This is a genomic window from Streptococcus parasanguinis (assembly GCF_901875555.1).
In the GTDB taxonomy this organism is placed as follows: Bacteria; Bacillota; Bacilli; order Lactobacillales; family Streptococcaceae; genus Streptococcus; species Streptococcus parasanguinis_H.
Window position 1 is genome coordinate 55996 of record NZ_CABFMD010000011.1, and the last position, 57671, is coordinate 113666.

The window sequence follows — 57671 nt, forward strand, 5'->3', positions numbered from 1 at the left end:
GTTTGACTTGCCAGAAGCTCAGTTGGTCTTTACCCCTCATCAAAAAGAGTGGGAAAAACTGTCAGGGCTTGATCTCACAAGTCAGACAGAAGAGAGAAGCCAAAGAGCAGTACAGCACTTTCCTAAAGGAACAGTCGTTGTAGAAAAAGGGCCCCACACACGCATTTGGACAAGTGGGCAAGATGTGGGCTATCAGCTAGATGTTGGTGGTCCCTACCAAGCAACAGGTGGCATGGGGGATACCTTGGCAGGAATGATCGCGGGGTTTGCAGGTCAATTTCCACAGGTTGGACTCTATGAGCGCGTGGTGGTCGCAACCTACCTTCATTCAGCCATTGCTGAAGACTTGAGCAAGGAGGCTTATGTGGTTTTACCGACAAGCATCAGCAAAGAAATTCCCAAATGGATGAAGAAGTGGAGTGACATTTAAACGAAAATGTTGAAAATGAAACGTTTTCATGATAATATTTAAGAAAAGGAGGTGAAGAAATGAATGAGCAAAAAAAATCGATTACCATGAAAGATGTTGCAGCAGAAGCTGGAGTTAGTGTTGGGACAGTCTCTCGTGTCATCAATAATGAAAAAGGCATTAAAGAGGTGACCTTAAAAAAAGTTCAACAAGCAATTGAAAAACTTTCTTATGTCCCAGATGAATATGCGAGAGGATTAAAAACGAATCGTAGTAATATTATTGCTTTACTCATTCCAACTATATGGCATCCTTTCTTTTCTGAATTTGCTTATCATGTTGAAAAAGAACTATTAAAAAATCAATATAAATTATTAATTTGTAATGCGGATAAAGATTCTAATAATGAGATAGAATACATAAAATTACTTGAGAAAAATAAAGTAGATGGGATTATAGGGATCACCTATTCAGATATTGATAAGTATGTCTCATCAAATTTACCTTTTGTCAGTATTGACCGTCATTTTTCTGAAAATGTCTATTACGTAACTTCTGAAAATTTTCATGGTGGTCAACTAGCTTGTCGTGAATTAGTCAAACGCGATTGTCAAAATCTAGCTTACATTAGTGGTGTGAACAAACATTTGAATGAAACAACGGAACGGGGGAGAGGTTTCAAAGCGGAGGCTAAACAGAAAAATACGAACCTTTATTGTCTTGAAATGCCGGAACCACTGAATCAAGCAGAAGAGCAAATAAGAACCTTTTTTGAAAAGCATCCTCAGATTGATGGGATTTTCACAGTAAATGATTTTATGGCCCTTCGTGTGATAAAAGTTTTAGGGGAGATAGGAAAAATTCCTATAGAAGATTATCAGATTATTGGTTTTGATGGATTAAGACCAGCTTTTGATCAACCTTACTTACTTTCTACAATTGTTCAACAAATAGCTCAGATGGCTCAAGCAGCAGTTGAACTATTGCTTAAATTAATTCGTGAAGAAAAAATAGATCATAATGTAATTAGTTTACCGGTACATTTTTTTGAAGGAAACACAACAAAAAAATTATAAAAAGTGCTTGACAAATTATGAAAGCGCTGTTATAATTTAGTCATAAAATGAAACGTTTCAAAAACTCAACTATTTTAGTTTGAGTTAAAAAATAAATAAAAAATGAAACGTTTCAAAAAAGGAGGACGCTATGCGTAAAGGTATTAAGTTATCTGTAGTTGCAGCACTATCATTAGGATTGCTTGCAGGATGTGGTGGGGGATCAAAATCCAAAACTGCAAGTTCTTCGGACGAAATAAAAGTCTGGGTTCAATTCTCAGATGAAACAGCTGAGGGAAAAGCTTGGCAACAAGTTGTTGATAATTTCAACAAGTCAAAGAAAACCAAATACAAGGTTGTGACAGAATATATTCCACGTAGTGGTAGCGGTGGAGGATATGAAGATAAGGTCAACGCTGCTGTTACGACAAATAGTTTACCGGATGTTATTACGCTAGATGGACCAAATACTGCTGCCTATGCAAAATCAAAAGTGATTGCTCCCTTGGATGATTATCTAAAGGACAATGACATGGATGATGTACTGGACAGTATTAAACAACAGGGAACTTATGATGGTAAATTCTATGCGTTTGGTTTTTCTGAATCAAATGTAGGTGTATACTATAACAAGAAGATGTTTAAGGAAGCTGGGATTGATGAAGCGAGTTTGCCAACCCTTAAAAAGCCATGGACATGGTCTGAGTTTAATGCTATTGCTAAGAAATTAAAAGATCATTTTAATAAACCAGCAATAGATTTCCGTTTGAATTCAAATGATGAGATGTTACCATATGCTTATATGCCTCTTATTTGGTCAAATGGTGGTTCTGTTGTAAATTCTAAAGGAACAAAAGCTGAAGGTTACTTCAATAGTAAGGAAAGTGTTGAAGCTGTTCAATTTATTCAAAATCTAGTAAGAGAGGGTTACACTACAGTTAGTCCTGTTGAAAAAGGATTTGAAACAGGTGAGTATCCGATGGTTCTAAGCGGGTCTTGGACGATTGGGGATCTACAAACAAATTACAAAGATATTGATTTTGGTATTCTTCCTTATCCAGTTTCAGATAAAACGAAGAAATTGGTCTCACCTTCAGGTAGTTGGCAATTAGCTGTTACAACAAAATCTGATAAAAAAGAAGCTGCTGCTGAATTTGTTAAGTTTGCAACAAATACAGAATCTAGTGAAATTATAAGCTTGGGGAACAGTGTTCTTCCAATCAGAAAATCAACAATTAAAAATATTAAGGATAAAGTATCTGAACCATTACGCTTCTTGATGGAACAAAATGCTGCAACAGCCCATCCTCGTCCAGTTGTAGTAGCTTATCCACAAGTTTCACGCGCTTTCCAACAAGCGATGCAAGATATCAGCTATTATAAAGATAATCCAGATGTACAAAAAGTATTAGATGCTCGTACGAAAGAAATGCAAACAGCAATCGACCAATCTTTAAATAAATAGTTGATATTCAAAAGGTGGAAGGAAAGTTATGAAATGTACCTTCCACCTTATTTTATTTAATGATTTCATCTTAGGAGACGAACAATGAGTGAAACAAAGAAAGTCGAAACAAAAAAGAAAGAACGTCTTAAAGAAAATATTATGGGCTATAGCTTTTTAGCTCCAGCCTTAGTATTACTTTTTATCTTTTTGGTGATACCTGTTGGTATGGTCATTTATTATGCCTTTACAGATTATTACCTATTGACCCCAGAGGACAGAAAATTTGTAGGGCTACAAAATTTCATGCGCTTAGCACAAGATCCGATCTTTATAAAAAGCTTCTTTAATACCTTGAAATTTGTTGTTTGGATTATTCCAGTACAACTTGGGGCAGCCCTTGGTATGGCTTTAATCGTAAATAAGAAACGTAAAGGAAACATGTTCTTTAAGGTAGCATTCTTTGCTCCTGTTGTGATGTCTCTCGTGGTTATCTCTATCCTTTGGCTATACTTGTTAAATCCAAATAATGGTTTGCTCAATGCTCTACTGAATAAAATTGGTATTTCTTCACAACCATTCTTGACAAGTCCAAAACAGGCCATGTATGCAATTGTATTTGTTTCTGCATGGCAAGGTGCAGGCTATCAAATGTTGTTATTCCTTGGAGGAATGCAAAATATTCCACAAGATATTTATGAGGCAGCAGAGTTGGATGGATTTTCAAAATGGGCTCAATTCAGATACATCACAATGCCTTTATTGAAACCGACTGCCTTATTTGTACTCTTGACGACATTGATTTCAGCATTTAAATTGATTGTACAACCAATGGTCATGACTCAAGGTGGTCCATTGAACTCAACAATCACTATGGTATATTATATTTATCAACAAGGTTTCACTGACCGTCTCGTTGGCTACTCAAGTTCAATTGCCCTAGTATTTACAACATTGATTGGTATGATTAGTCTTGTACAACGGCGAATTTTGAAGGAGGATGATTAGGATGAAACGTTTAAAACCGACTACTATTTTAGAATATGTTTTATTAATTCTATTAGCAGGCCTCTTTCTATTTCCTATGATTTGGATGGTAGTTTCAGCAATGAAGCCAGAAGCAGATGTGTATAAAAATTTAACAAGTTGGAAAGCTTTCTTACCTAGTTTTAATCCAGCTGATTGGTTTAAACCTTACCAAGAAGTTCTTTCACGTTTTAGTATTCTAACATACTTAGGGAACAGTATTTTTTATGCAGGAACATTTGCACTGGGGTCTATTATAGTAAATGCCTTAGCGGGATTTGCATTTGCAAAAATTAATTTTACAGGTAAAAAAATTCTATTTGGCTTTTTATTGGCATTGTTAATCATTCCGATTGAAACAGTGTTGATTCCTCAATTTACAATTATTAATTCCCTTGGCTTAGTCAATAATCGTTTAGCGGTTATTATTCCTGGATTAGCTAGTGTCTTTAATATCTATCTTTTCCGGAACTTCTTTATTGCCATTCCAGAAGAAATTATCGAATCTGCAAAAATAGATGGTGCAAGTATCCTGCGGATTTTTTTCAAGATTATGTTGCCGATGTCGAAACCAGCAGTTGCAACAGTCGGTGTTCTTTCCTTTATTTCTAGTTGGAATGATTATATCTGGCCGTTGATGGTTTTAACAGATTCTTCAAAATTTTCAATGCAGGTAGCGATTACAACCATTAATACAACTCAACCAGTTTATATCAATCAAGTAATGGCTGTTTTGACAATTTCTACAATTCCACTTATTCTAGTATATATCGTAGCACAAAAATATATTATTCAAGGTTTAGGTGGATCTGGTACAGGTATTAAGTAGGTGATAAGGATGAAGGAAACTATTCGAAAAGCGAATCAGTATATCGATGAAAACAGGGAGAAGGTTGACCAGCAATATAGAGGATCCTTTCACTTACTACCTCCAATTGGCTGGATGAACGATCCTAATGGCTTTGTTTATTTCCGTGGGGAATACCATTTATTTTACCAATTTTATCCCTATGATAGTGTTTGGGGGCCCATGCATTGGGGGCATGCCAAATCAAAAGATCTTCTCCATTGGGAAGAACTGCCAGTAGCATTAGCGCCAAGTGAAAGCTATGATAAGGATGGCTGCTTCTCGGGTAGTGCTATCGTGAAAGACGACAAGCTCTACTTGCTGTATACGGGTCATGTAGACGATGAGGAAAAGCGCGAAGAAACTCAGTGTCTTGCGGTATCGACGGATGGCATTACCTTTGAAAAAATCCCCACTAATCCAGTGATTCATGTGCAGCATATCGAGGGTATAGCAGATATTGCTGATTTTCGTGATCCCAAAGTCTTTGAATACCAAGGAATCTATTATACTGTAGTTGCTTCCAAAACAGTAGATGATCGAGGGCAAATTCTCTTGTTTGCGTCAAGTAATCTAGAGGACTGGAGCTTTAAATCAGTCTTACTGGAAGGTGAAAAAGGGCAAGGTATCATGTGGGAGTGTCCTGATTTCTTCCCTTTAGATGGCAAATGGGTCTTGATTATGTCTCCCATTGAAATGGAAAGACAGCAAGAAAAATACTGGAATTTAAATTCGACAGTTGCCTTTATCGGTGACATGAATTGGGAATCGGGGCATTTTTGTGTCGATTCATATGATGAAATTGATGGTGGCTTGGACTTCTATGCTCCTCAAACTTGTCAAGGGCCAAATGGCGAACGATACATGGTTGCTTGGATGCAAATGTGGCAACGTTCCATCCCTAGTCATGACTTAGGTCATGGTTGGGCAGGAAGTATGACGGTTCCTAGAAAATTAGGCTTAAAAGACGGAAGATTGGTTCAGGAGCTACCTGAGTCTGTGAAAAATCACTTTCTTGTAGAGAATGCACCAGAAACCATTGTTAAGGGCAATCAAATCATGATCCCGACTAGAGGGAAACAAACCTTTTTTGAGATAGATTCCAAATCAGGTCGCTCCTTTATCCTAAAATATGGGGATGAATCCGATGTTGATAGTGCCCTACAATTGAGGTATGATGCCTCTCAAAATCGCTTTAGCTTGAATCGAGACCAATTTGGGCACCCCATTTCTGGGAAAGAAAATCCAGCATTTCAATCGAGATGGATTCAGTTGGATCCTGAAAAAGAACATCATTTTTCAATTCTCCGAGATACCAACTCAATTGAAGTATTTGTGGATGGTAAAACTCTCTCGATGACCTTTTATGAAACGACTGAGAATCCCGTCTATACCCTCACGGCAGATGAAGGGGTCGAATTGGTCGTGAAAACCTATCAAAAATAGGGACACAAAAATCTCCTAAAGAAGAAAAGACAAGTCTTGTGACTTGTCTTTTTGTTGTATCCTGAATAGTTCTTGTTTTCATTAAAGAAAATTTTTGGGAATGGTCTCATGGCAATTCCGACTCTCTATCTAGAATATCCAAATGAAGGGGAACCCCAAGCACTTCTTAGCTCCTTTATTGAACGATTAGAGAAGTTTGAAAAATAAGGAAGCTGGTTTAAAATAGACCAGTAGAAAGCAGCTTGAATAAAATGTGGCTTGTAGAGAAAGGAAATTCATGATTTCGCTTTGTCTTCCAGCCTTTTTTAGCGTTTTTTGGTATAATTAAAATTGATCATATTCTGCAGAAAGGAGTTCACATGTCCAACTATTTATCCGTATCAAGTTTGACCAAATATTTGAAATTAAAATTTGATAAGGATCCCTATTTGGAGCGGGTCTATCTGACGGGTCAGGTTTCCAACTTCCGAAAGCGTCCCAACCACCAGTATTTTTCCCTAAAGGATGAAAAGGCTGTGATTCAGGCCACTGTCTGGGCTGGGGTGTATCGCAGTTTTGGTTTTGAGCTGGAAGAAGGGATGAAGATCAACGTCATTGGCCGTATTCAGCTTTATGAACCAGGTGGCAGTTATTCCATTGTCATCGAAAAGGCGGAGCCAGATGGGATAGGGGCCTTAGCTATCCAATTTGAGCAACTCAAGAAAAAGTTGACGGAAGAAGGGCTCTTTCAGGAACGGTGGAAACAGGCTTTGCCACAATTTCCAAGAAAGATTGGGGTGGTCACCAGTCAAAGTGGGGCTGTGATTCGCGACATTATCACAACGGTGAGCCGTCGTTTTCCTGGTGTGGACATTGTGCTCTACCCGACCAAGGTCCAGGGAGAAGGTGCCTCCAGTGAGGTAGTTGCCAATATTCAAAGGGCCAACCAACGGGAGGATTTGGATGTCTTGATCATCGGTCGTGGGGGTGGTTCGATTGAAGACCTCTGGGCCTTTAATGAAGAAGCAGTGGTGCGTGCGATCTTTGAATCACGGATCCCGATTATCTCCAGTGTTGGACACGAGACAGACACGACTCTAGCAGATTTTGTAGCGGACCGACGAGCCGCTACTCCGACAGCAGCAGCTGAATTGGCCACTCCAGTGACCAAATTAGACTTGCTGTCCCATTTACAAAAGCAGGAGAACCGCATGGCAACGGCCATGTCCAATCGCTTGGCCTATAACCGTGAACGGTTGGCCAAATTAAGCCAATCCGTTATTTTTAGACAGCCCGAGAGACTCTATGATGGCTACTTGCAAAAGATTGACCAGTTGCAATTGCGATTGAAACAAGGGATGCGCGAAGTTTATGGACAAGGGGCAACGCAGCTGCAAGTTCTGCGTCATCGTTTAGAAGCAACTGCTCCCCTGCATCGTATCGAGCGCTATCAGGATCGTGTCCTCCAAGATAAGCGCATCTTAACCAACCGAATGGAACAAATCTTAAAAGAGCAAAAAGTCAAGGTACAAAGCTTATCTGAGGCTCTCTTGATGCTGGATACCAGCCGGATTATTGCGCGTGGCTATGCCATGGTCAAGGAAGACGATCGAGTATTGGATTCGGTGGTGAAAGTAAAAGAAGGAGACCCGCTGTCCCTCATCATGAGAGATGGTCAGTTAGAAGTAGAGGTAAAACATGTCGAAAGAAAAAAAGTTTGAAGAAAATCTAGCAGATTTGGAAGCCATTGTCCAAAAATTGGAAAGTGGTGATGTGGCTCTAGAAGAGGCCCTTACAGAATTTCAAAAAGGAATGAAGTTGTCAAAAGCATTGCAAGATACCTTAGATCAAGCAGAGAAAACTTTGGTCAAGGTCATGCAAGCAGACGGCACTGAAGCAGATCTAGCATGAGACAAGAAGAAAAACGAAACAGAGTAGAAGAAGCCATTCGCTCTTTTTATGAGGAAAAAACGGTCGCTCCCCATTTAGTGGACTCAGTCCTTTATTCGATCCAGGCCGGTGGCAAACGCCTGCGCCCCTTGCTTCTTCTTGAATTGTTAGAAGCTTTTGGTCAGGATTTGACGGATGCCCATTTTCAAGTGGCAGGAGCTTTGGAGATGGTTCATACTGGCAGCCTCATTCATGATGATCTGCCTGCTATGGACGATGATGATTACCGTCGGGGGCAATTAACCAACCACAAGAAATTTGGAGAAGACTTAGCGATTTTAGCAGGAGATGCACTTTTCCTCGATCCATTTGGAATGATTGCTGCGAGTGACCTTTCAGATGCAGTCAAGGTCTCTTTGATCCTTGAATTGTCAGATTCTTCTGGTAGTCGTGGAATGGTCGCTGGCCAAGTCCTTGATATGGAAGGGGAGCACAAACAGCTCACACTAGCAGAGTTGCAGACCATCCATGCCAATAAGACAGGACGACTCCTCGCCTATCCATTTATTGCAGCGGGGTCTATTTTAGAACTAGGAGCAGACATTGGTCAGCTCTTAGAAAAAATCGGGAAAACATTAGGCCTGGCTTTTCAAGTACGGGATGATATTTTGGATTTGGTCGCTGATTTTGAAGCTCTGGGCAAGACCCCTCAAAAGGACTTAGTGGCAGAAAAATCGACTTATCCAGCCCTCTTGGGATTGGAAGAATCAAAAGCTTTGCTTGAAAGAGAATTGGATGCTTGTGAGGACTTGTTGGATCAGATTACAGCTGCTTGCGACTTTGATCCGCAAGCAATCAAGAAATTAATAGAAGGATTACGAATAGATGGCTAAGGAAAGAGTGGATGTATTAGCCTATAAACAAGGCCTGTTTGACACCCGCGAACAAGCCAAAAGAGGGGTGATGGCCGGCCTTGTCGTTGCCGTTATCAATGGGGAGCGCTTCGATAAACCGGGTGAAAAAATTGATGAAGCAACCGAGTTGAAACTAAAAGGTGAAAAGCTCAAGTATGTCAGTCGGGGCGGACTCAAATTAGAAAAGGCCCTGACGCGATTTGGTCTGTCTGTAGATGGTCGCATCGCAATTGATATTGGGGCCTCTACCGGTGGCTTTACAGATGTTATGCTGCAAAACGGTGCTAGTAAGGTCTTTTCAGTCGATGTCGGGACCAATCAGTTGGCTTGGAAATTGCGCAATGATCCTCGGGTAGTCTCGATGGAACAGTTCAATTTCCGCTATGCCCAGCCAGATGATTTTGAAGCGACACCGAGCTTTGCGAGTATCGATGTCAGCTTTATTTCCTTGGACTTGATTCTGCCAGCCCTTCATCGGATTTTGGCGGATCATGGGCAAGTGGTGGCCCTAGTCAAACCTCAGTTTGAAGCAGGACGTGAGCAGATTGGCAAGCACGGTATCGTAAAGGATCCCAAGGTTCATCTGGCAGTTCTTGAAAAAGTTGCCACTTTTGCTGGGGAACATGGTTTTTCTGTGATGGGAATGGACTATTCTCCTATTCAAGGAGGCCATGGCAATATTGAATTTTTAATGTATTTAGAAAAGAAAGAAGAAAAAAGAATGCCGACTACTGAAGAGCTTCAAGCTGTGGTAGATCAGGCACATGGAGAATTTAAACATGAAGAGTAAGAATATCCGATTGGAAAAAATTCGTCGCTTCATTCGCGATCATGAAGTAGGGACGCAAGAAGAAATCGTAGAACATTTGAAAGAAGAAGGCATTTCAGCAACCCAAGCGACGGTATCACGGGATATCAAAGAATTGGGCATCGTAAAACGCCCTCTGAAAGACATGACCTATGTCTATGAATTGCCACGTAAGCACCACCAAGGGATCGGGATGATTGAAAGCAATATCTTGTCTCATCGCCGTATGGGAGAGTATGTCAATTTCACCATGGTTCCAGGGACAGCTCCCCTAGTCAAACGTCGCTTGCGAGATATCTACAAAAACCATATCTTTAGTATTGTTGCAGATGATGATACGATCTTGTTGATCGCCTATTCCGCTCCAGAAGCAGAGAATATCCTCAAATCAATCTTTGGGTGGTAAGAGCCGATGCTATTAGAAATTTCGATTAAGAACTTTGCCATTATCGAAGAGATTTCCTTAAATTTTGAGAAGGGAATGACGGTACTGACAGGGGAAACAGGTGCCGGAAAATCCATCATTATCGATGCCATGAACATGATGCTGGGAAGCCGTGCAACGACGGATGTCATTCGACATGGAGCCCCAAAAGCGGAGATCGAAGGTCTTTTCACCGTGGAGAGCAATCGTCACCTGACGGCTCTTTTTGAAGAGCAGGGGCTAGAGTGGACCGATGAATTGATCATTCGTCGTGAGATCTTGCAAAATGGCCGGAGTGTCAGTCGAATCAATGGTCAGATGGTGAATTTGTCTGTCTTAAAGGCAGTAGGGCAACATTTGGTGGATATCCATGGCCAGCATGACCAGGAAGAACTCATGCGACCCCAATTGCATATCGCTATGCTGGATGAATTTGGGGATGCCAGCTTTTTCCAAACCAAAGCCGCTTACCGTCAGACTTTTGAAGACTACAAACGCCTGCGCAAACAAGTAGTGGAACTCCAGCGAAACCAGCAGGAAAACAAGGCTCGGATTGAAATGCTTGAGTTTCAAATTGCTGAGATTGAAGCAGTTGCCTTGGAAGTGGATGAGGATACGCGTCTGGAGCAAGAACGCCAACGATTACTCAATCACAAAATGATTGCCGATACTCTCACCAATGCCTATACCATGCTAGATGCAGAAGATTTCTCTAGCCTCACCAATGTTCGATCAGCCATGAATGATCTGGAAAGTATCGAAGAATATGATCCAATCTACAAAGAGCTCTCAGGCCAGTTGGCGGAAACCTTTTATGCCCTTGAGGACATTACCAAGCGCCTCGAAGACGTGGTCGATGGTCTGGAGTTTGATGGCAATCATCTCATCCAGGTCGAATCGCGCTTGGACTTGATCCACTCGATCACGCGCAAGTATGGTGGCCAAGTCAAAGATGTTCTGGAATACCTAGCGCAAATCACCAAAGAATATAGCCTCCTCACGGGGAGCAATCTTTCGTCTGAGGATCTGGAAAAAGAACTCAAGGGCTTAGAAAAAAGCCTGGTAGGCTTGGCTCAGGATTTGAGTGATCAGCGGCATGCATTGGGCCAAGCTTTGGAAAATGAAATCCAACAAGAATTAGCAGACCTCTACATGGACAAAGCTCGTTTCCAAGTGCGCTTTAGCAAGGCTAAGTTCAATCGTGAGGGAAATGAAGCGGTCGAATTTTATATTTCGACCAACCCAGGTGAGGACTTTAAACCCCTTGTCAAGGTAGCGTCCGGTGGGGAATTATCTCGCTTGATGTTGGCTATTAAGTCTGCTTTTTCTCGAAAAGAAGGAAAAACCAGTATTGTCTTTGATGAGGTGGATACAGGTGTCTCTGGGCGCGTGGCCCAAGCGATCGCAGCGAAAATTCATAAGATTGGTCAAAATGGCCAAGTGCTAGCTATTTCGCACCTACCTCAAGTTATCGCAGCAGCGGATTATCAATTCTATATTGAAAAAATCAGTGATGCACACTCAACTGTATCGACTGTGCGCTTGCTCAATAGAGAAGAACGAATCGAAGAAATTGCCAAGATGCTTGCAGGAGAGGATCTAACGGAAGCTGCCCGTCAACAGGCAGAGCAACTTCTCAAGCGTTAAGAGAAAGAGGGTTTGAAACAATGTCAACATACTTTGTAGTCGGAGATATTCACGGAAAAGCACAAATGCTAGAAGAGCTCATGACAGAGTGGGATGGAAAAGCTCAATTGGTATTTTTAGGGGATTTGATCGATCGAGGCGAAAACAGCAAACGATCGATTGAAATCGTAAAGGACTACGTAGACCATCACGGAGCTATTTGCCTTTCCGGGAATCACGAGTACATGTTTTTAGCTTGGTTGGACCATCCAGAAGAGCGTTATGATCATTACCGAAGAAATGGTGGGGATACGACCATCAATTCACTTTTAGGTCGACCACTCGATACTCCTGTGGATGGGATTGCGGATGCCCAAGCAGTTGAGCATGCTGCTCCTGAATTGGTTGCCTTCATACGCAGTTTGCCTTTTGACTACGAGACAGAGACCTATTACTTCGTCCACGCTGGTGTGGATCTAACCCTTGAAAATTGGCGGGAAACCAGTGATTATCAAAAAGTCTGGATCCGAAAACCATTCCATGAGGCTAAAAACCATACAGGAAAATGGATCGTCTTTGGACATACTCCGGTCTATGGTTTACTCAAGGAACCGATCGGTACTGAAAAACTTTGGATTTCAGATCAGAAAATGGGCGTCGATGGAGGCGCTGTCTATGGTGGTGTTCTCCATGGTTTGCTCTTGGATGATCAAGGCATCGTCCAAGACCATGTCCTTCACAATACAGGTTTTTCTGCTGCAGACGATTGAGGGAGCAGGAATGGATATCTTTCACTGCAAAACCCTGTGTTTTTTGATATAATGAAAGCAAAACATTCTTAGGAAGAGTATAGGAATATATGGCAAATATTAAAATAGTGACAGACTCATCTATTACAATTGAGCCTGAAGTGGTTGAAGAATATGGCATCACCATTGTGCCGCTTTCTGTTATGGTGGATGGAGTCCTTTATTCCGACAGTGAGTTGGGCGAAGGGGACTTCCTGCGCTTAATGCAGTCTAGCAAAAATCTTCCAAAGACCAGCCAACCACCCGTTGGAGTCTTTGCGGAGATTTATGAAAACCTAGCAGCAGACGGAGCTCATATCGTTTCGATTCATATGTCTCGTGCCTTGTCAGGAACAGTAGAGGCGGCTCGCCAAGGGGCAACCTTGTCAGGTGCAGAAGTAACAGTGATTGATAGTGGCTTTACAGACCAAGCCATGAAGTTCCAAGTGGTTGAGGCAGCTAAGTTGGCTAAAGAAGGAGCAGATCTAGACACCGTTTTAGCTCGTATTGAAGAAGTCAAGGAAAAGACCGAGTTGTATATCGGCGTATCTACCTTGGAAAATCTGGTTAAAGGTGGTCGGATTGGCCGTGTTTCAGGACTTTTGAGCTCGCTTCTTAACATCCGTGTGGTGATGCAAATGAAGGACCATCAGTTGGAACCAATCGTCAAGGGACGTGGAAACAAGACCTTTAAAAAATGGTTGGATGAATTGGTAGAGAAACTATCCCATAGCAAGGTGGCTGAGATCGGGATTTCTTACGCAGGGACACCAGAGTGGGCCAATGAAATGAAGGCTCAGTTGCAATCGCTTGTTGAAAAAGCAATCCCTGTTCTGGAAACAGGATCGATTATTCAAACCCACACAGGTGAGAATGCATTTGCAGTTTTGGTACGCTACGAATAAGCTGAATAAATGTTTGAAAAAACAGGTTTAGTACTTGACCGAAAGGCTTTTTTTAGATATTATAGTACTGTTAAGGCGTAAAGCCTAAAAAAAATTGGAGGATTTGTTAAATGGCTAACAAACAAGATTTGATCGCAAAAGTGGCAGAAGCTACAGAATTGACTAAAAAAGATTCAGCAGCAGCTGTTGATGCAGTATTCGCAGCAGTTTCAGAATACCTTTCAAAAGGTGAAAAAGTTCAATTGATCGGTTTCGGTAACTTCGAAGTTCGTGAACGTGCAGCTCGTAAAGGTCGCAACCCACAAACTGGTAAAGAAATCAAAATCGCAGCTTCTAAAGTTCCAGCATTCAAAGCTGGTAAAGCTCTTAAAGAAGCAGTTAAATAATTGCATTTTGAAAAGCCATCCTAGATTTCTAGGGTGGTTTTTTTGTTGGACAGCTCTATAGGATAAGGGTATAATAGGAAAAAAGAAAAAGAGGATCCGCTATGCGCTTGATTTTAGGATTACTAGCCTTCTTATTTATCCGACCTATTTTGTATCTTCTAAAAGGACTGTGGTTCGTACTGGAATTCTGTTTTATGATCCTCGTGGTTAAAATGATCCTAGGAACCGTACGGTGGATGACCAGTTGGATCGGCTGAGAGTAAGGTAGAATAGCTGTTTTTAGGTATTTTCTCACAGCTAAACATTTCGAACCACGAAGATTGAACGATAGAGATTAAAAAAATCATTCTAACTAGAGAATTTAGCTTGAAACATGTTATAATAAAGTGATCGGTTGAACCAAACAAACTTTAGGAAGGGGGAAACATAGTGAACGCATTGCATCGTAAGGAAGAAGAATGTGTAGAAGAAGTCTTGCAGAGTCTGCGTACCAAGGGCATTCGGATAACGGATACCCGCAGAGCCGTTCTAGCTTACTTAGTAGCTAGTCATGAACATCCAAGTGCTGAGAAGATTTATCGCGATTTGTTGCCTCAATTCCCAGGTATGAGTTTGGCTACCGTATATAACAACATCAAAGTTTTGATAGACGAGGGTGTTGTTTCTGAGATCAAGGTTCGCAACGATACCACGACCTATTTCGATTTCATGGGCCATGAACATTTGAATGTTGTCTGTGAAAAATGTGGCCGCATTGCCGATGTTGAAATCGATGTGCCTGATCTTCGTGAAGAAGCCGCCAGTCAGAGTGGCTATTTGATCACCAAGACCCAGATGACGGTCTATGGCATTTGCCCCGACTGTCAGAAAGATTAAAGTGAGAGAAACCAGAGCCATCGGGCTCTTTTATTGTGCAATGATAATTCACATTTTTTTATACCGGAAGAAAAATAGTTTTAATCATGATATAATAATTAGAATAACCAATGAGAGGAAGAAAAAGATGAAAAAGCTGGAGAACTTTTCTTGGAAAATGTGGCATATTTTTTCCTTAGTTGCCGTGACTATTCTACTGGTTGGTGGTATCTGGTCTTTCTTTTACCTAAAAGAAGCAGCTTATGTTGTTAATGAGAGAAATTATGATTATGTTGGCAGAGGACAACGGTTGACGGATTACGTCACCATTGATGAAGAGGAGATCGGATTTCCAATTATAGCTCTTTCGTTTAAAAAAGATGATAAAGATTGGAACAGTTTGGACTATGCGGTAGGACATCAATATTTAGCTTTTCAAGATTCTAAACTATTCAGTGGCGAAGAAAAGAAAAAAGATGCAAATCAATATTTTAGAATTCGGTATTATAAATTGGGTCAAGAAAAAGGAGAGGGTCATACCATCGATGTCTTAAAACTCGTTCAGAAAATGGGCTACGACACGATTGAAGGAAATATGCGAAGTACCATGTTTACAGATGGAAAAGATGAGTATGTAGCTTTCAATGTTACAAAATATAATCTCCTATTTGTGAATCTGAACAAGGGAGAAATAGCAAAGACAGATCCAAAAATGATTGTTAATTTTGATTACGGTGGCCTTTATCAAATCCTGCCTATACCAACTTTCGAGACAAAAAAATACAGTCAGGATAATAGTCAAACGACTGTAGGGCTGCCTTGGATAAATTATAAATATGATGAGGATGAAAAAGTAGAAACTTCCTCAAGTTCTACGGAGAGATTAGATCGCAATGGTGTGAAGGTGAAGGATAGTAAACTCTTAACCCTACTAAAAAAATATCGTCATTTCTTGATTCTAAAGCAAAACCTCACTATGGAGGAGGAAAAAACTGTCATCAAGAGTTTGTTTCCTGATGCAGATCATTTCAGTTGGTCTATTAGTGCTCCTTATACAAAGAGTGGGCAGAAAGAAATCATTCAGAATGCTGAAGAATTTAAAAAAGTTATAAAGGAGAAAAGAGTTGAAGAAGAGTTGGAACGTGAATTTGAAAAAACATTTCAAGAAGGGCCAGACGACGATTAGTGATCGGTCAAAAGCTGTTCTAGTAGTTGTCTGCTTCCTACTGTTTCTAGGATTCTATTTTTATAGAAATTTAGATGCTAACCTAAAAGGTTTCTATGATAGTAGAAATTTTCGGGGAGATATACAGATTACAGGTTTCTCTTGGACTCGGCCCAATGCCGGTCCGGATGTGAATTTTGTCTATTCTGAAATGATCGAAGGGAAAAAAGTTTCAATTCCCTTGAAAAAATCAATCAGATTTAAGCACTTGGTGATGCCTTATTTCAATAAGATCGATATGGCTGAAAACCAAGGAATAGAAAATACCTATGATGATTTTGAAAGATCCTATTTGCCCATTATTGAGAAGGGTTTTGAATTCAGTACTGAGCGACTCGAGCTTGAAGCAGAATTAGATAAAAAAATGAACGAGTATAGTGCTTTTAGCGGCTCTTTGATTGAAATAAGCTTACCCCCTTTTAAGAAACGAGATAACAATTATTTCAGTTTGATGGAGCAATATGAGAATGGCATACCTCATACTGAGTCAAAAATTCTTGGTGGATGGTATGATGTTTCGTTTAGTAGTTTTATCGAATCTGGGGATATTTATGTAAAAATTATTTCACCTGAAAATTTGAGTCGATTTAAAGAATCTGGGAATGATTTTAAATCGGTTTTGAAGCATTACTTGGCAATTAGGTCTCTACCAGATGGGTGGTATGGCCTGTTCGATGATGGTAAACAAGTATCTGAGACTGTTGAAATTCGGAATGGAAAGGTTAGGGGGTGAAAGTAGACATGGTAAAAGGAAAAATAAAATTTAATCATCATTTAATGAGTCAGCTTGGCTTATTTACGGCCTATGTTTTGATCCTATTGATGTCACCGTTTTATATACATCCAAAAATAGGGGAAAATGATTCGTCTCAGTTTACGATCTTCCTAGGTGACCATTCTCTCTACAATGCCAAAGAGTTCGAAGGCCTTCTTAATTCTTATTTCACCATTTCACTCGTGATTCTTTTTGTATTTCCGGCCGTTGCAATTGTATTTCGGTCTATTCTCACTAAAATAGGACTTCCTATACTGGCGCACCTTCAATCGCTCTTGCTTTTTGTTTCCTGTAGCATCATCCTGATCTACACTCTATTTTCATTAACGGTTCAAATTGACCTTCTTCAGTTGTATTGGGGATTTTACTTGTGTCAGGCTTTTTACTGGATGTTTATCCTTCGCGAGTGGTGGCATTTAAGTGGGATCGTGTATAGCCGAAATCACCCTTCAGGAGATGAAAGGGCTGAAGAGCATCCAGCAGCTGAATAGCCTGTCTCAAAAAAAATAAACCTTCCTCTTTTTGTGACAAATTGCACTTTTCCAACGTCGGGACTAGCTTTTTCATGTGAAATCTAGTAAAATAGAATAGAAAAACGGGGACAACCTCGAAGAATAAAAGGAGATCCATCAAATGGTAAAATTGGTTTTTGCTCGCCACGGTGAGTCTGAATGGAACAAAGCTAACCTTTTCACTGGTTGGGCTGATGTTGATTTGTCTGAAAAAGGTACACAACAAGCGATCGACGCTGGTAAATTGATCAAAGAAGCTGGTATCGAATTTGACCAAGCATACACTTCAGTATTGAAACGTGCGATCAAAACAACAAACCTTGCGCTTGAAGCATCTGACCAACTTTGGGTTCCAGTTGAAAAATCATGGCGTTTGAACGAACGTCACTACGGTGGTTTGACTGGTAAAAACAAAGCAGAAGCTGCTGAACAATTTGGTGATGAACAAGTTCACATCTGGCGTCGTTCATACGATGTATTGCCTCCTGCTATGGCACATGATGACGAACATTCAGCACACACAGACCGTCGTTACGCTTCACTTGATGACTCAGTCATTCCAGATGCTGAAAACTTGAAAGTTACCTTGGAACGCGCTCTTCCATTCTGGGAAGATAAAATCGCTCCAGCTCTTAAAGACGGTAAAAACGTATTCGTAGGAGCACACGGTAACTCAATCCGTGCCCTTGTAAAACATATCAAAGGCTTGTCAGACGATGAAATCATGGGTGTAGAAATCCCTAACTTCCCACCATTGGTATTCGAATTTGACGAAAAATTGAACGTTGTGAAAGAATACTATCTTGGAAAGTAAGTTCAAAGTGAGTCTATAGACTTAAGATTAAGTGTTTTATTGTCAACTACAGTGGTTGATGATAAGCTGATATTGAGAGAGGACCAGTTTGGTTCTCTCTTTTTAATTTAAGAGTTGTTTTCCTGTAAAATAGGAATATGACTGAACTAGGAGACTGTAATGAAGTTTTTACATACGTCAGATTGGCATGTGGGTCGAACCCTCAATGGCTGGTCTTTATTAGAAGAGCAGGAGTGGGCTTTTCAACAAATTGTGGATTTGGCTATTAGCGAAAAAGTGGATGGAGTCATCATTGCTGGGGACCTCTATGACCGTGCGGTGCCCCCTGTGGATGCGATTAAACTTTTTAATAAAACCTTGGCCCGCTTGGTCTTGGAAGAACAGATTCCAGTCTATGCTATCAGTGGTAATCACGACGGGGCTGAACGTTTGCATTTTGGGCGTGACTTCTTTCAACCTCAGGGCCTTCATTTAAGCACTCGTTTGGAGGAGGCTTTTGAGCCACTTGAGTTGGGGGATTGCCAGATTTTCCTGCTTCCCTTCATCGACCCTATTGATGCCCGTATTTACTATAAGGACGACAAGGATAAGGAAATTCAGAGGATTGGTGATGCCTTGACCTACATTATAAAGGATATGGAAAAAGCTTTTGATCCTAAAAAAGCCCATATTTTGGTGACGCATTTCGCGGTTTCTAAGAAGGATGATAGGGATGGTCAAAATCTACGGGAATTGATGTTGTCTGAAACTAGCAATACGGTAGGTGGTCTTACCAATGTGACCAGTGACCTTTTCAAAGCTTTCGATTATGTGGCCTTAGGGCATATCCATACGCGCTTTGCCAGTCCTACCAAGCGCGTGCAATATTCAGGCAGTCCAATCGCCTTTAATGTCAAGGAAGCCAAGCGTAAGGAAGAAAAGGGTGTCTACATTCTGGATTTGGATGCGTCTGGTGATTTGTCTCAGACCTTCCATCCTCTAGAGGTCAGACGGCCGATTGTGGTCTTACAAAAGCCTTTTGAAACCTTGATGTCACCTGAATTTTATAAGGAGCAACCTTGTCAAAAAGCCTGGTTTGCCTTTGATATTCAACTGTCCAGTCGTAAGGAATTAGAGGGCATCAATGTGCGTGCCCGTCTGGAAGAAATTTATGGGACAGACATTGTAGAAATTACTTTCAGTCGTCTAGGTGATGTTAGGGAAGAAAACTTGACTGTTAATCATCACTTAAAAGATTTGGAAATGCAGTCACCTCAGGAAATCGTATTTGATTTTTACCAGACAGTGACTGGGGGCGATGTCTTGTCTGAGAGACAGACTGCCCTTGTGGAAAGTATTTTTGAGGAGATTGAGAGGAGTCGACAATGAGACCAGTTCAGTTAGAATTGACCAATTTTGGACCTTATCGTAAGGAAGTCATCAATTTCACTCAGTTTGACCATGCTCCCCTCTTTTTGATTGGTGGGGACACGGGGGCTGGTAAGAGTACCCTCTTTGATGCCATGACAGTAGCTTTGTTTGCTACGACCAGTGGTGATCGTAATGTCGAAGAGATGCGGTCAACCTTTGCTGGTTCAGAGGATGATTTGACCAAGGTGACTTTCTATTTCCAACAAGGCAACCATCTTTATCGCATCGAGCGTATTCTCCAGCAAGAGAAGACCAAGCGAGGCGGTGGTACGACCATGCAAAAAGCGACGGCTTCTCTAGTCATTGTGGATAAGATTGGAGGTCAAGAAATTGAAAAACTTGGGGATAAAATCAAGGAAGTTGGTGAACAGATTGAGCAGATTTTAGGACTCAATGCCGAGCAGTTCAAACAGATTATCCTCCTACCTCAAAATGATTTTAGTCGTTTCTTGAAAGAAGATTCCAAGACTAAGACTCAAATTTTAAAGAAAATCTTTGGAACGGGTATTTTTGACCGTTTTCAAAAGAGCTTGGAAGACCGTCTTCGTCAGAGCAATAAGGATATGGATAAGCGCCAGGCTCAGCTAGATGGTCATTTTGCCAGTCAGATTTGGTCTGGGGAAGAATTGGCCGTCTTGGCCCAAACGCCAGTCTCTGAAAAATTGGCACGTCTTGAAGAGTTTCTGTCTCAACGTCAAGAAAATCTTGAAGAGCAGAAAAGCATCTTGAAGGATGCCCATGAGGATTTGGCCAAACTGCATAAGAGCTTGCAAACTGCGCAAGATGTGGCAAAGATATTCCAAGAATTGGAGCAAGCTAAGGAGCGTTACCGTCAGGAAATCGAAGAGGGGGCTCAGGAACAGGCAGAGGCAAAAGCGCATCTGGAAGAATTACAGTTCGCTCAAGGTCTACAGGGAACCATTCAGACCTTGAAGCAATATCAGAAACAGTTGAATCAATTAGAGCAGGATTTTGAAATTGCTCAAGAAGCATTAAGTGAAAAGCAGCAGGCGTTTGAGGACGTTAAGTCTAAAAAAGAGAAACTTGCTGCTCAATTTGAGGACGTTAAGTCTAAAAAAGAGAAACTGGGAGCGTGGAAAGAGGATATTATCTATGCCCATAGTCTTGCCCAAGAACAGGAGAAAATCAAACGTTCAAGTATTAACTACAAGCAGTTGGAAGAAACCTATCAGCAGGCTAGGAAAGAGATTGAGATGCTTAACAAGTCCTTGTCAGACTTGGAGGCTAATCGTCTTAGTTTAGAGAGTTTGCATGAGGCCGAAAAACTCCTCCAGATTGTGGACTACAGTGTGGAGAATCAACTGGCTCAGGACCTGAAAGAAATAGAGGACTTGAATCAGGAGTTGACGGAGACTGAAAAACGTCACCAAGCCCGGTCTTTGGAGATTACCAAAGCCCAAGAAAGCCTCAGAAAACTGGAAGAGGAGTTAAGAACGACTTTGGCTTCCCGCCGTCAACTCATGATTGCCCAACTGCAAGCAGAGTTAGAGGAGGGGCAGCCTTGTGTGGTTTGTGGTGCTCTGGAACACCCTAATGTTGGTGGAGCACAGGCTGATGAAGTGGCCTTGAAAAATCTCATGAATCAGGTGGAGGAGCTTCAAACTCAAAAAGAAAAGCAAGCCGCTACTTTGTCAAATCGTCAGGCTACCTTGAGCGAGGTCGAATCTAAACGTCAGGATTTGCTTGACCAAGTGGCAAAAGCTAAGCTAGCATTGGAACAGCATTACCAAGAACTGAAGGGGAAAGTTGCAGGACAGTTTGATTTTGATTTTTCAGAAGACTATGAAACTGACCGTGGGCAAGCCCTACTCCTGAAGGTTAAGAAGTATTATCAAGAGTTACAAAAACGTTATGATAAGGAAGAGACAGATTATGTCCGATATCAAGAAAAGATAGGTAAAGCTCAAGAAAAAGCGACAGATTTGGCTAAAACCTATCAAAAGGCCAAGGTAGTGCTTGACCAAGCTAAAGAGCGCCTAGAGGACTTGCAGGAAGCTCACCCAGAGCTTGAGTCTGTTGAGGTATATCAAGAACGGATTTCCCTTGCTCATCAGGAGCTAGACATCTATGAGAAACAGGTTAAGGAAAATGGTGAAGCCTACAACCAACTTCATGCTGACATTCAAGGCATCAAGGGGCGGCTTGAGAGTATAACTAAGCCTAAAGATAAGGCAGAACAAGACGTTAAGCAATTATCTGCTGAATTAGAGCGAAGTCTCAAGGCCGAAGGGGCCCTCACCAATGACTTAGAGCAGGTCGAACTCTGGCTTGATGAAGTAGATAATCAAGATATTCCTAAGCTTCAGGCTCAATTAACGACCTATGCAACGCTCAAACAAGAATTACAGACCCAGATTTGTAGGGGGCAAGAACTTCTCCAAAATCAAGAACAACCAGATCTCGATAGTCTAGCGCAAGCAGTAGAGACTTGTCAGGAAAGCTATAATCAGCAGCATGCTCAGGTTTTGGTAATAGAGAAGGGGCTTGAGGATGCGACGACTACTTACCAAGCGGCTAAGACCCTTCAAGACAGCAACCAGGAGGCCTTTAAGGCTCATCAAGAGCTCAGTGATTTGGTCAAGGTGGTTAAGGGAGAAAATACAGCTCTAACTGGGCGACTCAATCTTGAAGTCTATGTTATCCGTCAGTATTTCCAACAAATCTTGGATTATGCCAATGCCAACTACATCGGTCTCTTAACGGATAATCGCTATTCCTTTGTCTTGAGTGAAGAAGGACGTAAAGCGAGTGATCACTTTGGTTTAGACATCAACGTCTATGACCAGTTGACAGGTAACGAGCGTTCCGTCAAATCCTTGTCTGGTGGTGAAACCTTTATCGCCGCACTGGCTATTGCCCTATCCCTTTCAGAGGTGGTGCAAAATACCAGCAAGGGTGCTGTTGTCGAAGCTCTCTTCATCGACGAAGGCTTTGGCTCACTGGATAAGGAAGCCCTGACCAAGGCCATCGCTGTTCTGGAACAAATCGGTGAAAACCGAATGGTCGGTGTCATCAGCCACGTGGATGACATGAAAGAAGGCATCGCCCAACAACTCGCTATCATCAAGTCGCATGATGGCAGTAGCCAAATTAAGGTTATAAAGAAAAATTAGAATCAATTGTATAAAGTTTAATTATGAGTTGGTAATATACAAGTATATTGGCTAATTTTAGTGATGAACTGAGTTAGAAGTTTGATCGATTAAATATTGTTCATGCCCTATTATTATTAATGATATGCAAAATGTTAATGTAAAAAAGCTGACTTCGGTCAGCTTTTTTGTTTATCTTGTCTAGTCCCCTAGCTGGTTTTGGGTTTTCAGGGTCTTCTAAAAATGTTATAATAGAGTGTTACTAAATTGGGTTCCATTAGCCCTGAAAGGAAAAGAAACATGACAAAATCATTCTACATCACAACCCCTATCTATTACCCATCTGGTAAATTGCATATTGGTTCAGCTTATACTACGATCGCCTGTGACGTCTTGGCGCGTTACAAACGCATGATGAACTACGATGTGTTCTACCTGACTGGTCTTGATGAGCACGGGCAAAAGATCCAGCAAAAAGCAGAAGAAGCTGGGATCACGCCGCAAGCTTATGTAGATGGGATGGCAGTTGGAGTAAAAGAACTCTGGCAATTACTCGATATCTCATACGATAAATTCATCCGTACGACAGACGACTACCATGAAAAAGTGGTGGCCCAGATCTTTGAACGCTTGCTGGCTCAAGACGACATCTACCTTGGTGAATACTCTGGTTGGTATTCAGTCTCTGATGAAGAGTTCTTTACGGAAAGCCAATTGGCTGAGGTCTACCGTGATGAGAATGGCAAGGTCGTCGGTGGGGTAGCCCCATCAGGCCACGAAGTAGAATGGGTTTCTGAAGAATCTTATTTCCTTCGTCTCAGCAAATACCAAGACCGTTTGGTTGAATTTTTCAAATCCCAACCTGATTTCATCACGCCAGATGGCCGTCTCAATGAAATGTTGAAAAACTTTATCGAACCCGGTTTGGAAGATTTAGCGGTATCTCGGACTACCTTTACCTGGGGAGTCCCAGTTCCATCCAATCCTAGACACGTTGTCTACGTTTGGTTTGATGCCCTTCTTAACTATGTGACAGCTCTTGGTTATGGCCAAGAAGATCATAAAAACTTTGACAAATTCTGGAACGGAACCGTCTTCCACATGGTCGGAAAAGACATCCTTCGTTTCCACTCCATCTACTGGCCAATCCTTCTCATGATGCTCGATATCAAATTGCCAGAACGTTTGATTGGCCATGGTTGGTTTGTCATGAAAGACGGCAAGATGTCGAAGTCTAAAGGAAATGTCATCTACCCAGAAATGTTGGTGGAACGCTTTGGCTTGGATCCGCTTCGTTACTACCTCATGCGCAGTTTGCCAGTTGGTTCAGATGGTACTTTTACACCAGAAGACTACGTGGCCCGTATCAACTATGAATTAGCCAATGACCTTGGAAACCTCCTCAACCGGACGGTAGCCATGATTAACAAGTACTTTGGTGGTCAAGTTCCAGCTTATGTCGAAAACGTGACTGCATTTGATGCAGATTTGGCTAAGGTGGTTGAAGAAAACATCGCTGAATACCACAAGCAAATGAACGCGGTTGATTACCCACGCGCTTTGGAAGCTGTATGGAATATTATCTCTCGTACCAACAAGTACATCGATGAGACAGCTCCATGGGTCCTTGCTAAAGAAGATGGTGATAAGGAACAATTGGCAGCGGTCATGGCTCACTTGGCAGCAAGCCTTCGTGTCGTAGCTCACCTCATCCAACCATTCATGATGAACACGTCAAACGCCATCATGGAACAACTTGGCTTGGGCTTGAACTTCGATCTTGAAAACTTGACTCTAGCAGGTTTCCCTGAAAATATTACAGTGGTGGCCAAAGGAACTCCTATCTTCCCACGTCTGGATATGGATGAAGAAATTGCCTACATCCAATCGCAAATGACTGCTGGTAAACCACAAGAAAAAGAATGGATTCCAGAAGAAGTGGAACTCAAGTCTGAAAAAGACGAGATCAAATTTGAAGACTTTGATAAGGTTGAAATCCGTGTGGCAGAGGTCAAAGAAGTGGAACGCGTCGAAGGCTCAGACAAATTGCTTCGCTTCCGCCTAGATGCAGGAGATGGCGAAGACCGTCAAATCCTTTCTGGTATCGCGAAATTCTATCCAAATGAACAAGAATTGGTCGGCAAGAAACTCCAAATCGTGGCCAACCTCAAACCACGTAAGATGATGAAGAAATATGTCAGCCAAGGTATGATTCTTTCCGCAGAATACGGAGATCAATTAACAGTCTTAACGGTTGATCCATCTGTACCAAATGGAAGCATCATTGGGTAAACGATAGACAAAGAAAAAGTCATCTAAAAAACTTTCCTTAGGTGAGTACGGACGTCAGCGAACTTCGAAGAAGTTCCAAAACTCCCGAGTGCTAGAAACACAATTGTTTCTAGCACTTTTCTCACGGCGGAAAGTTTCAGTAGATGATTGAATAATTCTAAAGAATGAATTTTTTTATTTTTATAGAATTTATTTGATGTGTAAGGAAGTACAGATTGTCTACACTCTCAAGCACTCCCGCGGGAGTGCTTTTCTTGTATCAATATAGTTCCCATCATTGGGTTTTACAAAGATGATAGATGAGTTCTATTCGTAATAAATGTTAATGGAGACTTCCGCAGTGAGAAAAGAGTCTGAAACATTTTTGTTTCAGACTCTCGGAAGATTTGAGACAGTAGGCTCAAATCTTAGGTATGGAATCTCAGAGGGATTCGCTACCATCCGTCCTCACCCAAGGAAAGTCTCCAATGACATTCTGAATATGGTTCCTATTCATCTGGCCGGTATTCTAGGATATCTCCGGGCTGACAGTCCAGTTCTTTGCAGATGGCTTCAAGAGTGGTGAAGCGGATGGCTTTGGCCTTGCCGGTCTTGAGGATGGAAAGGTTGGCTGTGGTGATGCCGATTTTGTCAGCTAGCTCATTGGACTTCATCTTTCGCTTGGCCAGCATGACATCTAGATTGACGATAATCATAGCCCCCTCCTTAAATAGTTAGCTCATTTTCTTCTGCGATCGCTATCCCTCTCTCTAAAATCTTGCCAAGCGCCCAGACAATTGGGACAGAGAGGAGAAGTCCCGTGTTAAAGGTCAATCGGAAGGTGAAGGGAAGAAGATGAGCATTGCCACTAGTTTCGATTGAGCCAGACAGAAAGGACAAGACCAATAGGATCTTCCAAGCTCGGTTACAAAGATCAATATTGGAGTGAGAAAAGATCTTTTCTTGGTAGAGATTTTGGAGGAAGTTGCGAATGGTGAGGAGAAGAAAAATATAGATAGCGCTTGAAGCTAGTGGAAAGAGCAACTGCCAGAGGGGCTGCGGAGTTTTTGGGAAGAGCTGGATGCCATTGACATCAAAGGACAAGCGACCTGTTTGAATGAGATCTTTGAAAAGGCCCATGCGGGAAAGTAGGTGGACAAGCAGTGCAAGGACTGTTGTAATCCCGCAGAAGTAAATGAAGGCAGTAAGAACGTCGATAACGTTCTTTAAGGTTTTAGAGTTTTTCATGGCAAACCTCCTTGGGTAATTTATTGTTCACTTATAGTATACCTGTTTTTTTAAAATAGTCAAGAGAAAATATCGAAAAACAATAAAAAAATAACGTAAAACAAAATATATTGTTTGAAAAACAATGAATTCTCCAAACATAAGAGAAAGATAGCTTACCAGCTAAAAAAACACTACATGGAGGGGAATTTTACTATACTTTGGATTTAGGGTATACTAGTGTATAGATCGAATTCCATGGAGGTAGAAAAATGAATCTTAAATGGAAGAAAAAATACTTGATACCGATTCTGGGGCTTGCCGGAGCAGCTGTTCTGATTGGAGGAGTTTATCTCTACTCTAGCTCCAACATCCAACCAGATCATCAAAAGGAGTTTAATCAAACCACTAAAAAACCGACCAAGCAAAAAGAAAAAGCGATCGATTTGAGTGGTGACTATGTTTCCAATGAACGGGATACGGCTAAAATCGAAAAGAAGGACAAGTCTTGGAAGATTGACTACCAGACGGATGATGGCAAAGTCTCTGCGACCTTTAGCACGGATTGGAAGGTTGAAGGGGCCAATAAAATCTCGACAGGCAAGATGAAGAAGTCAGATGGCAACACTGATTTCACAGTCACGGTTCGTGTCTTCAAATACAAGACGGACAAGAAGCCCTTGATCACGGTGACCATGACTGATAAAAATCCTGACCACGAGATGGTCTTTGCCAACCGGGAGGATTTTTTCAAATCGACGGATCCCAATGATGTTGTCCTTGATGGCAATCTCACGCCGTTTGAAGGGAGCTATTCTAATGACTCCTATGAAAAAGAAATCGCGGCTTCCGGCTTTAAGCTCTATGGTTTTACGCCGGATGAATATTACCAAAACAAGACCAGTGCCTTCCCTAGTATTGTAAATGGAGAGACAGGTTGGACTTTCTGGAGCGGAGGAACTCGGGCTAATTATCTTCTCAACAAAGACAAGGAACCGAAGAAGCGAAAGGGCTATTATGAAGTTTATTTCGTAGGGGCCAATGCGACGGCTATCCAAGGGCAGGAACAAACCCTGTACTTGATCCCTGCGGGTGTAACTGGTCCTGATGGAGTGGTTTCGCAAGAACGTCGGATCTTCTTTGGTCAGGTGGCCTTTCGGGATTACCATCAAGAGTGGTGGAAAGCCTACCCACAACCGAAAAAAGAGAAAGACTTGGATATTGGAGCCATTAACGGTGGTGACTTCTCTAGCTTGGCCGGAACTTGGCGCAATGGCAAGGGAGCTGAAATCGTCATCCAAGCAGATGGAAAAGTCAGGGGTCAAGGAAGCCTTAAGGCTGTAGCAGACTCAGATAAGAAGAGCAAGATCCCTTATGTTGAGATGAAGATGGGTGAGACCGGTGCAGCGATCGGACTGCTGAAAATTGGTTTCCAAAATCCAGATGGTGACCAGTCTGATACCAGCAAGCCACGTCTTGTCATTACCCAATCAGCAGGCAACTATCCATCCGATCAATATTTCTACCGTCAATAATAGACGATTGCTAGTGAGTGATAGGTCTGGAACATAGTACAAAAAAGAGAGTGGGACAGAAATCGGTCATTCGTTAGAATTCGATTTCGTCGTCCCATCTCCGCACAGTTGAGTAGGGCTGTAAAAGCTGATGAAATCAGCGTAGTAGAGCCCACTCAACCACTGCGCCTTGCTCGACAATCCAAAAACAATTGAGAGGCTAGGACTTTTGTCCCAGCCTCTTTTTTTCTGCAAGGAAAGGTCGTGGAGGCTAGTAAAAGGTTAGTCCCTAGCATTAAAAGGAAAAAAATGTAAAAAAGACTTGACAAAGCAAATGATTAGCAGTATTATTAACTAGTTAATTAACCATTTAATAAACTGGTTAACAAATGAAAAAGAGGTGAAGGATGAAAAGGAGAAAAATGAAGGTGCTGGGAATCTTGTTCCTCAGTTTCTTTCTGCTTGCAGCTTGTGCTAGTCAAGGAAATGCAGGCAAGCCCCCTTCTCGAAAAGGTCTCAAAATTGTCACGAGCTTTTATCCTATCTATGCCCTGGTCAAAGAAATTTCTGGGGATCAAAATGACATTTGGATGGTTCAGTCCGGTGCAGGGATCCATTATTACGAGCCCTCAACCAAGGAAGTGGCTCAGATCTATGATGCGGATGTATTTGTCTATCATTCTCAGACTCTGGAATCATGGGCTGGTCGTTTAGATCCTAATCTACAAGGTTCCAAGTTACAGGTGATCGAAGGCAGTCATGGAATGACCCTCGATAAGGTAGCTGGCTTAGAGGATGTCGAGGCTGGGCAAGGAAAAGAAGCCAAGCACTTGTATGATCCGCATACCTGGTTGGACCCTGCGAAAATTGCAGAAGAAGGAAAGATCATCGCTCAGCGCTTGGGAGAGATCGATCCAAAGAATAGGAAGCTTTATCAGGCCAATGCCCAAAAGCTTGAAAAGCGCTGTGAGGAACTAGTAGCCCGCTACCAGCCTGTCTTTGACAAGGCCAAGCAAAAGACTTTTGTGACCCAGCATACGGCCTTTTCTTATCTGGCCAAACGCTTTGGTCTCAAGCAATTAGGGATTGCAGGGATTTCTCCAGAGCAAGAACCAACCGCCCGGCAATTGGCAGAGATCCAGCAGTTTGTTAAAGATTATCAGGTGAAAACGATCTTTGTGGAGAAGCATACGTCATCAAAGGTGGCAGATAGTATCGCCAAGGCAACAGGGGCACGTGTCAAGGTCTTGGATCCACTGGAAGCTGATCCGCAAAACGATAAGGATCTATTAGAAAATTTAGAAGAAAATATGGCGAGTTTAGCCAAGGAATTAGAGGAGTAAATCAAGGATGAAGAAAAAGGGAACGATTGGAATTCTAGCAACTTTGGGAATAGGGCTATGTGCCTATGCACTCAGTCAGCAACCACAAGCTAAGGAAGAGAAAAAGAATCAGATTCAGTATCTACAGGCAGAAAAGAAAGCGTCATCGACTGCCTCCAGCAAAAAGGAAGACAGCATCGAAGCAGTCAATGCCAAGGAAAAGACTCAGGCGGAGCAGATTGTCATCAAGATTACGGATGACGGCTTTGTCACTTCTCATGGGGATCATTTCCATTACTATAGTGGTAAGGTCCCATTTGATGCCATCTTTAGTGAGGAGTTGATTTTGCGAGATCCAACCTATCAGCTCCAAGAAGCTGATATTGTCAGCAAGGTCAAGGATGGCTATATCATTAAACGCGCTGGGAAATACTATCTCTACTTAAAGGATGCGCAGCATACGGTTAATGTGCGCTCGATCGAAGAGATCGCTCAACAGCAAAAAGGAGGCGCTAAAGAAGAAGGGGAAACGGGAACGGTACAGGCGAGCTCCTCGCACAAAGGGGTTAAAACTCGAGATTTCCGTCAGCCAAGTCAAGCGCTAAAAGAGGGGAAGACCCTTGAAACGCTGACTGCTAAAAACCATTCAGGAGGTGGCTATCGTACGGACGATGGTTATGTCTTTAGCCCTGGAGATGTTATTTCAGATACAGGGGATGGCTTCATTGTGCCCCATGGAGGACATTACCATTATATCCCAAAGAGTGCCTTATCTGCTGGCGAGTTAGCAGCAGCCCTCTCTGTCCTAGGTGGTCAAAGTGGCCATCAGGCTGGAAGCTCGTACTTAGCTAGCCCAAGTGTAGAAGCAGGTAAGAACCAAGGAACTCCAGATCAAGCCTCTCCAAGCCTTGGGAAGCAAGCAAGCAACCAGGTGTCACCAAGTCCAACCAATTCCCATGTGACACCAACGACTTCTACACCGTCAACATCCAAACCGAGTCCAACGCTCAGCAATCTGATGGAAGAATTGCAGAAAACCCCTCTATCTTCTCGTCATGTGGAGTCTGATGGTTCTGTCTTTGATCCAAGTAGGATTACTAAGTGGACCGATCAAGGGATTGTCTACCCTCACGGGGATCATTTCCACTTTATCCCTTACAGCTCCCTATCTCCTTTAGAGCGTGAGTTGGCTCGGCAATTCCAACTGCTTCGGGCTCAAGGCGCTACTACACCTGCAGAAATAAGTCCAAGCCTCCCTTCAAGTCCAAGTACAAAACCAGTTGACCATGATCACAAGCATGAAGATGTAGAGCATCACGAGCATGAACATGGGGACCATCATGATCACGAGCACGAAGAGGAGCACGATTATGGTTTCCATGCAGACATGGTCATCAGTAAGGACGAGGACGGTTACATGGTCGCTCATGGCAACCACGCTCATTATTTCTATAAAAAGGACCTCTCTCCTCAAGAGATTGCAGCAGCAGAGGCAACTCTGGCAGGTAAGAAAGAAGAGGACAAGGGACAGCCACTGACAGATGATGTCGCCAGCTATTCTCGCGATGCCTCAGATGAGGAAAAGATCCAGTACATCAGCAAGACCTACGGCGTCCCTCGTGAGGCCATTAAGATTTCCAATGGTTTCTTTGTCTTTAACAACCCAGATCAAGAATACGATCCGACCCACATCCACCCTTATGCCGTTCGAAAGGAACATGTCCGTATCCCACTTGAGACGGGCAATCCTGAACTAGACTTTATCAATGAACTCTATGCAACAGCGCTTCGCTCAGGGATTTCTCCGTATAGCCTCCAGATTGAAAATGGTCAGTTTGTCATCCCACATGGCGATCACAACCACTACATCAAGGTGCGCTCAGCAGGACTAGCAGACTACTTAGCCCATCGCCTTCCTACTATCCAATCGCCTTACAAAAAAGGAGACTTGAATAAAAAAGCAGTAGAAGACAGGGTCAACCAACTTTTAGCAGAAAGCCGGACTCTTTACGCTTCTGATCCATTGCAGCAACGACGGATTGAGCTCAACTTGGGCCACTTCTTGGAAAATGTCAAGAGTTTCCCAAGCAACTCGACGGAAGGCTACCTAGCCAGTCTTAAGCAGGTTGATGAACAATACATCCATGCGACTCAAGCGATCAAACCAAAAGAAGAGACAGCCCTCGATCGTCGCTACCAGGAATTGCTGGAACAAGTGCGCTTGCTAGACACAGAAGCCTTCCAACTCAAGAAGGAAGGGTTGGTCGCTCAACTGCAGGAAGCCTATGCTGCCAAGGACAGCAAGCGTCTAGAGCAGGAAGGGAAGTTATTAGAAGCTGTTCAGGAGATGCAAGATCGGACGGGTGTGACATCGGTCGACTATCTCAAGTACTTCTATCAAAGCTTGAGCGATGCGCGCTTGACACCAGAACTGCGCACCAAGGCGGCAGATCTAGCTTTGAAACTCTATCGGGCCCAAGCCTTTGAAGAAGCCTGGGATGCTAAGGCTCACTTTATGGAACTCTACCAAACCAAACAGGCAATTGACCAGCTCTTCTCTCAAGAAAAAGGCCAAACCTATCCTATTGAAAAAACAGTTTTAGATCAAAAAGGAAGTCAGTCCCCTTCGTACAACTTAGCGGTCTATGATTTCCTCAAGGGCTTATATGGAGAGTTGGACAAGGCGACAGAATCCCGTCAACGAACCAGCATCCTGACAGGGCTCTCCGAGCAAATCCAGTCGCTCTTGCCACAAGTCGAAGACCAGGCCAAACGAACTGCCTTTGAAAAAGGCTTGGCTCTGCTTGGAAATGAGACGGATCCAGACAAGGCTATTGCAAGTGGACAAGCTCTGTTACGCGAAATCAGTGACACCATTGAAAAGAAAAAACAAAAGCAAACAGAAGAGCCTCAGATTGGGGATGTCGCCCTTTATCAACAGCTATATAACCAATTGATGGCGCTTCACCAACAATTGCAGGACAAGGGGGCTAGTGATGCTGTATTTGATCGCTTAGAAGCTCTCTTTGACCAATTGGCTAATCCAAAGAGTGACAAAGCAGCCTTACTACAGGCTATCCAAGCCTTTCAGTCAGAGTTAGCAGCAATGCCATCTGCAACCGAAGTGACCAAACCAGCTACCACAACTGAAACGCCTGTAGCTACAGAAACTCCGGTAGAAAAAGAAGCAGCCGCTTCAGAAGGAAGCAAGCCTGCCACAACTGAGACAGAAACAGAGCCTGCAAGATCAGCTTCCATAGAAGAAGGCACGCCAGATGCTCCAGCTTCTCAGGACCAATAGAAAATAGAAAATCATCTGAAAGACATTTCAGATGATTTTTGAGTTCTAGTGAATAGAAGAGGAGGTCTCTTTTTTCAGTTGTTGAGTCTCATTCCTTGTGCTCTAGGAGCAGTGGTGAGGAGGACTCGACTGCTTTTTTGCGCTTGAAAAATGCAGTCATTTGAACTAGAATACGGGGAACCGTCTGCCATTTTTTCCAGGCTTTGACACGGGTATCGAGGAGTTGTTTGGCTAGACGTTCCAGCATTTCTCTTTCCGTAGGATCTAGGTCTTGAGCATTTTGAAAGATCTCTTTGATCTTGGAGAAATTTTTCAAGTTCCTCAAATCATTAATCGAAGTGATGCCTGCGTCTAAGAAGAGGCCGAAGAAGGTATCGAAGAACTTCTTACGATCATCCGCCGATGTTTCGCGAACCCACTGCTTCAGGGTCTCGTCGGTCTGCTGGCTATCGGGACTGGTTTCAGAAACGGTCACAAAGCTATGATCCTTGATTTCCCATGTGAAGGCGTCGTGCTGGGCAAAGCCACCAAAAGCGCGACTTTTGACAATGGTCGTCGGTTCTGGAACCTCCAACATCATGCCAACGATAGACCCTTGAGGGACAAAGCGACGAATTTTAGGGGAGGTGCGCTGGTAGCCTTCGGTCTCAATAATAGCCCTGTTGAGGCCAGGAGCATCGAAGCTGTAGATAGTGTCGACCCGTTCAAATAGATGATTTGGAAGATAAGAGCAGGCGTAGGCTGCGAGATTGCCCCCCTTGGAGTGGCCGGCTACTAAGAAGCGCCCTTTCGGGAATTCCTTCATGACGTTTTGCAGGTAGCTGGCTGCGCGCCTCTGAGCTGGGACATGATCCATATAGGTCATGTGGAAGTCTTCCTTCCAGCCGATCAAGGTGTCATCGGTCCCTCTGAAAACGACCAAATAGACATCTAGGGAGAGCCGATAGGTCATGGCCGCAAACTGTTTTTGCACATCCGGATCGTACTCGTCGACATAGTTGAGGAGTTTGATGTTCTTAAAACGCATAGAAGTAGCGAGCTCATCAACTAATTGCAGGTGCTGGTTGCTTACGATGAAATTGGAGGTCCGGTCGATAAGGTCCATCGCATCAGACAGGCGCACTTGGATCCCTGTTGTATCTCCTTGAGGCACAATGTGTCCAAAAGGCAGATAGGTCAGCTCTGTCAATGCGAGGACATCCAGTTCCTTGAAGGGACGGTCATAGATGGAATCGTAGGTCACTTCTTTTAGGTAATCAAAAATCGTCGACATCGGTGCCTCCTGTGTGGTATTTTCTATCAGTATAGCACAAAAATGGGACTAGAAAAAGCGCCTCCTGTTAAGAAGATTACGCTCAATCTTTTTCTCTGCTGCTTAATCTGTTATAATAGGAAGAAGAAAAAAAGAAGGAAAGAAAGCCATGCATAAAATTCTCTTAGTCGAAGATGATAACATTATCCGCCAACAGGTCAAACAATTATTGGAACAATGGGGCTATGAAGTGGTCGCAGTAGAGGATTTTATGGATGTCCTCGGGATCTTTGTCGAAACCGACCCCCACTTGATTCTCATGGATATTGGCCTTCCGCTCTACAATGGGTACCACTGGTGTCAGGAGATTCGCAAGGTTTCAAAGGTTCCGATCATGTTTCTTTCTTCACGAGATCAAGCCATGGATATTGTCATGGCCATCAATATGGGTGGAGACGATTTTGTCACCAAGCCTTTTGATCAAAATGTGCTCCTTGCCAAGGTCCAAGGGCTCTTGCGCCGCTCTTACGAATTTGGGACCGATCAAAATCTGCTGGAGCATCGGGGTGCCATCCTCAATCTCAAGTCTACGGACTTGGTCTATGAAGGAGAAGTCATTAAGCTGACCAAGAATGAATTTCAGATTTTGCGGGTCCTGTTTGAGCATGAGGGCAGTATCGTGGCCCGAGATGATATGATGAAAGAGCTCTGGAATAGCGACTTCTTTATTGATGACAATACCTTGTCTGTCAATGTAGCTCGTCTACGCAAGAAATTAGAAGAGGCTGGCTTGTCAAACTTCATCGAAACCAAGAAAGGAATCGGTTATGGGTTGGTCCATGAATAAATATGGAAAGATCTTCTGGCAGTATGTGGTATCCCGCAGGCGCCTGCTCTATCTATTGCTCATCTTTTTGATCGTTGATTTGGTCTTTGCCTATCTCTTTCCAGAGACGGGGAAGGTTTTCCTCTATGCGACCCTGGTGCTAGGATTTTTTACCCTCTGTATCTTAATCTGGGATTTCGCTATGACCTTTCAAGACTACCGCAAAGCCTTGCTGTATGAGGAAATAGAGGTTGCCTCGCCACTGGAACATCTCCTTTATGAAAAATACACGGAAGAAAAGCAGGCGCGCCTGGAGGAAGGCAAAACAGCCCAGGCTAAGTTCAATGACTTGATGGATTACTACACCCTCTGGGTTCACCAAATTAAGACGCCCATTGCGGCTAGCCAGCTCTTGGTCCAAGATGTCGAGACACCTATTGTCAAGCAGCAGATGGAGCAAGAACTTTTCAAAATTGATTCTTATGCCAATCTGGTTCTGCAGTACCTGCGATTGGAGAGTTTTCATGACGATCTGGTCTTAAAGCGCGTGTCACTAGAGGACTTGGTCAAAGAAGTAGTCCGCAAACATGCCCTCTTTTTTATCCAAAAGAACTTGACAGTGAACCTGCATGATTTGGATGTCGCCGTCATTACCGATCGTAAGTGGCTCTTGGTCATCATCGAGCAGCTCTTGTCCAATAGCCTCAAGTACACCAGCACAGGTGGAATTGAAATCTATTTCAAAGACCAGACCCTCTATATAAAAGACAGCGGGATTGGAATCAAAAATAGCGATGTCCTCCGTGTCTTTGAGCGGGGCTTCTCCGGCTACAATGGCCACATGACCCAGCAATCGTCAGGTCTGGGCCTCTATCTGTCTAAGAAAATTGCAGAGCAATTGGGCCACAAGATTAGCCTCCACTCAGAGGTTGGCCAAGGCACAACCGTCGCTATTCGCTTTGAAGAGAAGAAGTTGGTCATGGATTAGTTTTTCTCCATCTTACAAAAATGTAAGAAATAAACGGCAAAATGAAAGGTTAGGTTATGGTAGCCGCCTTTTATTTTTTGTACAATAGTCTCATCAAATGAAGGAGGTCAAGAAAATGAAACTCTTGAAATGGATGAAAGAACTCAAAAAGACTGAGAAACCTTGTAACCAAACCGATTTGGAAAAGGCGGAATTTGGTCGCCAAGTCCTACACCAAACCCAAGAATTTTTCTTGATCTACTAGTAAAAGGAGAAAAGTATGTCATTACTAGACGTTCAACACATCAAAAAGATCTACAAAACGCGCTTTCAAGGAACGCAAGTTGAAGCCCTAAAGGACATTCATTTTACCGTGGAAAAAGGGGAATACGTCGCCATCATGGGGGAATCAGGGTCCGGGAAATCGACCCTCCTCAATATCCTAGCCATGCTGGATCAGCCGACCGAAGGGCGGATCTACCTCAATGGCACGGACACCTCAACCATCAAGAATAAGGATGCTTCGAGCTTCCGTCGGGAAAAACTAGGATTTGTCTTTCAAGACTTTAATCTGCTCGATACCTTGTCCGTCAAGGACAATATCCTTCTCCCTCTCGTCCTCTCCCGCAGACCCGTCAAGGAAATGATGAGCAAAGTGGATAGCGTGAGTCGGGAATTGGGCATTCACCAACTCTTAGAAAAATATCCTTACGAAATCTCTGGTGGGCAAAAACAACGGGTGGCTGTTGCACGGGCCATCATCACCTCACCTGAAATCCTCCTGGCTGATGAGCCAACAGGGGCGCTGGATTCCAAATCTTCGGCTGCGTTGCTCGACGTCTTTGAAGACATCAATAGCATGGGCCAAACTATCCTCATGGTGACCCACTCAACCGCAGCCGCAGCGAGGGCCAAGCGCGTGCTCTTCATTAAGGACGGGCTCCTTTACAACCAGATCTTCCGCGGGGAAAAAACAGAACGTCAGATGTTCCAAGAAATCTCGGATACCCTGACGGTCATGGCAAGTGAGGTGGAGTAGATGTTACGATTAACCACTAAATTAGCTTGTTCTAATCTCATCAAGAACCGCAAGCTCTATTATCCCTTTGCGATCGCGGTCATTCTCGCAGTGATCATCGCCTATCTCTTTGACTCCCTGACCTTTAATCCCCACATTCACGAGCTTCGAGGGGGCGATTCCATGATCTTTACCCTCGTCTTGGGACTGTTCGTGGTCAATGCTGCTGGAGCCATCATCGTGCTCTATGCCAATAGCTTTGTCATGAAAAACCGCTCCAAGGAGCTGGGCATCTACAGCATGCTCGGTCTTGAGAAACGGCATCTCATCAGCATGATTTTCAAAGAACTCTTGATTTTTGGATTTCTAACCATCTCAGCCGGTGTCTTGATCGGAGCTCTCTTTGACAAGCTGATCTTTGCCTTTCTCTTGAAACTGATGAAGATGAAGGTCCAGCTAGTATCCACCTTCCAACCAGGAATTGTAATTTTGGTCTTTGTTACCTTTGGCCTCATCTTTGCCCTCTTGGTTCTTCTCAACGCTTGGCGCATTCTTCGATTGAATGCTCTGCAATTGACGCGTGAAAAGGCCAGTGGTGAAAAGAAAGCTCGCTTTTTGTGGCCCCAAACCATCCTGGGCTTAGCCTCTCTCGGTTTTGGCTACTACCTAGCTTTGTCCGTCAAAGACCCCATCATTGCGCTTGTGACCTTCTTTCTAGCCGTTATCCTGGTTATGGTCGGGACCTACTTACTCTTTAATGCTGGGATCACCGTCTTCTTGCACCTGCTTAAGAAAAAGAAGGGTTATTATTACCAACCCAACAACATGATCTCGGTCTCTAACCTCATCTATCGTATGAAGAAAAATGCGGTGGGCCTTGCGACCATTGCCATCCTCTCGACCATGGTGCTGGTGACGATCTCTGCTGCCACCAACATCTATGTCGGTGGCGAAATGTTCAAGAAAATCATCGCTCCTCATGATTTTTCTGTTCAAGGGAAAGGGGTAGACCTGGAGCAAATCAATCAGAAATTTGATGAATTTGCTTCTGAGCATCATCTTGAGATCAAAAATCGTGACCTGATGGCCTATGCCAACTTTGGGGTTAAATCACAAAAGGGTACGGATTTCACCGTCTATCCAGCTGATGAACGCGGCGTCACTCCTAAAACTGTCTTTATGGTCTTTGATGCAGCTAGCTATGAGCAAATGACCGGAGAAAAGGTCGATCTGACCGGCAACCAAGTCATCCTCTTTGCTCATAACAAGGCTCTGACAGGGCAAAAGCAGTTCACTATCAATGGGCAAGACTTCCAAGTCAAGGAAGAAGTGAGCAAAGATTTTATCACCGATCATGTTCCAAATCAGTTTAACATGCTAACAGAGGATTTCAATTACCTGATTGTGCCTGACCTTTCAGCCTTTGTCGCCCAGTTTCCAAATCTTGCCATCTATACCAATATCTACGGTGGCATCAATGTCAATGTCGATGAAGAGCAGCAGCTCAAGCTAGCAGCTAGTTATGACAAGCTAATCGATGAATTGAGCAGCCAACAAGGCCAAGGAACATTTATCTATGGAGGTAACCGTGCCAATGATGTTGCAGAGATCAATAGCCTCTTTGGTGGCATCTTCTTTATCGGGATTTTCTTGTCACTGATCTTTATGGTCGGAACCGTCATCGTTATCTACTACAAGCAAATCTCAGAAGGCTATGAAGACCGTGACCGTTTTGTCATCCTCCAACAAGTGGGGCTTGATGAAGATGAGGTCAAACGGACCATCAACCGTCAAGTGCGGACTGTCTTCTTCCTCCCTCTCATCTTTGCCTTTGTCCACCTGGCCTTCGCCTACCATATGATTCGTCTCATCCTCAAAGTGCTCGGTGTCATCAATAGTGGACAAGTCCTCATCGTGACCCTCAGTGTCTGTGGAGTCTTTCTCGTCACCTACCTGATCGTCTTTTGGATCACCTCTCGGAGTTATCGGAAGATTGTGCAGATTTAAGAAAAGAGAAGCTCGCTTATAGCGGGCTTTTTGTTCAAAATCTGATCGCAGTTGTCTTTTGGTTGTTTAAAGGGCTACACAAAAAAAGACCGAACCAGTAGAGTTCAGTCGTTGATCGATTTCTATTAAAGTGATGTTAGGAAAGTCAATCCACCTAGGATGACACCTGCCGAATTCGGAATAATCAAAATCCAGTCTTTTTTAGGTTCCTTTGTCCAACCATAGATGACCCAAATCAAGCAAGATATAGCTGCTGACAAGGGTTGGAAAGGTTGGGCCTTGTTTCCCTGTAAATTAGCAATAATTTGTGGGATGTAGGCAATGAAAACGATAATACCAATAAAGGCACCGATCGAGCCAACGATTTGGTTGATTTTTTGTTTATTCATTTATTTCTACCTCTAATCATTACTTTACCATAAGAACAGGTCTTGTGCAATAAAATAGCATAAGATTTCGCTTGAAAACTATTACATTTGGACAAAAACTAGACAATATGTCTTTTTAAAATCTTAGAAACAAGAAAAAATCATGGATAAGAAATGGCTTTTTGTGGACTTCAAAATCACAAGATTGTGACACTTTACAGTTTGGTAACATTTGAAAAAAGACTTGAATTTTAAGTGGGGAAGAGTTAGAATAGTGCGTACTTAAAAAACGAAAGGTATCATGAAAATGAATGAAAAACAAATGAAAATTCTTGGTTGGGTTGCGACCTTTATGTCTGTGATGATGTATGTCTCTTATTTCCCACAAATTATGGATAATCTCGCTGGTCACAAAGGAAACTTTATTCAACCTTTAGTGGCAGCCATCAACTGTAGTCTTTGGGTCTATTATGGACTCTTCAAAAAAGAACGCGATATCCCACTTGCTGCAGCCAATGCTCCAGGGATTATCTTTGGTTTGATCACAGCCATCACATCCTTGTAATCAATGAAAGAGAGAGTGGGACAGAAATCGGTCATTCGTTAGAATTCGATTTCGTCGTCCCACCTCCGCACAGTTGAGTAGGGCTGTAAAAGCTGATGAAATCAGCGTAGTAGAGCCCACTCAATCACTGCGTCTTGCTTGACAATCCAAAGAAAATTGAGATGCCAGTACTTTTGTCCCAGCCTTTTTTTGATGGAATGAATCATTTCCATGGTATAATGGGAGGACTATTCATAGAGAAGATCAAAAGGAGACAAGAGTGGATCAAAAACATCACTGCCAAGCCCTATGGGCGAAAAATAAATACCTGGTGCTGAGTCATTCCAGCAACATTTACAAGGAAATCCGGGAATACCTCAAGCAAGACCAGGTGGAGGTCAGCCACGTCGAAGACCTGATCCAGCAAGCGCTGGCCTTGCAAGAAAATCGTGGCCAGGTCTCCAATGCCTTCCAGCATATCTGGGGTTATTTTAAAAAGCAGGCGACTGCAGAGGAAAAGGCGGACTTTATGTTGCTACTTGAGAAGTACCAGCATGAGCAAGCTAGCCAAGAGGATCTGATCAAGGGCATCCAAACCCTCCTTGAGCGCTATCCTAATCGCTACTTGCAAGACTCGACACTACTAGGAGGGCAATAGATGAGACTGTGGCACCAAGACTTGATTCCCAAACTCCCTCGTCCCCAACTCCTGGGCCAACACCGGGAATGTTGCGCCCTAAGGGGTAATGGCTGGGGCAAGAAGCACGCGACGGTCAACTATGTCTTTGACTACTCGCCCTATCGCCTCTATGCCTATCACCGCCTGATCATGGAGGAGATGGCCGCTCGTGGCTACAAGGTCAGTCCAGAGTGGTGGGAGCCGACATACCGAGGAAAGACCTGCCCAGCTTATTCAGAACTGGAAGAGGAAGCCTTGAGTACTCCCATCTATCCAGAACATCATGCGGGTTACCTCAAAGAATGTTTAGACAATCTAGCAGAAAAAGGGATCCATTTAGACTAAGAAAAACGAACCAGACCAGGTTCGTTTTTTTACGCGAAATCTCAACAAAATGCTTTGAAAACGTTAATTTATTTCCCAAACATGCTATAATAATAGGAGATTATGCACAGGAAAAGGATAGACGGATGAAAGAATTAATCGATTTAATTAATCAATTTAGAGATGAACGTGACTGGAGAAAGTTTCATAATGAAAAAGATTTGGCTATTTCGATTTCATTAGAAGCAAGCGAATTATTGGAACTTTTTCAATGGAAACAATCAGATGAGGTAGTTGAAAAGTCATTACAAGAAATCAGAGAAGAGCTTGCAGATGTTTTTATGTATTCCTTTATGCTTGCAGATAATTTAAATCTGGATGTAGAAGAAATTATAAAAGAGAAAATTGACATAAATTCAAAAAAATATCCTGTAGAATTAAGTAAAGGAAATAATAAAAAATATACGGACTTGGAGAAAAAATGAGTAAGATTCAACCACCCGTAGTCATAGAAATCGATTATTCAAGTCGAACATTTGATCAATTAAAAGAAACGATTGCACCAAAACATTCTAAGCTTATTTTTGATTATCCAACTGTATATATCGTAAATGATGAAACTAAAAATAAGTACAGCGTATATGTTGGGGAAACAACAGATATCATTCGAAGAACAAATCAGCATTTGTCAGACGATATAAAGAAGGACAGAGAAGACTGGCGACAATTTGAACAATCCAAAACATCGAAAATGTTTGTTATTGGGCACAACCATTTCAATAAATCTTTGACATTGGATATTGAGAATAGGTTAATGCTCTATCTTTCAAGTGTTGACCAAGTTGAACGGGTTCAGAATAGAAGAGGAAATCCTCAAAATCAATATTATACTTCTGAGGAGTTAGACGAGATTTTCTCAAAGATATGGAGATCTCTAAACAATAAAAACCGTTATTTATTTCCAGCTGAAAGTTTTATTCGAAATTCGGCGATCTTTAAATCTTCCCCATTTCACAAGTTAACGGATGAACAAGTAAAGGCCAAAAACGAAATATTGCTCAAAATCACCTCTGTCATTAGTAAAAATGAAACAGGAGTTTTAATTTTAGTAAAGGGTGATGCTGGTGCAGGAAAAACAGTCTTGATGAGTTCTCTCGTTGACGATTTATTGAATTCTGAAGATACACAGATGATTCGTGAAAACAATGATATCAATTTAGTTGTGAATCATGATGATCAACTCAGTGTTTACCAAGAAATTGAGAAAAAATTGGAATGGAAGAGTGGATCGAATATTAATGTTGTGATGAAACCGACTCAATTTTTGAATGCTCTGAAAAAAGAAAATAGCGATGCTGGAATTGTAGTGGTTGATGAAGGCCATTTATTATTGACTGCAAAAAATCAAGCTTATTTAGGTGGGAATCATTTAAATGATTTACTTGCTAAATCAAAAGTAGTTGTCCTTGTTTATGATGAGAATCAGATCATGAACAAATCTCAAATATGGACAGATGATTCTTTCTTGAAATTAGAACATGAAGCCAATTTAAATGGAAATCTCATTACACTACGTAATCAAATGCGTATCCATGCAACAAAGGAAACAGTAGAGTGGATAAGAAATCTGATTGATGTTGGAGTTGTAAATAAGGTTCCAATTGATAATGATTATGATATTAGAGTTTTTGACTCACCTGAGGAACTACAAAAAGCAATCATAGAAAAAGATGATGATCAGAAATTAGGTATTTCTCGCTTAACAGCAACTTACGATTGGGAATATAGCAGCAAATCGAAGCCAACAGATTCTGATTATTGGTGTGTTCGTATCGGGGACTGGTCTTGTCCATGGAACAGACAACTTGCAAAAGAAAAAGACTCCAAGCATTTATCCTGGATAGAACAGCCTCAAACGATTCATGAAGTTGGGTCAACTTTTACTGTTCAGGGATTTGACCTAAATTATGTGGGAGTCATCATTGGTCCCTCAGTAAAATATAGAGATGGTAAAATTATTTTTGATATAAGTGAAAGTAAAAATAAAAGTGCTGTTCAAAACAGAAAACTTGAATCTGGTGAAATGATAAACTATGGAGAAACATTATTACGAAATGAGTTAAATGTTTTGCTGACACGTGGAGTAAACGGTTTATACGTCTATGCCGTAGATGAAGAACTCCAACAAGCATTAAAAAATGCAGCAAAATAAGATGCTTCATACTTCCCAAATTTTTTTCGAATAATATAGATAGAGGGACCTTCCCTCTATTTTTTATCAAAAAGGAGCAGGGATGCAGAAAAGACACGCGCATGTATCGCCGACCTTGGACATCATGGCCAAGAAGATTTTTAGTTTGCCGGAGGTGACGGCGGCTTTTATTCGAGACATTTTGGAGCTGGATGTGGCGGACGCTCAGATTGTGGAGGGAAGCCAGCCCCATAGCATGGCCTATGAGGAGGATGACTTGTTCTCCACTGCGGTGGATGTGAGAGCCAAGCTCCATGATGGGACCGAGGTGATCATCGAGATCCAGATTCGCAAGCAGCAGTATTTCTTGAACCGATTCCATTATTATCTGGCCAATCAGCTGGTGGAGAATGTACAAAAACTGCGCCAGCAAGGACAGACACATAAGATGTACGAGCAGATGGAGCCTGTCTATGGGATTGCGATTTTGGAGAAGTCGCTCTTGCTGGACGAGGAGGCAGCCATCAACAAATACTGGCTGACCAATAGCCGGTCTGGCAAGCAACTCAAGGCCTATTATAAAAATGGCAAGCACCAAAATCTTCTGCAGGTTGCCTTTTTAGAGCTAGACAAGTATAATAAAGATGAGAACCTGACAGATGCAGGTAGACAGTGGCTGGAGTTTTTTGGGAATCTTCCCTTTACAAAAGCTCCCAGTCAGGCCGTTGCCCACGCAGATTCATTATTAGATTCATCTAGCTGGACCAAGGAGGAGAAGACCATGATAGACGAGCGTATTCGTATTCAAGAAAATTATGATATGACTCTGGAGACGGCGATTGATGAAGCGCGTGAAGAAGGTCGTAAACAATTGGTATGCGAGATGGTCTCACGAGGAATGACACCTGAGCTTATCTCGGATATGACGGGCTTAACCATTGAAGAGATCAAATCTATGTTAGCGTAAGATCTAGCTGGACCAAGGAGGAGAAGACCATGATAGACGAGCGAATTCGGATTCAAGAAAACTATGATATGACCCTGGAGACAGCCATAGACGAAGCGCGCGAAGAAGGTCTGGAACAGGGTCTGGCACAAGGCTTGGAACAAGGTCTGGAACAAGGTCTAGAACAAGGTTTGGAACAAGGTCGTAATGAAGAACGTCTGCAGTTAATCCGCAAAATGATCTCACGAGGAATGATGCCTGATCTTATATCGGATATGACGGGTTTGTCCATTGAAGAGATTGAGTCCCTTCTTTCCTGAGTCCTAAAAAGAGGCACTGCCTCTTTTCCTTTTGAAAAAAACTTGGAAATTTTTCTATTTTTTTCATCCGGCTTGCTGGAATTGTGGTAGAATAGAGTCAACAAAGAGCTATCCTCACCAACAGTGTGATCGATACTAGAAAAGAGGATTCTGATGACAAGAAAAATTGGTATTATTGGTTTGGGTCATGTGGGTGCAACCTTGGCTCACAGCATGGTTTTGAAACATACTTGCGATCATTTGGTCTTGATTGACACGAATGAAAAAAAGGTCAAGTCGGATGCTTTGGACTTTTGTGATATGGTTGCCAATACAGGTTATCCAGTGCATATCACGGTCAATGATTATGCTGCTCTTCAAGATGCGGATGTGGTAGTCTCTACTCTGGGAAATATCGAGCTTCAGGCAAATAACACGAATGATCGTTTTGCGGAACTTCCATTTACCAGTAAGCAAGTGGTACAAGTGGGACGTGATTTGAAAGCTTCTGGATTCCACGGTGTCTTGGTCGTGGTGACCAACCCGGTGGATGCGGTGACGCAACTCTACCAACAATACACGGGTCTTCCTAAAGAACAAGTCATTGGGACAGGAACATTGCTGGATACCGCTCGGATGAAACGCGCCGTCGCTGATCGGTTGCAAGTGAATCCTGCTAGTGTCTCTGGCTATAACCTTGGTGAACACGGAAATTCTCAATTTGTCGCTTGGAGCCAGGTTCGTGTCAAGGGACATGCGATCACGGATCTCTTCTCACAAGAAGAGCTGGATGCTATCAACTATGAATCCTTGCGAGGTGGCCACACTGTCTTCTTTGGTAAATTCTATACCAACTTTGGGATTGCAGCAGCAGCGCAACGTCTAGCAGAAGCTGTGATCAATGACAGCCATGAAGAAATGCCTGTATCCAATTATCGTCCAGAATATGGAACTTACCTGGGTTACCCAGCGATTGTTGGGCGCAAAGGAATTGTCGAAAGAATTGACTTGCAGTTAACAGAAGAAGAAAAAGAAAAATTGCTCCATTCAGCTGAAACCATCAAAGAAAATACACGAAAAGGTTTGGAGCATGCATAGCCCCAACGGTCTAAGAGGCTATTGAAGGTTGCAGATAAAGGAAACAGTGTTTCGATTCTTATAGGTCATCTTAGAGCTAAAACGTGAAGAAAGATTTGAGAAAGGCTGATCCGCAACCGGAAAGTTGTGTTAGAGCAATCAACCGCTAGGTCATACAGTTCGTTCTATCAACCATCGAAGAGGCTAGGACAAAAGTCCTAGCCTCTTCTTGTTTTTGGATTGTCGAGCAAGACGCAGTGGTTGAGTGGGGTCTCATCGTAGATCTTACTTAGTAAATTTCATAAAAGTTAGTGAAATCTGAGTTGTAATAGTTGACATTACATTTCAAATCCGTATAATAGTTTGTGTAATAAAAAAAGTTACAACAGAAAAGAGGAACTCACAATGACAAACTTTACTGACTTACAAACAAAACGCCGATCAATCTATGCATTAGGAAAAGATGTGGAACTTTCAAACCAAGAGTTGATTGAAACCATTCAAGGAGCAGTTCTCAACACACCAACTGCCTTTAACTCCCAAACTTCCCGTGTAGTGATTTTGTTGGACGATGAATCAGATGCTTTTTGGAAGGAAATTGCCTACTCAGAACTGGAAAAAGTGACACCTGCAGAAGCTTTTGAAGGTACAAAACAACGCTTGGCTGGTTTTGCCCAAGCCAAGGGAACTATTCTCTTCTATGAAGATCAAGAGGTGGTAAAAGGGCTTCAAGAGCAATTCCCTCTGTATGCGGACAATTTCCCAATTTGGTCAGAGCAAGGTCACGGCATTGCTCTTTATGCAAGTTGGTTGGCTTTGGCTGAAAAAAATATCGGTATGAATGTGCAACACTACAATCCACTTGTGGATGACCAATTGGCTGAAAAATATGCGATTCCAGCCAACTGGAAACTTCGTGCTCAAGCACCTTTTGGACAAATTCTAGCACCAGCTGGAGACAAAGAGATCCAGACAGAAGGACGTTTCAAAGTCTTTGGCGACCAATAAGAGACTTAGAAATCGCATTCCTTAGAAAATAATTGCATGAAAAAACGCATGATAATAAGGTTCCTAAGTACCTGTTATCACGCGTTTTTTGGTTTTTTAAAATGATTAGAGCATGCAATCTCAGTTACAGGAACATGCTCGAATTAGAGAGTAAAGAGTTGTCCGAAGAAGTAAGTCACAGCCATGGTGAGGAGGCCAATGATCAGGTTGCGTAGCATGGCCTGTTTGGTTGGGGCTTTTCCCAGTTTCGCACTGGTATAACCAGTGAAGATCAGGGATAGTCCAACAACGAAGACTGTCACTGGAATGCGATAGGCAGTTGGAAAGAGAATGATAGAGAGCATTGGAGGAAGGGAACCAACAGAAAAAGCAAGGAAGCTAGATGCAGCAGCATGCCAAGGATTGGTAAACTCCTCATATTCGATACCATATTTCTCTTCGACCAGGGCTTTGAGGGGGTGTTTGAGAAAGGCGCGCTCTGTCAAAATTTTTGCGGAAGTTTCGCATTCTCCATTTTGAAGATAAGCATGGTAGAGAGATTCTCTAGCTAACTTTGGATCGCGATCCAAGAGGGCTTGTTCGCGGTTCACAGCGGCTTCTTCCGTGTCTTTTTGTGTGGAAACAGAGACATATTCACCTCCCGCCATCGAAAAGGCACCTGCCAGAATAGCCGATAAGCCAGAAAGAAATATGATCCAGACGTTTGGTGTGGCACTGGCTACCCCGATAACCACCCCAGCAATAGAAATGATCCCATCATTAGCTCCGAGAACAGCAGCTCTTAAGATATTCAAGCGGTCGTTAAATGATTCATCTACTCCATGTTTTGTTTCAGTCATACTTGTCTCCTAATTTCTTATTTAGAATGATTATAAATAAATCTTAAAAAGAAAGCAAGCATTTTAACTCAAATGATAAAAGTTCGACAATTTAATGAAATATGAGTTGTCATCATTGACATTACAACAAAAAGAGGTATAATGTAATATATATAGTTACAACAAAAAGGAGAAAGAATATGGTATACGCCTATCGTAGCAAGATTCATTTAGCAGAAGTGGCCTTACAAGTGAAAGACTTGGAGCGTCAAACAGCTTTTTATACACAAGTCATTGGACTCTTGATTTTGTCTCAAACAGATCGGGAAGTTATTTTGGGAGCTGGGGGAAAAGCCTTGGTGCACCTGATTCAGACGAATCGTGAGGAAACGGTTAAGTCCAGTTATGGCCTTTACCATATGGCCATTTTGTTGCCATCTCGTGAGGATCTAGCAGATGTGTTTAAACACATTGCGGAATTGAACGTTCCCTTTGTCGGGGCGGCAGATCATGGCTATAGCGAAGCTCTTTATCTGGAAGATCCGGAAGGAAATGGCATCGAACTCTATAGAGATAAACCTGTCACTGACTGGGATATCCGGGAGGATGGCCGCATTATTGGGGTGACAGAAGAACTCTCTGCGCAAGAAATTTATGAAATGGGTCGTCAGGTGGATCCCTTTGTCATTGCTAGGGATACTCGAATGGGGCATATTCATTTATCGGTCAAGGATAGCAAAGAAGCGTCGTCTTTCTACCAAACAGTTTTGGACCTAGATGATAAGTTTACCATTCCATCTGCTAGCTGGATTGCTTCAGGAGACTACCACCATCATTTAGCGGTCAATGAATGGGGTGGCAAGCACTTAGCTAACCGTGAAAAAGAACTGCCTGGCCTTGCCTACTATGTGGTAGAAGTAGCAAGCAAGGATGACTTGGTTGCCATAGCAGAGAGGGCAAAAGGAAATGGCGCTCCTGTCAGCTGGATGACCTCTAGTGAGTTGACGTTTCAAGATCCTGATGGTATTGTAACGAGAGTAAGAAAAGGATAAGAAAAGAGAGTAGGACAGAAATCGGTCATTCGTTAGAATTCGATTTCTGTCCTACTCTCTTTGATGAAAAAAGTTAGTTCGTTTCATTTTCTTTTCCCACGACCCAAAATAAGAGAAGGAGTTGGAAGATGGCCAAGGCAAATAAGACCATGAAACCGTTGCGACTGCCTTTAGCAGTGGCTTGGATAAAGTCCATCTTTTGATTGGCTTGGCTCATGGCAACGATCAAGGAAGCCAGGGTTGTTCCAACAGCACCAGCAAATTGTTGCAAGGTATTAAAGATCGCATTGGCATCGGGTTGCTCTTCCAGAGAGAGTTGTTTTTGTCCGTTGGTCATGATATTGCCAAAGGCAAGCCCCATACCGGTCATGAAGATCATGTAAAAGATGAGGATCAAACTATTTGATAGCTTCAGGGCAAAGAGGGTGAAGTGAAAGTGGGCCAAAAGGATGAAAGCAGCTCCAAGAAGAATCGGTTTGCGGGCCCCCAGTTTATCTAGAATCATACCGGAGAAAGGAGCAAAACCAGCTCCAATGAGGGCGCCTGGAAGCAACATCAGAGCTGCAAGCGTAGTGCTCGAGTGGTTGACCAATTGGACGTAATTCGGCAAGAGGAAACTCAAGGCAAGGGAGCCCAATTGGAAGGTGAAAAAGGCCAGAAGGTGACCAGTGAGGAAAGGGTTCTTTAAGATAGCTAGGTTGATAATAGGAGTTTCCAACTGATTAGATCGCCAGACCAAGAGGACCAGTCCCAAGATCCCGATCACTAGCCAACCAAGTACGAAGAAACTCAAGAAAGGATGATCTGCCAGGCCATGAATGCCCAGAATCAAACCGACAAATAAGGCAATAATAGAAAAGAGGCTCATCAGATCAAGAGATTCCCGCTTGACCTTACTCATCTGCTCAATGGAGCGAAGCCCTGCAACTAGCGAAGCCAGAAGGATCGGGAATTGCACCAAAAAGATGGAGCGCCAACCGAAGGTGGCCGTCAAAAGACCACCGACAGTTGGACCGATGGCTGGAGCGATGGCTGTAATCAGGGTACCCACTCCCATCATGAGACCGATTTTTCGTTTTGGAACCTGCTCCAAAATAATGTTAAACATCAGAGGAAGGGCAAAACCAACCCCCATTCCTTGGACCAATCGACCCAGGACAACAAAGCTAAAACTTGGGGCAAGGAAGTCAATGAGAACACCTAAAACAGAGAGAAGGTTTCCAACTAAAAAGATGGCCTTCATCTTAAAGGAGCGCTTAAGATAGGCGGATAAGGGGACCACACAGGCGACCACTAGAAGATAGATGGTGGTAACCCACTGGACTGTTGCGGTATCGATCTCAAATTCCTTCATCAATATAGGGAAGGTGATATTCATAGCAGTTTCTCCAGCCACCCCGCAAAAGGAAAGGATCCCTGTCGCAAAGATCGCGAACAAGACCTTGGCTGAAATTTTATCTTGTGACATAGACGCTTGATTCCTCCTAAATCTTCCTATCATGTTGTAAAATGGAATGAACATCCATCGTAGCGATCTGATTTTCTGTCAGACTCGATTGCTATAAGTAGAGCAAGTCCGACATCAAAATGAGTTATCATTGTACTAGCTAAGAAATAGTATAGTGGAAATGAAGACCCCTGTCAAAGAGTTTTTGAAAAATTGCGAAAATTTTAAAAGTATTCTCAAAAGATGCTGTTTCTTCAAATGAAAGGGATTGCCCACCAGTATGATATAATAAGAAGAAATAAATAAACTTGAACCATTCCGGAAAACTAAACAGGAGGCCCTATGACCAAGTATTTTGTCCAGAAGTTTTTTTGGTTACGAGAAAAAAGTTTTATTCAGATTTCCCAGAAAACTCTCGTTTCCTTATTTCCATTTTTCCTATTTTCAGGAATTATTCGGGTGATTGCTCTATCCGTATTTTCGGATAGAGGTTATATTCATCAACTCTTTTCGATGGATAGTTGGTTACCATGGGATCAGGCCATGAGCCAGGTCCTCATTAATTTTTCTAACTTTCTAGGAGGTTTAGCAGGGCCTTTAGCGACTTACTTCGCTGGGAAATATACAGCTGGCCACTACGGGAGAAGTACAGGAACAGCTGGTGTTACAGCTCTTTTAGTCAGCCTCATTGTGGGTTCTCAGGAATTATTGGTAGGTCCACTCAATGATGGGCAACTGACGCGGATCAATCTCCCTGCAACGACCAATATTGTTTTGGCCATCTTTTTAGGTTATCTAATCGGACAGATCTTCCGCCTTTCTAAGGCAAGTGATGACCAGATTGTGGACAAGGATTTCATCTATCAACCCAAGACGGTACGCCCTATTTTCTTATCTTTGATTCTCGGTGTTAGTATCAATATACTTCTTATTTTGGGCTATCGTTTCAATGTTTTTCAGACCATTGGTCAGCTTTTCAGTTCTCTAACTGTCAGCAGTCATCATCTCTTGTCCACCTTTGTCATGGGGCTCTTCAGTGGCTTATCAGCCTGGGTGGGCAACAGTCAAGCTTTTGCTCTAAACTCAATTGAGGATGATAGTTTTGCGTTAGAAAATCTGACTTACGCTGTGACCCATCATACAACGACAGGGATTCCCCACCTCTATACCTTGACCAACTTGTACCGGAGCTTTGGGATGGTAGCAGGAGTAGGCGCCGTCCTGGCCCTTTTGGTAGCGATCTTACTGGTATCTCACAGTCAAAAGGACAGAAAAGTTAGTCTCCTCAGTATTTTTCCCGGACTCTTTAACAACGGTGCCCCCTTCATGGTAGGGATTCCGGTCCTTCTCAACCTGCTATATGTGATTCCCTTCTTATTGATTCCCTTGGTGAATATGGGGATCGCAGCGGTAGCCTTGTGCTTCAAACTGATGCCAGCGGCTGTCTATCCAGTGCCAGATGGGACTCCGAGCCTTCTCTATGCCTTTATCGGGACAGGCGGCAGTCTTCGGGCCCTTTTTGTCAGCCTGCTGTGTTTTGCAGTGGATGTGTTGATCTATCTCCCATTTGTTCGTATGGGGAATCGTATCCGAAAAGATCTAAAAGTGAAAGGAGAAAGCGATGAAAGTCTCTAAAAAAACCGTGATCGTCCTCACTTTGGTCAGTCTTTTCTTGATCGGTTTAGCCATTCCATCTTATAGTTGGACCAGAAAGAATGTATCAAAAATCGAGAAATTCTATAATTCAAAACTGTCTCCCATCATTATGATTCCGGGAAGTTCAGCGACAGAAAATCGCTTTGATGGTTTGGTTACCAAACTCAACCAAGATCGGCGTGGCACCAAACACAGCCTGCTCAAGGTCAAGGTCTGGAATGATGGCCGCATTACCTATAGCGGTAGTATTGATAACAAGGACAATGAACCGATTATCGTCATTGGATTTGAAAACAATAAGGACGGCTATAGCAATATCAAAAAGCAAGCCAAAATGGTCAATCAAGCCTTCAAAGCTCTTCAAGAAAAATACAATTTCAATAACTTTAAAGGGCTGGGGCATTCCAACGGTGGCTTGATCTACACAGCCTTTATCGAAAATTATCTGGGAGATTATGATATCGATCTGAAAACCCTCATGACCATCGGCACGCCCTACAACTTTACAGAGACCAATATTAAAAACAAGTCTGAGATGTTGGCCGATTTTATCAAGGGAAAAGAAGCCATTCCTAGTACCCTCCATATGTATTCAGTAGCTGGGACCATTACCTATGATTCAGATGAGTTAGTCCCAGATGCCAGTGTCTCTGCTGGGAAATACATCTATCAAAACCAAGCTGCTAGCTATACAGAAATCACTGTGACAGGTGAGGATGCCCAGCACTCGGACCTTCCAACCAATAATGAGGTGGTTGCCTTGGTGAAAGAGCATATTGAAAGTCAAACGGATCGTAGAAAGAATCCGAATAAAGAAAACTAAGTGTGAAGAAGGGATTCCTTCCTCACTCTTTTTTTAGTATAATAAATATTAGTATGAAAATAAGGGAGACTAAAGGAGATCAGATGAAAAGAAAACACTGGATGCAGTTGGGATTAGCGGCTTCGAGTATGGTCTTGTTAACAGGATGTTACCAAAGATACCAGCGCCAGTCCAGTCCTAAAAAAGAGATTGCAACTAGCCAGACTTCAGCAAAGAAACAAGCGAAAAAAGCAGACAACAAACAATTATACCAGTCTGTTTTTTCAGACTACCAAAAGATTTTTGCCACTTCAAAGGATTTGGATGCCATTTCCAAATTGAATGATGAATTAGCCAAAGAAGATCGGATGATCAATAGCTGGGTAATCGAGACTGTCATCAATCAGCCAGCAGCTGTTCGATATGCTTTTAAGGACCTAAATAGCGATGGAGTAGACGAGATGATCATCGCCAATCAGCAGAGTAATGGGAGCTACTTTGTGACGGGCGTCTATTACCTCAAGGACAAAAAGCCGACCTTACTAGCAGAAGGTTTCGTCGCTGGACACGGAGGAGCACGCAATGCAACAACGCTCTACAAGGGAGGAGAAGTCCTAGAAGTTAGCTGGTTGTCAGGGACGGGCCGTGGTGAAGCAGTACTCTCACGTCTCGAAAAGGCCCCACAGATGGCAAGTAAAGTCAAGGAAGAGGAAGTCCAGGTCCCTGGATCGGATCTCAATACCATTTTTGGCAAATCAGATGAAGAGAAACTCGATCTTGAGAGTTTTGATTGGCAAAGTTTTGACAGCACACCTTCAGGAAGCAATACCCAAAGTCAGGAGAAGAGGCCTTGGAATGCTGAAAAATCAGCCAAATTAGCGGACTTTATGAAAACCTGGGGTCAAAAGATGGGGCAACCCAATTATCAAAAAGGCATCGCAGGTGGTGATGTGGGAGCCGACAATCTTTATACTCTTGGGGACAATAGCAAGATGGATGCCATTTACACAGACACGGGTCAAGGAAATGCCAAGTACCGTATCGTAGAACGCTATAGCAATTGGGATAAGTATCCAGATGTGCATAGTTATTTCTTTGCCATTACTGATACAGGAGAGGGGATCGTCTTTCATTCCCCAACGACCAATGGTGGAAAGATGTACCTAAAACCAACGGACAACAAGGAACTTCAAGAAAAATTCACTCAATTGCTCCATGAATAGGGAAAGAGAACAAAGCCAGAGAACGATCTGTTTTCTAGCTTTTTTTATTCAATTATAGAATAAATATACAATATAAAATATTGTTATTTAGTAAATAAAAAATGTTAAAAGCTAGTAATAAAAAGCCTAGAGAGTTACTGGCTTTCTGTAAAATGGTTGACAGAAATGAAAAAATATTTTAAAATAAATTCAACCATACATTATAGGAGAATACAAATGAAAAAAATTCTTACAGCCGGTGTAGCACTTTTATCAGTTGCAACCCTAGCAGCATGTTCTGGTAAAACTGCTTCAGACTCAAGCAAAAACGCAAGTAAAGCTTCTTCTAGCAAAGTAGAAAAATCATCTACTTCAGAAAGCAAATCAAGCAGTTCATCAAAAACATCAAAATCTTCTGTTGATGTTCCAGAAGTTGTCTTGTTGACAGATGAAGAAATCGATAACGCCAAAACAATTGGTGATTTTAAAAATCTTTATGGTAAATTAGTAGATAGCTATAAAAAATACGCACAAGATATCGGTCAACAAATTCCAGAAGCACAGAGATCTGCTTACACTCAACAAGTAGAACCAGCTATCAAGGCTATGGATAACTCAAAAGCTCAATTCAATACCATGCTATCAAGTGCAGGTTCAGATGATACAGTTGTTCCTGAGCAAGGTCGTACACCTTTCTTGCAACAAATTAGAACAGCTCGTGACTCAATGACAAATATTCTTAAAGGTGTCTACGAATCTCTTGAGAAAGCTACCTCTTCATCAGCTGAATAATTCATAAATGAAAATAGAGAGTGGGACAGAAATCGGTCATTCGTTAGAATTCGATTTCGTTGTCCCACCTCCGCACAGTTGAGTAGGGCTGTAAAAGCTGATGGAATTAGCGTAGTAGAGCCCACTCAACCACTGCGTCTTACTCGACAATCCAAAAACAATTGAGAGGCTAGGACTTTTGTCCCAGCCTCTATTTTTGCTTTCTTACAAAAATGTAAGAAATAAAGAGCAAAATGTAAGGTTATGTTATGGTGAAAGCGTTCTTATTTTAGTACAATTGATTTGTAAAAAAACAATTGAAGCTCTTTCGAGCTAGAAAGGAATGGACCATGACCCTACTAGACGTTCAACACATCAAAAAGATCTACAAAACGCGCTTTCAAGGAACGCAGGTTGAAGCCCTAAAGGACATTCATTTTACCGTTGAAAATGGCGAGTACGTCGCCATCATGGGGGAATCAGGATCCGGGAAATCGACTCTCCTCAACATCCTAGCCATGCTGGACCAGCCGACGGAAGGACGGGTCTACCTCAATGGTACCGATACTTCAACTATCAAGAACAAGGATGCATCCAGCTTCCGTCGGGAAAAACTAGGCTTTGTCTTTCAAGACTTCAACCTGCTCGATACCTTGTCCGTCAAGGACAATATCCTTCTCCCTCTCGTCCTCTCACGCAGACCCGTCAAGGAAATGATGAGCAAGGTGGATAGCGTCAGTCGGGAATTGGGCATTCACCAACTTCTAGAGAAATACCCTTACGAAATCTCTGGTGGGCAAAAACAAAGGGTGGCTGTAGCACGGGCCATCATCACCTCACCTGAAATTCTCCTTGCTGATGAGCCAACAGGGGCGCTGGATTCCAAGTCTTCGGCTGCTTTGCTAGATGTCTTTGAAGATATCAATAGCATGGGGCAAACCATCCTCATGGTGACCCACTCAACCGCAGCGGCAGCTCGGGCCAAGCGCGTGCTCTTTATCAAGGATGGAATTCTCTACAACCAAATCTTCCGCGGGGAAAAAACAGAACGTCAGATGTTCCAAGAAATCTCGGATACTTTGACGGTTATGGCGGGTAAGGAGGATAGCGATGTTTAAATTAACTAGTAAATTAGCTCTTTCCAACCTCAAACAAAATCGTAAGCTTTATTACCCTTTTGCTATAGCTGTCATTTTAACGACTATGATCCTCTATAGCTTTATCGCCTTGGCATCGACCCCTCATCTAGAGGATTCTTACGGAGGGGGAGCGGCGAGAACTGTTCTTGGTTTTGGTAGTTTCGTCGTCCAGTTGGTCGTCATCATTTTGGTGGCTTATGCCAATGGCTATGTCATGAAAAATCGTTCCAAAGAACTGGGACTCTACAGTGTTCTGGGAATGGAGAAGAAGCACCTCCTCGTCATGACCTTATGGGAATTGCTTATCTTCTATATCCTCACAGTTGGAGCGGGGCTGGGCTTGGGTCTCTTGTTTGATCGCTTGATTTTTGCCTTGCTCTTAAAATGTATGGGACTTCCAGTCGTCATTCAATCAACCTTCCAGCTAGGAGCTGTCCTTGACACTTTACTTGGGTTAGCCTTAGCTTTTGCCCTCATACTTTTGCTGAATTCTTTCCGCCTCTTGCGCTACAGTTCCCTAAACCTCATGCAACAGAAAAAGGCAGGAGAGAAGAAGGGACGCTTCTTGCTGGTTCAAACTCTTTTAGGACTAGGGTTCTTAGGAATTGCCTTCTATTTGGCGCTAACCGTTGAGCGTCCAGTTGCAGCGGTTCAAGGATTCTTTATTGCTGTCATCTTAGTCATTCTGGCGACTTATCTCTTATTCAACGCAGGATCCATTACCTTCTTAAGAATGCTCAAAGGTCGGAAATCCTACTATTACAAGCCGGAGAATTTTATATCCGTCTCCAACTTAATAGCACGGATGCGAAAAAATGCAGCGGGTCTTGCGACCATTAGTATTCTTTCCACCATGGTCTTGGTCACCTTAACCGGGTCGCTCAATATCTTTATTGGAGGACAGAACTACCTAGATACTGTTTACCCTTCTGATTACATGATTAGTGTGGGGCATATGACTTCAGATGCTGAAACAGAACCAGTTATTGAGGATGTTCAAGCCCAAATTAAGAAAACAGCCGATGCGACACATCTATCAGATTATCAAGTGACTCAGACAACATACTGGTCGGCTGAAATTCGAAAGATTGATGGAAAGGTCTTAGAGGTGAATGACCAGTCCACTCCAGCAACTGATCAGGAGATGAAGACAGAGGGAACAGTCTATTTTTTTGATCAGGCGACTTACGAGCAACTGACGGGTCAAAAAGTTGAGCTTGGGGAAAATGAAATCCTAGCCTATGGGTATCAGTATCCAGGAAAATTAGATTCGCAATTAGAAATCAATGGGAAGACCTTCACGATTAAACAAAAACTAGATTCCAATTTTATCCAAGGAAAACTCCCTCAATCCGACCTGTTTCAACACCAAATGGGTTTGTACCTGGTCCTCCCTGACTTGAACCAACTGGGACTAAAAGTTGATAAAAATTTGGAATTCGCTATTACTGCAAAAGATAAAGAGAATCAAGATTTCATCAGTGGCTTGATCAAAGACCTTTATTCGACAGACAAAATGAGTCAATATGGTGCGACTTTCTTTGGTGGATTTGAACGATACAGCATAGAGAAAGAGTGGCGTGAATCAGCAGGGACTCTTCTCTTTATTGGGATTTTCCTATCTGTGATCTTTCTATTAGCCACGGTTCTCGTCATTTACTACAAACAGATTTCAGAGGGCTATGAGGACCGGGAAAATTTTGTGATTTTGCAACAAGTAGGATTGGACCAGAAGCAAACGGCTACTACGATTCGCAAACAGATTCTCACCGTCTTTTTCCTTCCATTGTTTTTCTCCTTCCTCTACCTAGGAGTGGCCTACAAGATGATTGCAAAAATCGTTGCTCTCTTAGGAGCGAACAATGCGGGCTTGGTCCTTCAAACAACCTTAGCAATCTGCGCTGTCTTTTTCATCTCCTATGTCCTCGTCTTTCTTCTGACTTCTAGAAGTTATCGGAAGATTGTCGTGAGATAGATTTTGAATCTATAAAAGATTGAGAAATGAATAAGCCGATAAGTAGACAAACTGTTTTTTACATAGAACAAGTTAAGTGTTGCGGAAAGAATTACAATAATGTATGTTATTAAGATTATTTAAACAGATACTGAAACTTTCCGCCGTGAGAAAAGAGGCTGGGACAAAAGTCCTAGCCTCTCAATTGTTTTTGGATTGTCGAGCAAGACGCAGTGGTTGAGTGGGCTCTACTTCGCTGATTTCATCAGCTTTTACAGCCCTACTCAACTTTGCGGAGGTGGGACGACGAAATCGAATTCTAATGAATGACCGATTTCTGTCCCACTCTCTCGGGAGTTTTGAGAGTAAAACAGTTCGGGGAACTGTTTTAGCCTGAGCCTAAAATTTAAAAAGCGAAGGGGTTCAAAACTAAGTTTTGGAACTTCCTGGATTGCTGAAATCATCCACTGGATAATTTCACCTAACGTCCGTACTCACCTAAGGAAAGTTTCAAAGATAGGTATTTCCTTAACTAAAAACACCGAGGATGTAATCCCCGGTGTTTTTATCGTGATTATTTCACGTGTTTTGCAAGTTCTTCTTGAGCTTTCTTGTTTGACTCTGCTTTATCTTTGAGCCATTGTTTGTAAGCTTTTTCGTAGTCAGCAGTTGTGACTGTCTTGTCTTGAACTTTTTGGTATTTGAAGAAGCTTGTTTCACCTTTAATACCAATTGCAGAATTTGCTGCTGAGAATGGGGTTACCTTGGTGATAGATGGAACTCCACCCTTAGAGTAGATTGGAAGAACCATAGCATTTTCTGTCAACCAAGCTTGAGCAGCAGCGTATTTTTCATAACGTGCATTGGTATCCAATTTTTCAGCATTGGCATCATCGAGCAAGGCTTTGTATTCGTTCAAACCAATTTTCTCGATGAGCGCTTGGTCTTTCTTAGGATCAAGTCCCATACCAGTCAAGGTTGAACCATCTGTTGGGTTTAAGATATCCAAGTAAGTAGATGGGTCTTGGAAGTCAGGTC

Annotated in this window: 53 protein-coding genes and 1 pseudogene (2 of these 54 only partly in view); 47 read left to right on the plus strand and 7 right to left on the minus strand. The window is 42.6% G+C overall.

Annotation, left to right across the window (positions count from 1 at the left end; genetic code table 11):
• The 23 genes from JX304_RS03005 to metG all read left to right on the plus strand — a co-directional run.
• Nucleotides 1–430 carry the 3' portion of an NAD(P)H-hydrate dehydratase gene (locus tag JX304_RS03005; RefSeq protein WP_205011199.1) on the plus strand. It extends 416 nt beyond the left edge of the window, so 430 of the gene's 846 nt are visible here — the last part of the coding sequence; its start codon lies beyond the left edge, outside the window; its stop codon occupies nucleotides 428–430.
• A gap of 59 nt (nucleotides 431–489) precedes the next feature.
• Entirely contained in the window at nucleotides 490–1485 is a 996-nt protein-coding gene (locus JX304_RS03010) for a LacI family DNA-binding transcriptional regulator (RefSeq protein WP_205011200.1), read from the plus strand.
• Between the two features lie 130 nt (nucleotides 1486–1615).
• Nucleotides 1616–2929 (plus strand): ABC transporter substrate-binding protein, encoded by a 1314-nt coding sequence (locus tag JX304_RS03015; RefSeq protein ID WP_205011201.1) that lies wholly within the window; start codon nucleotides 1616–1618, stop codon nucleotides 2927–2929.
• 84 nt (nucleotides 2930–3013) lie between these two features.
• On the plus strand, nucleotides 3014–3916 hold the full coding sequence (locus JX304_RS03020; RefSeq protein WP_205011202.1) for a carbohydrate ABC transporter permease: 903 nt from the start codon (nucleotides 3014–3016) through the stop codon (nucleotides 3914–3916).
• Between the two features lies 1 nt (nucleotide 3917).
• Nucleotides 3918–4763: a carbohydrate ABC transporter permease gene (locus JX304_RS03025; protein WP_205011203.1), complete on the plus strand. Its 846-nt coding sequence runs from the start codon at nucleotides 3918–3920 to the stop codon at nucleotides 4761–4763.
• A 9-nt stretch (nucleotides 4764–4772) separates the two neighbouring features.
• Nucleotides 4773–6227 carry a glycoside hydrolase family 32 protein gene (locus JX304_RS03030; RefSeq protein WP_205011204.1) on the plus strand — a complete coding sequence of 485 codons (1455 nt, stop codon included), beginning with the start codon at nucleotides 4773–4775 and terminating at the stop codon, nucleotides 6225–6227.
• Between the two features lie 359 nt (nucleotides 6228–6586).
• Nucleotides 6587–7927 carry an exodeoxyribonuclease VII large subunit gene (gene xseA, locus JX304_RS03035; RefSeq protein ID WP_205011205.1) on the plus strand — a complete coding sequence of 447 codons (1341 nt, stop codon included), beginning with the start codon at nucleotides 6587–6589 and terminating at the stop codon, nucleotides 7925–7927.
• Nucleotides 7905–8117, plus strand: a complete 213-nt coding sequence (locus tag JX304_RS03040; RefSeq protein WP_200772203.1) for an exodeoxyribonuclease VII small subunit — start codon at nucleotides 7905–7907, stop codon at nucleotides 8115–8117. Before xseA ends, JX304_RS03040 begins: the two co-directional genes overlap by 23 nt.
• Nucleotides 8114–8989: a polyprenyl synthetase family protein gene (locus tag JX304_RS03045; RefSeq protein ID WP_205011206.1), complete on the plus strand. Its 876-nt coding sequence runs from the start codon at nucleotides 8114–8116 to the stop codon at nucleotides 8987–8989. Before JX304_RS03040 ends, JX304_RS03045 begins: the two co-directional genes overlap by 4 nt.
• Nucleotides 8982–9800 (plus strand): TlyA family RNA methyltransferase, encoded by an 819-nt coding sequence (locus JX304_RS03050; RefSeq protein ID WP_205011207.1) that lies wholly within the window; start codon nucleotides 8982–8984, stop codon nucleotides 9798–9800. The genes JX304_RS03045 and JX304_RS03050 overlap by 8 nt, the downstream gene beginning before the upstream one ends.
• Nucleotides 9790–10224: an arginine repressor gene (locus tag JX304_RS03055; RefSeq protein WP_187540843.1), complete on the plus strand. Its 435-nt coding sequence runs from the start codon at nucleotides 9790–9792 to the stop codon at nucleotides 10222–10224. Before JX304_RS03050 ends, JX304_RS03055 begins: the two co-directional genes overlap by 11 nt.
• 6 nt (nucleotides 10225–10230) lie before the next feature.
• A complete protein-coding gene (gene recN, locus JX304_RS03060; RefSeq protein WP_205011208.1) occupies nucleotides 10231–11889 on the plus strand; it encodes a DNA repair protein RecN in 1659 nt (552 codons plus the stop codon).
• Nucleotides 11890–11909: 20 nt separating this feature from the next.
• Nucleotides 11910–12638, plus strand: a complete 729-nt coding sequence (locus tag JX304_RS03065) for a metallophosphoesterase (protein WP_205011209.1) — start codon at nucleotides 11910–11912, stop codon at nucleotides 12636–12638.
• Between the two features lie 89 nt (nucleotides 12639–12727).
• The gene (locus JX304_RS03070) at nucleotides 12728–13561 is read left to right on the plus strand and encodes a DegV family protein (protein ID WP_205011210.1); all 834 of its coding nucleotides are present in this window, start codon (nucleotides 12728–12730) and stop codon (nucleotides 13559–13561) included.
• A 110-nt stretch (nucleotides 13562–13671) separates the two neighbouring features.
• Entirely contained in the window at nucleotides 13672–13947 is a 276-nt protein-coding gene (locus tag JX304_RS03075; RefSeq protein WP_003006038.1) for an HU family DNA-binding protein, read from the plus strand.
• A gap of 429 nt (nucleotides 13948–14376) precedes the next feature.
• Nucleotides 14377–14823, plus strand: coding sequence for a Fur family transcriptional regulator (locus JX304_RS03080; RefSeq protein ID WP_205011211.1), 447 nt, complete (start codon nucleotides 14377–14379; stop codon nucleotides 14821–14823).
• A gap of 127 nt (nucleotides 14824–14950) precedes the next feature.
• The gene (locus JX304_RS03085; RefSeq protein ID WP_205011212.1) at nucleotides 14951–15988 is read left to right on the plus strand and encodes a hypothetical protein; all 1038 of its coding nucleotides are present in this window, start codon (nucleotides 14951–14953) and stop codon (nucleotides 15986–15988) included.
• Nucleotides 15945–16760: a hypothetical protein gene (locus JX304_RS03090; RefSeq protein ID WP_205011213.1), complete on the plus strand. Its 816-nt coding sequence runs from the start codon at nucleotides 15945–15947 to the stop codon at nucleotides 16758–16760. Before JX304_RS03085 ends, JX304_RS03090 begins: the two co-directional genes overlap by 44 nt.
• Before the next feature lie 8 nt (nucleotides 16761–16768).
• Nucleotides 16769–17293, plus strand: coding sequence for a hypothetical protein (locus JX304_RS03095; RefSeq protein WP_205011214.1), 525 nt, complete (start codon nucleotides 16769–16771; stop codon nucleotides 17291–17293).
• Between the two features lie 142 nt (nucleotides 17294–17435).
• A complete protein-coding gene (locus JX304_RS03100; protein WP_187540851.1) occupies nucleotides 17436–18128 on the plus strand; it encodes a phosphoglycerate mutase in 693 nt (230 codons plus the stop codon).
• 159 nt (nucleotides 18129–18287) lie between these two features.
• Nucleotides 18288–19496 carry an exonuclease SbcCD subunit D gene (locus tag JX304_RS03105; RefSeq protein ID WP_205011215.1) on the plus strand — a complete coding sequence of 403 codons (1209 nt, stop codon included), beginning with the start codon at nucleotides 18288–18290 and terminating at the stop codon, nucleotides 19494–19496.
• Nucleotides 19493–22672, plus strand: coding sequence for an AAA family ATPase (locus JX304_RS03110; RefSeq protein WP_205011216.1), 3180 nt, complete (start codon nucleotides 19493–19495; stop codon nucleotides 22670–22672). The genes JX304_RS03105 and JX304_RS03110 overlap by 4 nt, the downstream gene beginning before the upstream one ends.
• Nucleotides 22673–22951: 279 nt before the next feature.
• Complete coding sequence (gene metG, locus JX304_RS03115; protein WP_205011217.1) at nucleotides 22952–24943, plus strand: methionine--tRNA ligase; 1992 nt, start codon at nucleotides 22952–22954, stop codon at nucleotides 24941–24943.
• 488 nt (nucleotides 24944–25431) lie between these two features.
• Here the strand turns inward: metG and JX304_RS03120 are convergent, their stop codons facing one another.
• A complete protein-coding gene (locus tag JX304_RS03120) occupies nucleotides 25432–25638 on the minus strand; it encodes a helix-turn-helix domain-containing protein (RefSeq protein WP_003006064.1) in 207 nt (68 codons plus the stop codon).
• A gap of 10 nt (nucleotides 25639–25648) precedes the next feature.
• On the minus strand, nucleotides 25649–26170 hold the full coding sequence (locus JX304_RS03125; protein ID WP_205011218.1) for a DUF2975 domain-containing protein: 522 nt from the start codon (nucleotides 26168–26170) through the stop codon (nucleotides 25649–25651).
• A 251-nt stretch (nucleotides 26171–26421) separates the two neighbouring features.
• On the opposite strand from JX304_RS03125, the gene JX304_RS03130 reads away from it, so the two are divergent.
• The 3 genes from JX304_RS03130 (at nucleotide 26422) to JX304_RS03140 (ending at nucleotide 32286) form a co-directional block, all read left to right on the plus strand.
• Nucleotides 26422–27684, plus strand: a complete 1263-nt coding sequence (locus JX304_RS03130; protein WP_205011219.1) for a DUF6287 domain-containing protein — start codon at nucleotides 26422–26424, stop codon at nucleotides 27682–27684.
• Nucleotides 27685–28070: 386 nt separating this feature from the next.
• Nucleotides 28071–29006: a metal ABC transporter solute-binding protein, Zn/Mn family gene (locus JX304_RS03135; protein WP_205011220.1), complete on the plus strand. Its 936-nt coding sequence runs from the start codon at nucleotides 28071–28073 to the stop codon at nucleotides 29004–29006.
• Between the two features lie 7 nt (nucleotides 29007–29013).
• Nucleotides 29014–32286, plus strand: coding sequence for a pneumococcal-type histidine triad protein (locus JX304_RS03140; protein WP_205011221.1), 3273 nt, complete (start codon nucleotides 29014–29016; stop codon nucleotides 32284–32286).
• A gap of 88 nt (nucleotides 32287–32374) precedes the next feature.
• On the opposite strand, the gene JX304_RS03145 is transcribed toward JX304_RS03140, so the two are convergent.
• Complete coding sequence (locus JX304_RS03145; protein WP_205011222.1) at nucleotides 32375–33559, minus strand: DUF2974 domain-containing protein; 1185 nt, start codon at nucleotides 33557–33559, stop codon at nucleotides 32375–32377.
• Nucleotides 33560–33707: 148 nt separating this feature from the next.
• Between JX304_RS03145 and JX304_RS03150 the strand changes: the two genes are divergently transcribed.
• The 5 genes from JX304_RS03150 to JX304_RS03165 all read left to right on the plus strand — a co-directional run bounded on the left by JX304_RS03150 (nucleotide 33708) and on the right by JX304_RS03165 (nucleotide 38356).
• On the plus strand, nucleotides 33708–34385 hold the full coding sequence (locus JX304_RS03150; RefSeq protein WP_205011223.1) for a response regulator transcription factor: 678 nt from the start codon (nucleotides 33708–33710) through the stop codon (nucleotides 34383–34385).
• A complete protein-coding gene (locus JX304_RS03155) occupies nucleotides 34378–35352 on the plus strand; it encodes a sensor histidine kinase (RefSeq protein ID WP_205011431.1) in 975 nt (324 codons plus the stop codon). Before JX304_RS03150 ends, JX304_RS03155 begins: the two co-directional genes overlap by 8 nt.
• Before the next feature lie 115 nt (nucleotides 35353–35467).
• Nucleotides 35468–35596, plus strand: coding sequence for a hypothetical protein (locus JX304_RS10875; RefSeq protein WP_275576562.1), 129 nt, complete (start codon nucleotides 35468–35470; stop codon nucleotides 35594–35596).
• 15 nt (nucleotides 35597–35611) lie between these two features.
• The gene (locus tag JX304_RS03160; RefSeq protein ID WP_205011224.1) at nucleotides 35612–36370 is read left to right on the plus strand and encodes an ABC transporter ATP-binding protein; all 759 of its coding nucleotides are present in this window, start codon (nucleotides 35612–35614) and stop codon (nucleotides 36368–36370) included.
• Nucleotides 36371–38356 (plus strand): FtsX-like permease family protein, encoded by a 1986-nt coding sequence (locus JX304_RS03165; protein ID WP_205011225.1) that lies wholly within the window; start codon nucleotides 36371–36373, stop codon nucleotides 38354–38356.
• A 125-nt stretch (nucleotides 38357–38481) separates the two neighbouring features.
• Here JX304_RS03165 and JX304_RS03170 read toward each other — a convergent pair whose 3' ends face one another.
• Nucleotides 38482–38745, minus strand: a complete 264-nt coding sequence (locus tag JX304_RS03170) for a SemiSWEET family transporter (RefSeq protein WP_003012241.1) — start codon at nucleotides 38743–38745, stop codon at nucleotides 38482–38484.
• 286 nt (nucleotides 38746–39031) lie between these two features.
• Here JX304_RS03170 and JX304_RS03175 point away from each other — a divergent pair, with 286 nt between their 5' ends.
• From JX304_RS03175 to JX304_RS03215, 9 genes and pseudogenes are all read left to right on the plus strand, one after another.
• Nucleotides 39032–39289, plus strand: coding sequence for a SemiSWEET family transporter (locus JX304_RS03175; protein WP_205011432.1), 258 nt, complete (start codon nucleotides 39032–39034; stop codon nucleotides 39287–39289).
• A 259-nt stretch (nucleotides 39290–39548) separates the two neighbouring features.
• Nucleotides 39549–39926 carry a YbgA family protein gene (locus JX304_RS03180; protein ID WP_205011226.1) on the plus strand — a complete coding sequence of 126 codons (378 nt, stop codon included), beginning with the start codon at nucleotides 39549–39551 and terminating at the stop codon, nucleotides 39924–39926.
• Nucleotides 39927–40292 carry a TIGR02328 family protein gene (locus JX304_RS03185; protein WP_205011227.1) on the plus strand — a complete coding sequence of 122 codons (366 nt, stop codon included), beginning with the start codon at nucleotides 39927–39929 and terminating at the stop codon, nucleotides 40290–40292.
• 125 nt (nucleotides 40293–40417) lie between these two features.
• The gene (locus tag JX304_RS03190; RefSeq protein ID WP_205011228.1) at nucleotides 40418–40756 is read left to right on the plus strand and encodes a nucleotide pyrophosphohydrolase; all 339 of its coding nucleotides are present in this window, start codon (nucleotides 40418–40420) and stop codon (nucleotides 40754–40756) included.
• Nucleotides 40753–42483 (plus strand): DUF2075 domain-containing protein, encoded by a 1731-nt coding sequence (locus tag JX304_RS03195; RefSeq protein ID WP_205011229.1) that lies wholly within the window; start codon nucleotides 40753–40755, stop codon nucleotides 42481–42483. The genes JX304_RS03190 and JX304_RS03195 overlap by 4 nt, the downstream gene beginning before the upstream one ends.
• 82 nt (nucleotides 42484–42565) lie before the next feature.
• Nucleotides 42566–43429, plus strand: coding sequence for an Rpn family recombination-promoting nuclease/putative transposase (locus tag JX304_RS03200; protein WP_205011230.1), 864 nt, complete (start codon nucleotides 42566–42568; stop codon nucleotides 43427–43429).
• A gap of 2 nt (nucleotides 43430–43431) precedes the next feature.
• Nucleotides 43432–43728, plus strand: a pseudogene (locus tag JX304_RS03205) (hypothetical protein); the annotation flags it as partial.
• A gap of 153 nt (nucleotides 43729–43881) precedes the next feature.
• Nucleotides 43882–44805 carry an L-lactate dehydrogenase gene (locus tag JX304_RS03210; RefSeq protein ID WP_200772232.1) on the plus strand — a complete coding sequence of 308 codons (924 nt, stop codon included), beginning with the start codon at nucleotides 43882–43884 and terminating at the stop codon, nucleotides 44803–44805.
• A 384-nt stretch (nucleotides 44806–45189) separates the two neighbouring features.
• Entirely contained in the window at nucleotides 45190–45792 is a 603-nt protein-coding gene (locus tag JX304_RS03215) for a nitroreductase family protein (RefSeq protein ID WP_205011232.1), read from the plus strand.
• Between the two features lie 143 nt (nucleotides 45793–45935).
• Here the strand turns inward: JX304_RS03215 and JX304_RS03220 are convergent, their stop codons facing one another.
• Nucleotides 45936–46631, minus strand: a complete 696-nt coding sequence (locus tag JX304_RS03220) for a VIT1/CCC1 transporter family protein (protein WP_205011233.1) — start codon at nucleotides 46629–46631, stop codon at nucleotides 45936–45938.
• A 179-nt stretch (nucleotides 46632–46810) separates the two neighbouring features.
• On the opposite strand from JX304_RS03220, the gene JX304_RS03225 reads away from it, so the two are divergent.
• Entirely contained in the window at nucleotides 46811–47662 is an 852-nt protein-coding gene (locus JX304_RS03225) for a VOC family protein (protein WP_205011234.1), read from the plus strand.
• A 73-nt stretch (nucleotides 47663–47735) separates the two neighbouring features.
• Here JX304_RS03225 and JX304_RS03230 read toward each other — a convergent pair whose 3' ends face one another.
• Nucleotides 47736–49130, minus strand: a complete 1395-nt coding sequence (locus tag JX304_RS03230) for an MFS transporter (protein WP_205011235.1) — start codon at nucleotides 49128–49130, stop codon at nucleotides 47736–47738.
• A 321-nt stretch (nucleotides 49131–49451) separates the two neighbouring features.
• On the opposite strand from JX304_RS03230, the gene JX304_RS03235 reads away from it, so the two are divergent.
• From JX304_RS03235 to JX304_RS03260, 6 genes are all read left to right on the plus strand, one after another.
• Nucleotides 49452–50744: a PTS transporter subunit EIIC gene (locus JX304_RS03235; RefSeq protein WP_205011236.1), complete on the plus strand. Its 1293-nt coding sequence runs from the start codon at nucleotides 49452–49454 to the stop codon at nucleotides 50742–50744.
• Nucleotides 50731–51588: an alpha/beta hydrolase gene (locus JX304_RS03240; RefSeq protein WP_205011237.1), complete on the plus strand. Its 858-nt coding sequence runs from the start codon at nucleotides 50731–50733 to the stop codon at nucleotides 51586–51588. The genes JX304_RS03235 and JX304_RS03240 overlap by 14 nt, the downstream gene beginning before the upstream one ends.
• Nucleotides 51589–51671: 83 nt before the next feature.
• A complete protein-coding gene (locus tag JX304_RS03245; RefSeq protein WP_205011238.1) occupies nucleotides 51672–52790 on the plus strand; it encodes a DUF4767 domain-containing protein in 1119 nt (372 codons plus the stop codon).
• Between the two features lie 216 nt (nucleotides 52791–53006).
• Nucleotides 53007–53561, plus strand: a complete 555-nt coding sequence (locus tag JX304_RS03250; RefSeq protein ID WP_205011239.1) for a hypothetical protein — start codon at nucleotides 53007–53009, stop codon at nucleotides 53559–53561.
• 329 nt (nucleotides 53562–53890) lie between these two features.
• Nucleotides 53891–54658 carry an ABC transporter ATP-binding protein gene (locus JX304_RS03255; protein WP_205011240.1) on the plus strand — a complete coding sequence of 256 codons (768 nt, stop codon included), beginning with the start codon at nucleotides 53891–53893 and terminating at the stop codon, nucleotides 54656–54658.
• The gene (locus JX304_RS03260; protein ID WP_205011241.1) at nucleotides 54651–56654 is read left to right on the plus strand and encodes an FtsX-like permease family protein; all 2004 of its coding nucleotides are present in this window, start codon (nucleotides 54651–54653) and stop codon (nucleotides 56652–56654) included. The genes JX304_RS03255 and JX304_RS03260 overlap by 8 nt, the downstream gene beginning before the upstream one ends.
• 553 nt (nucleotides 56655–57207) lie before the next feature.
• Here the strand turns inward: JX304_RS03260 and JX304_RS03265 are convergent.
• Nucleotides 57208–57671: the 3' portion of a peptide ABC transporter substrate-binding protein gene (locus JX304_RS03265; RefSeq protein ID WP_205011242.1), read on the minus strand. Its footprint extends 1501 nt past the window's final position; the window shows 464 of its 1965 coding nt (coding positions 1502–1965); its start codon lies beyond the right edge, outside the window; its stop codon occupies nucleotides 57208–57210.

Excerpts from the sequence above, each read along its gene's own strand:
- JX304_RS03010 (WP_205011200.1), top strand. The coding sequence starts at position 490 with ATGAATGAGCAAAAAAAATCGATTACCATGAAAGATGTTGCAGCAGAA.
- JX304_RS03015 (WP_205011201.1), top strand. The coding sequence starts at position 1,616 with ATGCGTAAAGGTATTAAGTTATCTGTAGTTGCAGCACTATCATTAGGA.
- JX304_RS03020 (WP_205011202.1), top strand. The coding sequence starts at position 3,014 with ATGAGTGAAACAAAGAAAGTCGAAACAAAAAAGAAAGAACGTCTTAAA.
- JX304_RS03025 (WP_205011203.1), top strand. The coding sequence starts at position 3,918 with ATGAAACGTTTAAAACCGACTACTATTTTAGAATATGTTTTATTAATT.
- JX304_RS03030 (WP_205011204.1), top strand. The coding sequence starts at position 4,773 with ATGAAGGAAACTATTCGAAAAGCGAATCAGTATATCGATGAAAACAGG.
- xseA (WP_205011205.1), top strand. The coding sequence starts at position 6,587 with ATGTCCAACTATTTATCCGTATCAAGTTTGACCAAATATTTGAAATTA.
- JX304_RS03040 (WP_200772203.1), top strand. The coding sequence starts at position 7,905 with ATGTCGAAAGAAAAAAAGTTTGAAGAAAATCTAGCAGATTTGGAAGCC.
- JX304_RS03045 (WP_205011206.1), top strand. The coding sequence starts at position 8,114 with ATGAGACAAGAAGAAAAACGAAACAGAGTAGAAGAAGCCATTCGCTCT.
- JX304_RS03050 (WP_205011207.1), top strand. The coding sequence starts at position 8,982 with ATGGCTAAGGAAAGAGTGGATGTATTAGCCTATAAACAAGGCCTGTTT.
- JX304_RS03055 (WP_187540843.1), top strand. The coding sequence starts at position 9,790 with ATGAAGAGTAAGAATATCCGATTGGAAAAAATTCGTCGCTTCATTCGC.
- recN (WP_205011208.1), top strand. The coding sequence starts at position 10,231 with ATGCTATTAGAAATTTCGATTAAGAACTTTGCCATTATCGAAGAGATT.
- JX304_RS03065 (WP_205011209.1), top strand. The coding sequence starts at position 11,910 with ATGTCAACATACTTTGTAGTCGGAGATATTCACGGAAAAGCACAAATG.
- JX304_RS03070 (WP_205011210.1), top strand. The coding sequence starts at position 12,728 with ATGGCAAATATTAAAATAGTGACAGACTCATCTATTACAATTGAGCCT.
- JX304_RS03075 (WP_003006038.1), top strand. The coding sequence starts at position 13,672 with ATGGCTAACAAACAAGATTTGATCGCAAAAGTGGCAGAAGCTACAGAA.
- JX304_RS03085 (WP_205011212.1), top strand. The coding sequence starts at position 14,951 with ATGAAAAAGCTGGAGAACTTTTCTTGGAAAATGTGGCATATTTTTTCC.
- JX304_RS03095 (WP_205011214.1), top strand. The coding sequence starts at position 16,769 with ATGGTAAAAGGAAAAATAAAATTTAATCATCATTTAATGAGTCAGCTT.
- JX304_RS03100 (WP_187540851.1), top strand. The coding sequence starts at position 17,436 with ATGGTAAAATTGGTTTTTGCTCGCCACGGTGAGTCTGAATGGAACAAA.
- JX304_RS03105 (WP_205011215.1), top strand. The coding sequence starts at position 18,288 with ATGAAGTTTTTACATACGTCAGATTGGCATGTGGGTCGAACCCTCAAT.
- JX304_RS03110 (WP_205011216.1), top strand. The coding sequence starts at position 19,493 with ATGAGACCAGTTCAGTTAGAATTGACCAATTTTGGACCTTATCGTAAG.
- metG (WP_205011217.1), top strand. The coding sequence starts at position 22,952 with ATGACAAAATCATTCTACATCACAACCCCTATCTATTACCCATCTGGT.
- JX304_RS03120 (WP_003006064.1), bottom strand. The coding sequence starts at position 25,638 with ATGATTATCGTCAATCTAGATGTCATGCTGGCCAAGCGAAAGATGAAG.
- JX304_RS03125 (WP_205011218.1), bottom strand. The coding sequence starts at position 26,170 with ATGAAAAACTCTAAAACCTTAAAGAACGTTATCGACGTTCTTACTGCC.
- JX304_RS03130 (WP_205011219.1), top strand. The coding sequence starts at position 26,422 with ATGAATCTTAAATGGAAGAAAAAATACTTGATACCGATTCTGGGGCTT.
- JX304_RS03135 (WP_205011220.1), top strand. The coding sequence starts at position 28,071 with ATGAAAAGGAGAAAAATGAAGGTGCTGGGAATCTTGTTCCTCAGTTTC.
- JX304_RS03140 (WP_205011221.1), top strand. The coding sequence starts at position 29,014 with ATGAAGAAAAAGGGAACGATTGGAATTCTAGCAACTTTGGGAATAGGG.
- JX304_RS03145 (WP_205011222.1), bottom strand. The coding sequence starts at position 33,559 with ATGTCGACGATTTTTGATTACCTAAAAGAAGTGACCTACGATTCCATC.
- JX304_RS03150 (WP_205011223.1), top strand. The coding sequence starts at position 33,708 with ATGCATAAAATTCTCTTAGTCGAAGATGATAACATTATCCGCCAACAG.
- JX304_RS03155 (WP_205011431.1), top strand. The coding sequence starts at position 34,378 with ATGAATAAATATGGAAAGATCTTCTGGCAGTATGTGGTATCCCGCAGG.
- JX304_RS10875 (WP_275576562.1), top strand. The coding sequence starts at position 35,468 with ATGAAACTCTTGAAATGGATGAAAGAACTCAAAAAGACTGAGAAACCT.
- JX304_RS03160 (WP_205011224.1), top strand. The coding sequence starts at position 35,612 with ATGTCATTACTAGACGTTCAACACATCAAAAAGATCTACAAAACGCGC.
- JX304_RS03165 (WP_205011225.1), top strand. The coding sequence starts at position 36,371 with ATGTTACGATTAACCACTAAATTAGCTTGTTCTAATCTCATCAAGAAC.
- JX304_RS03170 (WP_003012241.1), bottom strand. The coding sequence starts at position 38,745 with ATGAATAAACAAAAAATCAACCAAATCGTTGGCTCGATCGGTGCCTTT.
- JX304_RS03175 (WP_205011432.1), top strand. The coding sequence starts at position 39,032 with ATGAATGAAAAACAAATGAAAATTCTTGGTTGGGTTGCGACCTTTATG.
- JX304_RS03185 (WP_205011227.1), top strand. The coding sequence starts at position 39,927 with ATGAGACTGTGGCACCAAGACTTGATTCCCAAACTCCCTCGTCCCCAA.
- JX304_RS03190 (WP_205011228.1), top strand. The coding sequence starts at position 40,418 with ATGAAAGAATTAATCGATTTAATTAATCAATTTAGAGATGAACGTGAC.
- JX304_RS03195 (WP_205011229.1), top strand. The coding sequence starts at position 40,753 with ATGAGTAAGATTCAACCACCCGTAGTCATAGAAATCGATTATTCAAGT.
- JX304_RS03200 (WP_205011230.1), top strand. The coding sequence starts at position 42,566 with ATGCAGAAAAGACACGCGCATGTATCGCCGACCTTGGACATCATGGCC.
- JX304_RS03210 (WP_200772232.1), top strand. The coding sequence starts at position 43,882 with ATGACAAGAAAAATTGGTATTATTGGTTTGGGTCATGTGGGTGCAACC.
- JX304_RS03215 (WP_205011232.1), top strand. The coding sequence starts at position 45,190 with ATGACAAACTTTACTGACTTACAAACAAAACGCCGATCAATCTATGCA.
- JX304_RS03220 (WP_205011233.1), bottom strand. The coding sequence starts at position 46,631 with ATGACTGAAACAAAACATGGAGTAGATGAATCATTTAACGACCGCTTG.
- JX304_RS03225 (WP_205011234.1), top strand. The coding sequence starts at position 46,811 with ATGGTATACGCCTATCGTAGCAAGATTCATTTAGCAGAAGTGGCCTTA.
- JX304_RS03230 (WP_205011235.1), bottom strand. The coding sequence starts at position 49,130 with ATGTCACAAGATAAAATTTCAGCCAAGGTCTTGTTCGCGATCTTTGCG.
- JX304_RS03235 (WP_205011236.1), top strand. The coding sequence starts at position 49,452 with ATGACCAAGTATTTTGTCCAGAAGTTTTTTTGGTTACGAGAAAAAAGT.
- JX304_RS03240 (WP_205011237.1), top strand. The coding sequence starts at position 50,731 with ATGAAAGTCTCTAAAAAAACCGTGATCGTCCTCACTTTGGTCAGTCTT.
- JX304_RS03245 (WP_205011238.1), top strand. The coding sequence starts at position 51,672 with ATGAAAAGAAAACACTGGATGCAGTTGGGATTAGCGGCTTCGAGTATG.
- JX304_RS03250 (WP_205011239.1), top strand. The coding sequence starts at position 53,007 with ATGAAAAAAATTCTTACAGCCGGTGTAGCACTTTTATCAGTTGCAACC.
- JX304_RS03255 (WP_205011240.1), top strand. The coding sequence starts at position 53,891 with ATGACCCTACTAGACGTTCAACACATCAAAAAGATCTACAAAACGCGC.
- JX304_RS03260 (WP_205011241.1), top strand. The coding sequence starts at position 54,651 with ATGTTTAAATTAACTAGTAAATTAGCTCTTTCCAACCTCAAACAAAAT.